We start from the raw sequence: 57,032 nt of genomic DNA, 5'->3' as shown, positions 1-57,032 counted from the left end.
CCTTCCTTTGCAAATGAATGTGACAACATTTTTTACTCTTTCGGAATTTTGTCAATTCAAAGTTAATTTACGGATCTTCATCACATAAAATATTTTTTTCGATATCTAAAATAAATCGCGAGGCACAGGGGGTTTCTGGTTGTAGCCCTTATCTGAATCGATTCGATTGTGGACGACGATTCAAAAATACATCTGGCACGTTGAGATGTTAACAATAATAAGGAGGTAGCAAGTGACCATTGCTATTGTTATAGGCACACATGGTTGGGCTGCAGAGCAGTTGCTTAAAACGGCAGAGATGCTGTTAGGCGAGCAGGAAAACGTTGGCTGGATCGATTTTGTTCCTGGCGAAAATGCCGAAACGCTAATCGAAAAGTACAACGCTCAGTTGGCAAAACTCGACACCACTAAAGGCGTGCTGTTTCTCGTTGATACATGGGGAGGCAGTCCGTTCAATGCTGCCAGCCGCATTGTCGTCGACAAAGAGCATTATGAAGTGATCGCAGGCGTTAACATTCCAATGTTAGTGGAAACGTTAATGGCTCGTGATGATGACCCAAGCTTTGACGAACTGGTAGCACTGGCCGTAGAAACAGGCCGCGAAGGTGTGAAAGCACTGAAAGCGAAACCAGTTGAAAAAGCAGCACCTGCCCCCGCCGCAGCGGCACCGAAAGCGGCTCCTGCACCGGCAAAACCGATGGGACCAAACGACTATATGGTAATTGGCCTCGCGCGTATCGACGATCGTTTGATTCACGGTCAGGTTGCTACCCGCTGGACCAAAGAAACTAATGTCTCCCGTATCATCGTAGTTAGTGACGAAGTGGCTGCGGATACCGTTCGTAAGACACTGCTCACCCAGGTTGCACCTCCCGGCGTAACAGCGCATGTAGTTGATGTCGCCAAAATGATTCGCGTCTACAACAACCCGAAATATGCGGGCGAACGCGTGATGCTGTTATTTACCAACCCGACAGATGTTGAGCGTCTCGTTGAAGGCGGCGTGAAAATCACCTCAGTCAACGTCGGTGGTATGGCATTCCGTCAGGGCAAAACTCAGGTGAATAACGCGGTTTCGGTTGATGAAAAAGATATCGAAGCGTTCAAGAAACTGAATGCGCGCGGTATCGAGCTGGAAGTCCGTAAGGTTTCCACCGACCAGAAACTGAAAATGATGGATCTGATCAGCAAAATCGATAAGTAACGTATTGTGTTGATTATCACTCAGTTTTCACACTTAAGTCTTACGTAAACAGGAGAAGTACAATGGAGATTACCGCTCTTCAAATTGTGCTGGTATTTATCGTAGCCTGTATCGCAGGTATGGGATCAATCCTCGATGAATTTCAGTTTCACCGTCCGCTAATCGCGTGTACCCTGGTGGGTATCGTTCTTGGGGATATGAAAACCGGTATTATTATCGGTGGTACCCTTGAAATGATCGCGCTGGGTTGGATGAACATCGGTGCCGCTGTTGCACCTGACGCCGCCCTGGCTTCTATTATTTCTACCATTCTGGTTATTGCTGGTCATCAGAGCATCGGTGCCGGTATCGCGCTGGCAATCCCTCTGGCAGCAGCAGGCCAGGTGCTGACCATTATCGTTCGTACTATTACCGTTGCCTTCCAGCACGCTGCGGATAAAGCAGCTGAAAACGGTAACCTGACGGCGATTTCATGGATCCACGTTTCGTCTCTGTTCCTGCAAGCTATGCGTGTGGCTATTCCGGCCGTTATCGTTGCGCTTTCTGTTGGTACCAGTGAAGTTCAAAACATGCTGAACGCCATTCCGGAAGTGGTGACCAATGGTCTGAACATTGCCGGTGGCATGATCGTGGTAGTTGGTTATGCGATGGTTATCAACATGATGCGTGCTGGCTACCTGATGCCGTTCTTCTACCTCGGCTTCGTAACCGCAGCATTCACCAACTTTAACCTGGTTGCTCTGGGTGTCATCGGTACCGTTATGGCGGTGCTCTACATTCAGCTGAGCCCGAAATATAACCGTGTCGCCGGTGCGCCAGTTCAGGCTGCTGGTAACAACGATCTCGACAACGAACTGGACTAACAGGTGAGCGAAATGGTTGATACAACTCAAACTACCACTGAGAAAAAACTCACTAAGAGTGATATTCGTGGCGTCTTCCTGCGTTCTAACCTCTTCCAGGGTTCATGGAACTTCGAGCGTATGCAGGCGCTGGGCTTCTGCTTCTCTATGGTGCCGGCGATTCGTCGCCTCTACCCGGAAAATAACGATGCCCGTAAACAGGCGATTAAACGTCACCTCGAATTCTTTAACACCCAACCGTTCGTGGCGGCGCCAATTCTGGGCGTAACCCTGGCGCTGGAAGAACAGCGTGCTAACGGTGCAGAGATCGACGATGGTGCAATCAACGGTATCAAAGTAGGTCTGATGGGTCCGCTGGCAGGTGTAGGCGACCCAATCTTCTGGGGTACGGTACGTCCGGTATTTGCAGCTCTGGGCGCCGGTATCGCGATGAGCGGCAGCCTGTTAGGTCCGTTGCTGTTCTTTATCCTGTTTAACCTGGTACGTCTGGCAACGCGTTACTACGGCGTAGCATATGGTTACTCCAAGGGCATCGATATCGTTAAAGATATGGGCGGCGGCTTCCTGCAAAAACTGACGGAAGGGGCGTCTATTCTCGGCCTGTTTGTCATGGGGGCATTGGTTAACAAGTGGACACATGTCAATATCCCGCTGGTCGTCTCACGCATCACTGACCAGACGGGTAAAGAGCACGTTACCACTGTACAGACCATTCTTGACCAGTTAATGCCGGGCCTGGTACCGCTGCTGCTGACCTTCGCCTGTATGTGGCTGCTGCGCAAAAAAGTGAACCCGCTGTGGATCATCGTTGGCTTCTTCGTCATCGGTATCGCTGGTTACGCTTGCGGCCTGCTTGGACTGTAAGACTGTTGTACACTACCGGGGCCTTTTGGCCCCGTTTTTTTATCTGGAGGATTAATGACAATCACGGAACTGGTGCTGATTCTGTTCATCGCCGCACTGCTTGCCTTTGCGATATACGATCAGTTCATTATGCCCCGCCGCAATGGCCCCACCCTGCTGGCAATTCCTTTGCTGCGGCGCGGTCGCATCGACAGCGTTATCTTCGTCGGGCTGATTGTCATTCTTATCTACAATAATGTGACCAGTCATGGCGCACAAATTACCACCTGGTTATTAAGTGCTCTGGCGCTGATGGGTTTTTATATATTCTGGATCCGCGTTCCGAAGATCATCTTTAAACAGAAAGGTTTTTTCTTCGCCAATGTCTGGATTGAATATAGCCGGATAAAAGCAATAAACTTATCGGAAGATGGTGTCCTGGTTATGCAATTAGAACAGCGTCGGTTGTTAATCCGCGTTCGAAATATCGACGATCTGGAAAAGATTTATAAACTTCTTGTTTCAACTCAATAGGTTATATCTTTAGCCAAAGCTATGTTAAGTGTGTTTTTAATAACCAGACATAGCTTAGGCTATATTATCTCTTCGATCATTTGTTATTTATTTTAACGTTTCATTTATATATAAATCTAAATGAAAATCGTTATCAATGAAGTAATGAAATAATATATTCCAACAGTTGTTTTATATTCTCAAAATATGTTAAGGTTGCGCCCTCATTTGGGGAGTAGCCGATTTCCAGACTCCGGAAATGTACGTGTCAACATACTCGTTGCAAAACGTGGCACGTACGGACTGAACATTTTCAGTCAGGCGAGACCATATGCACATCAATCGCTATGCCTGCATGAGCGCCTCTTGTCGTTCATGTGTGCATGTTTGCGGGGGGCGAAGATGTGTTTTATGGATACCCCGGTCAGGACGTTGTCATGAATATCACTGCTACTGTTCTTCTTGCGTTTGGTATGTCGATGGATGCATTTGCTGCATCAATCGGTAAAGGTGCCACCCTCCATAAACCGAAATTTTCTGAAGCGTTGCGAACCGGCCTTATTTTTGGTGCCGTCGAAACCCTGACGCCGCTGATCGGCTGGGGTATGGGCATGTTAGCCAGCCGCTTTGTCCTCGAATGGAACCACTGGATTGCGTTTGTGCTGCTGATATTCCTCGGCGGGCGAATGATTATTGAGGGTTTTCGTGGCGCAGATGATGAAGATGAAGAACCGCGCCGTCGACACGGTTTCTGGCTACTGGTAACCACCGCGATTGCCACCAGCCTGGATGCCATGGCTGTTGGCGTAGGTCTTGCCTTCCTGCAGGTCAACATTATCGCGACCGCATTGGCCATTGGTTGTGCAACCTTGATTATGTCGACATTAGGGATGATGGTTGGTCGCTTTATCGGCTCAATTATTGGGAAAAAAGCGGAAATTCTCGGCGGGCTGGTACTGATCGGCATCGGCGTCCAGATCCTCTGGACGCACTACCACGGTTAATTTGTTCGCTGCCAGAGGTGAATATTAAAGTCCGTCTGGCAGTCGAATACTTCTTTTGCCGCCAACGTTTGCCAGACATCAGGCTTCGCACACCAGGCAAACGGCGTCATCTGCAACAATGCAACAGCTTCATCGCCGCGAAGACGCATCGGATACCGCAGTTCATCACTCTGCTGTAATGCAAAACCTTCCAGTTGTTCAGTATGGGGGGCATGCAGAAGTACTTCGTCGTAAATCAGCCCTTTCAACTCCATTAAATGTCGTGGCCCTGGAGTAACGGTAATTACCCACCCTCCTGGTTTGACGATACGCGCTAACTCTTCTGCTTTACATGGCGCGTAGATGCGAATAATGGCATCCATACTGGCATCGGCAAAAGGCAGACGGTGGCTGGAAGCGACACAAAAGGTAACCTGCTTATAGCGTTTCGCCGCAGCTTTAATTGCGACCTTAGAGACATCAAGACCAAAGGTTGTCACTACTGGCAAGGCATCGGCAAAAGCATGAGTGTAATACCCTTCCCCACAGCCAATATCCAGTACCGCTGTTGCGTGCTCATTAAGACATCCACGCAATTGAGCGACTATCGCATCACGAAGCGGCTGGTAATGACCGGCATCTAAAAACGCACGTCGCGCCTGCATCATTTCCGCGCAGTCTCCCGGATCGCGGGATCGTTTATATTGAACGGGTAGCAGATTGACATATCCCTCTTTCGCCATATCAAATTGATGCCGCTGCGGACAGATATAGCTATTTTTTTCAAGAGATAGAAGCTGGTGGCAAAGTGGACAGGAAAACGACATGAAAACTCCGGCGGGATACTAAATGCCGCAAGTGTAACGCGAATCGCGCTGCGGGCAAATATTCGAAGGTCGTAAGCGAGCATTAAACAAAGTAAAAAGCCTCGCTTTTCGACGAGGCTTTATAGCGAGATTGAAGTGCGTTAACACTTCAGATCAGTGAATTCGATCAGATAGCGGTTACGTTAACAGCTGCCGGACCTTTCTGGCCGTCCTGAATTTCGAACTCAACGTTCTGGCCTTCGGCCAGAGTTTTGAAGCCATTACCCTGGATAGCGGAGAAGTGTACGAACACATCTTTGCTGCCATCAGCCGGAGTAATGAAGCCAAAACCTTTAGACTCGTTGAACCACTTAACCTGACCTTTAATCTTTGCCATTTGAAAAATTCCTTAGATTGTTTTCTTCGCCCGCAGGCATTACAGAGATAAAACTGACACATTACTGCTTGAGGCACTAATATAAGGTTCGGCAGAGAAGCGGTATTCAACGACAACGTGTTTACTCAGGACTTCTTTACTGAAAATGCCACACATAAACAGAACTGTACCTCGTTTAACCCAAAGCTGTTATCACATACAACGTTAATTATGGCAAGCCATTTTTAAACATGTCTCGATCAGCTGCACAAATCTCGATGCGCCTTCCACTTTTTTTGCACATTTATGCAACGAACTGCGTGTCGATATATCGAGACACTTAAGCATACCAGTACAAACAGATGCCTGAACTGATGTGGTTTCTAACATAGTTCAATAAGTTCTAATCTTCCAGTTCAGAAATAAAATTTAATTCCACAATGTGTGTGATATCACTTTTTATACTATGTAATGATAAAGTGTTATATAACTTTATCTCATAAAACAGTCAGTTAACAACATACATAGATGCAATGCCGATGCCATATTCAAAGCATGTTAATAATGTAAAATAAGAAAAAATGATGAATGATAAAAAAAATGAGAAGAGAAACGTTTCGCTTATAAACAATGCTGTAATTAATCAATATTCCGATGCAAACATCCCAATCAGCAAGTATAAAAAATAACTTTTTCTGATGTCAAAATAAATGAATAAATAACAGAGAAAATAATCAAAATCCAATAAAGGATTAATTTTAATCAATTGCATCATTATAGTGCATGTAAGAATGATGAGATGAGTAACCCATCAACACAGGGTTACTCAAATTGCAGGAAGGATTACCGTTCTGCTACCAGACGAATAATATCTTCATCTTCACCCGTTTTTTGGTTCTCAGTAACCTTTTCATCGGCTTTTTCAGGTTCGTTAGCTTCGCACAAGCGGCGTAACAGTACATTCTGCCGTTTTTGCTGATCCAGCAATGCCTCAAGCAGTTCAATCTGTTCGTTAGTCCGGGAACTGGCACGGTTGATGAAAAACCACAAGATGAGCCCAATAATAAGAACTACTACCGATACGACCAAAGACGCAATGTTCATCACGCCTGAATTTACAACTTCGTTCATTTAACCACCTCTAAGTAGAGGCGCCATTTTACCACTGCTACGCAGGAAGGAAATCTACTGATGAAAAAATGATATCACCATGGGATGAACTGATTGATGGCACAAATTCCGCTGAAAAATTGCACATCCTGATCGCACATTATGTTGAATACCTGCATCCATAGCAGCAAGAAAGCCAGCACAGCGGCAACCAGAACGACCCATCGAAACTTTTTCACTCCAATCTCCGTTTAACCTATCTTCTGCCTTTAAACTATCATGCGTTAGTTAAACAACGTCTAACCATGTCGATATTCGTGCTTTTTCGGAATGATACGCTTGCTTCAGTCCATATTGCCGCTACGATTAAGCAAACAAAAAGAGAAGAGGTCGTAATGCGATTCATCATTCGCACAATTATCTTGATAGCACTGGTATGGACAGGATTATTACTCAGCGGATATGGCGTTCTGATTGGAAGCAAGGAAAATGCTGCCGGGTTAGGGCTGCAATGCACATATCTCACCGCCCGAAGCACAAGCACGGTGCAATATCTTCATACTAAAAGTGGATTTTTGGGGATTACAGATTGCCCGCTGCTACGTAAAAGCAATATCGTCGTCGATAATGATTGATAGATAACGGTACAAATATCCACATCAAAACTAATGGATATAAAGTACTTTCATCTTCTGCTCGAACGATATCACTATTAACATTATTTAATCCACGCTAAATGAAGAACCTGTCTGAATTTTATGCAGACAGGTTCTTATTTTAATCAGAATGGATAGTCGTGATACCCCATTTGTGCGGATATCTTGCGCGCTGCCGTATGCAACATAGCCACATACTCCTGCAAACGTTCTTCAGAAAAACGCAGCGTCGGGAAGGAAATACTCAAGCCGGCAATCACCACGCCAAAGCGGTCAAACACCGGAACGGCGATGCAGCGCAGCCCTTCTTCCTGCTCTTCGTTATCTTCGCCGTATCCCTGCTCACGGACCTGATCTAACACGGGTAATAACGCCTCTGTGCTAGTGATGGTCCGATCGGTGCTGCGTTTATATTCCACGCCCTCAAGAATTTGCTTCACTTCATCGCGATCGCGCCATGCCAGCAGCACCTTACCAATCGCAGTGCTGTACAGCGGATTACGACGGCCAATCCGTGAATACATGCGCAAATTGTACATAGAGTCAATTTTGTGGATGTAAACGATACTGTCTTCATCCAGTGCGCCAAGATGAATGGTTTCTTTGGTCAAACGGGAGATCTCACGCATCTGGATATCAGCACTGCGAATAAGATCGACGTTTTGTAGCGCACGAGCGCCCAGCTCAAATAATTTCAGGGTCAGAGAGTATTTCTCCGACTCCCCTTCCTGCGCGACATAGCCCAAGGTTTTCATGGTCTGTAAAAAGCGATAAACGGTGCTTTTTGACATCATGACGCGCTGTGAAAGCTCGGTTATCCCTATTTCGCGCTCTTCGCCCAGCGCCTGCAAAATGCCAAAAACCTTCAGTACGGAAGATACAGAATCAGGTTGTTTATCCAGATCTGCGTTAGCCATTTATCACCTCATTGCGAGTGTTTTATAAAAATCAGAACTGTTTTTTATTATAATTTCGCGCCAGGGTGGTCGCAATCCATCTTTTGCCGGTTAGTTACAATTCTGCGACATTCACCGTGAATATCAGTGCTAAAATCATACCCCTGTTGATTATTACCAAAAGATATAAAATTCCTATGCCAAAAGTTCAGGCCGATGGCCTGCCGTTGCCTCAGCGGTACGGCGCAATATTAACCATTATTATTGGTATTTCGATGGCGGTTCTCGACGGCGCTATCGCTAATGTCGCCTTGCCAACCATTGCAACCGATCTCCACGCCACACCAGCCAGTTCCATCTGGGTGGTGAATGCCTACCAAATCGCGATTGTTATCTCCTTACTCTCGTTCTCTTTTTTGGGCGATATGTTTGGCTATCGACGAATTTATAAATTCGGTCTGGTGGTTTTTCTGCTCTCATCGTTGTTCTGCGCTCTTTCTGATTCACTGCAAATGCTAACCCTGGCGCGTGTAATACAAGGTTTTGGCGGCGCGGCGTTAATGAGCGTCAATACTGCACTCATCCGCTTAATCTACCCACAACGTTTTCTGGGGCGAGGGATGGGAATTAACTCTTTTATCGTCGCCGTCTCCTCCGCTGCCGGGCCGACGATCGCCGCCGCAATCCTTTCAATTGCGTCCTGGAAGTGGTTATTTTTAATTAATGTACCGTTGGGTATTATCGCCCTACTCCTGGCAATGCGTTTTCTGCCGCCAAATGGTTCTCGTGCCAGTAAGCCGCGGTTTGACCTGCCCAGCGCCGTGATGAATGCGCTGACATTTGGCCTGCTTATTACTGCCTTGAGTGGTTTTGCTCAGGGGCAATCACTGACGCTGATCGGTGCTGAACTGGCGGTAATGATTATTGTTGGTATTTTCTTTATTCGCCGCCAGCTTTCCCTTCCTGTTCCATTGCTACCGGTGGATTTACTGCGTATTCCGCTGTTTACACTATCAATTTGTACCTCCATTTGTTCTTTCTGCGCGCAAATGCTGGCGATGGTTTCCCTGCCTTTTTATCTGCAAACCGTACTTGGACGTAGTGAAGTTGAGACAGGTTTGCTCCTGACCCCGTGGCCGTTGGCAACGATGGTAATGGCTCCGCTGGCTGGTTATTTGATAGAGCGCGTCCATGCAGGATTGCTTGGTGCTTTAGGGCTGTTCATCATGGCCGCGGGACTTTTTTCTCTGGTCCTGTTGCCAGCTTCGCCTGCCGATATCAATATCATCTGGCCGATGATCTTATGCGGTGCAGGCTTTGGGTTATTCCAGTCCCCCAATAATCACACCATTATTACCTCCGCCCCGCGTGAGCGTAGCGGTGGTGCCAGTGGAATGTTGGGTACAGCGCGTCTGCTTGGTCAGAGTAGCGGTGCAGCTCTGGTGGCGCTGATGTTGAATCAGTTTGGTGATAATGGTACGCACGTCTCGCTGACGGCTGCGGCTATTCTGGCAGTGATCGCCGCCTGTGTCAGTGGTTTACGCATTACCCAACCGCGCGCACAAGGCTAAAAAAAAAGCGCGTCAACCAAGACGCGCTTTTTTATAATTTACTGCAAATTACTTCAGGTATTCACCGGTACGCAGGGCTTCAATACGTTTATCCAGCGGCGGGTGAGTCATGAACAGCTCACTCAGCGATTTGGACTTACCATTGATACAAAAAGCCATCATGCTGGTTGCTTCCTGCGGCTCATAGCTGGTTTTCAGACGCTGCAGCGCAGCAATCATTTTTTCACGACCAACCAGTTTGGCTGAACCTGCATCGGCATGGAATTCACGGTGACGCGAGAACCACATGGTGATAATGCTCGCCAGAATACCAAATACCAGCTCCAGCACCGTCGCAACCGCAAAGTAGATCAGCGGGTTGCCGTTGCTCTCTTCACCTTCATCACGGTTACCGCCCATAAAGCCCGCGGCAAGCTGCGCCAGAATACGTGAAATAAAGATAACGAAGGTGTTTACCACGCCCTGAATCAGCGTCATGGTAACCATGTCACCATTCGCAATGTGGCTAATTTCGTGGGCAATTACCGCCTCGGCTTCATCCGGGCTCATGTTCTGCAGCAAACCGGTGCTGACAGCAACCAGAGAGGCATCACGACGAGCACCTGTCGCAAAGGCGTTGATATCCGGCGCATGGTAGATAGCTACTTGCGGCATAGCAATCCCCGCCTGACGGGCCTGGGTTGCTACAGTATTGACCAGCCAACGTTCCCTTTCGTTACGCGGTTGCTCGATCACTTCCCCGCCAACAGATCGTAATGCCATCCATTTGGACATCAGAAGCGAAACGAAGGAACCACCAAAACCGAACAGCAAGGCCATAATCATCAGCCCCTGAACGCTGCTCGACTGTATCCCTGTCAGGCTCAGTACCAGCCCGAAAACGACCATGACGGCCAGGTTCGTTAGCAGGAAGAGCGCGATTCGCATCATAATTTTCTTTTTACCTCAGTTTAACAAAACGCAATATGCGATACCCACATCGTATGGGTTACGCGACTATTTTCAAGTCTGGATAGAGCGTAAGTCACCAGAAAGACACAACTTTACATTTTGTAGCATCTGATTTACGGCATCTTGCCACTGTTAAAAAATCAGGCACAATTTCTTGTGCCTGATTGATGTTACTTGACGGGAGCGGGCTGTTCCGCTGGTCTGGATTTTTCCAGCTTCGCCAGATCGAGTGCGATATTCACTGTCTCGTCCAGATACGGATCTGGCTCCTTGTAATCTTTTGGCAAATCATCCAGTTTCTTCAACTCCGGTTTGCCTTCGCGTTTAAAGCGATCGTTCAAGCGCGCCAGACGCATCGCATCATCTTCATTGTTCTCTTTCTCACGCACAGCGTAATTCAGAGAAACAATATTGCGTTTGTCCTTCATGGCATTGAAACGAGCAATATCCTTCATGATGTTCTGGAATTCAGGATCCTTCGCGATGCGCGCATTATGTTCCTTCAGCAATTCCGGCTCAAACGCCGATAAATCGCCTGATTTCACATAGGTTGCAGCATCAATGCTATCCCACGGCAGCGCGTTATCTTCGAATTTCTCTCCCGTTTCCGTCTCTTCATTGCCTGTCGGCATGATGATATCCGGCGTCACGCCCTTACGTTGGGTACTGCCACCGTTAACGCGATAGAATTTCTGGATTGTATACTGCACTGACCCCAGCGCCGGCCATTCAGGACGTAACATCTGATCGTAGATACGATTCAGAGAACGATACTGCTGGACAGTGCCTTTGCCGAATGTTGGTTCGCCCACAACCAGCGCGCGACCGTAATCCTGCATCGCGGCGGCAAAGATTTCTGAAGCCGAAGCACTGAATCGGTCAACCAATACCACAAGCGGGCCTTTATAGAACACCTGGCCGTCGGTATCACTGTCCTCGCGGACTTTACCATTGTTATCACGGACCTGAACAATCGGACCGGAAGGAATGAACAAACCAGAGAGCGATACTGCCTCGGTCAGCGCCCCGCCGCCATTGCTACGCAGGTCGATGACGACGCTGCTGACATTCTGTTTTTCCAGCTTCTGCAACTGAACTTTGACATCGTCTGTCAAGCCAACATAGAAGCCTGGAATATCCAGTACGCCCACTTTTTCTTTGCCGACGGTCTTCACGGACATTTTAACTGCGCGGTCTTCCAGACGAATGCGTTCACGCGTCAGTGTTACCGTACGGGTTTTAGTCCCTTTACCGGCAGGTAAAATTTCTAAACGAACTTTACTGCCTTTCGGCCCTTTGATTAAGGCAACGACATCATCAAGACGCCAGCCAATCACGTCAACCATCGGCTTGCCGGTTTGACCAACACCGACAATTTTGTCACCAACGCTGATAGCTTTACTCTTCGCTGCCGGGCCACCTGCCACCATCGAATTGATAACGGTGTAGTCATCATCCATTTGCAGCACCGCTCCAATACCTTCCAACGACAAGCTCATTTCAGTATTGAACTGTTCGGTATTACGCGGGGAAAGGTAGTTGGTATGCGGATCAATTTCGCGCGCAAACGCCGTCATTGCCAGCGAGAACACATCTTCGCTGTTAGTTTGCGCCAGACGGCGAATGGCAAATTTGTAGCGCCGAGTCAGGGTTTCACGAATTTCTTTATCCGTTTTTCCTGTCAGCTTCAGACTTAACTCGTCGAATTTGACTTTGCTGTCCCACAGCGCGTTCAACTCGGCCTCGTTTTTCGGCCAGGGCGCTTTGCTGCGGTCCAGGTTATAAGTGTCGTTGCCGGTAAAATCCATCGGTTTTTCCAGTACCGATAAGGCGTACTGGTAACGTTCAAAACGGCGTTTTTGCGCCAGATTGTAAAGATCGTAGAAAACGTCAAGTTTACCGGAGCGCAGTTCATCGCCCAGCTCATTTTTCTTTTTCGCGAACTGTTCAACATCGCTTGCCAGCAGCACATTGTGGCTGTAATCAAGCAGGTTCAGGTAGCGGTCAAAGATTTTGGCCGAGAATGCCTGATCGAGGTCGAACTGGCGATAATGGGAGCGGGTAAAGCGCGACGTTACGCGCTCACTCACCGTCGCATGCTGCGTCTCTTCCTTTAATACCGGAATCTGATCAGCACGCGTAATATCTTCTACTGCGAAGGTCTGGCCTGCTATTGCAAGCAGGCCAGCTAACGCGGTAAGCCTAAAAAACATGTTCATGCCTGGCCCGGCCTCCGTTTCAGAACACCAGGTGTTCTGCGCGCACAATCAAAGACATACCCGAATTCAGCTGGACGCGGACGCCGTCTTTGGTGATTTCTAATACGGTGGCATCCATCGCATTTTGACCAGCTTTCACCTTCAGGGCTTGTCCGACAGTCAGAGCTGAAATGTCAGAAACTGGGGTGTGCTGTTCTTCGCGAGGTGCTTTTACTGTTTTTGGCGCTTTCTCAGCCGGTTTCTGCGCGCGAGGTTTGCGCTCGGCGCCTTCTTTACGGCGTTGCGCGGCAGGACGTGGCTTGCGTTCGCGGCGTGGTGCGTCTTCTTTCTCACCTGCAGCTGCGGCAGCTTCGCGTTTTTTCGCCTGCTGTTCGGCACGCTGCGCCTGGACGCGCGCTTTCGCTTCTTCAAGCTGCTTGCGAGCATGTTCTACATGCTGCTCGTCCAGCTCACCGCATGGGTTGCCGTCGAGATCGACACGCGTCGCGCCTGGTTTAACGCCATACAGATAGCGCCAGCTCGAAGTGTAGAGACGTAAAGCGGATCGCAGTTGCGTTTTGCTAAGGTTCATTTCCCCAGCAACGCGATCGACCAAATCCTGAAAAATACCGATTTTCAGCGGACGCGCTTCACCTTCCGCACTGAAACAGTGGGGAAAACGTTCGGCCAGAAACGCGATTACTTCTTTACTGCTATTCAACTTAGGTTGATTTTCCATGAAATTTCCTGATTACAACGGACGTAGCCAACAAGCGCAGGCATGAACAGGCGTCATTATAATGACGTCATCAGTAAATGCTACGTTATCCGTTGATTATCCTGCGACGCTCGCAAAGAATTTTTTGTAATCCGTCGTTGCAAGCACCTTTTCAAGCTGTGCCACAAGCTGACGTAAGCCTTGCTCGTCCTCGTCTGTAAAGCGACCGAAGACAGTACTGTCGATATCGAGAACGCCAATAATCTGATTTTTCACCGCCAACGGCAGAACGATTTCAGAATTACTCGCCGCATCACAGGCGATATGCCCATCAAAGGCGTGAACATCCTCGATTCGCTGTACTTCATTGCGGGCAACAGCAGTGCCACACACGCCACGCCCTACCGGGATCCGTACGCAGGCAATTTTGCCCTGAAACGGCCCGAGTACCAGCGTATCGTCCTCAAGTAAATAAAATCCAGCCCAGTTTACGTCAGTCAGACGCTCGTATAACAAAGCACTGGTATTCGCCAGCGTTGCCAGAAAACTGGTTTCTCCCACCATCAACGCATTAAAGTCGCGGTTTAAGTCCGCGTAAAATTCTGTTTTGTTCATTATATAATCACTTGGTTGTCTTACCTGGAACTGCCAGCCTATTAAAATAAGCATTAAATGCGTTAATGCTCAAGATCATTCCCATCATGGGTTAAGATAAATGTTAATTCTTATTACATTTGGCATGTCATGGCTCTTAACACCCCACAAATTACGCCGACAAAAAAGATAACAGTGAGCGCAATTGGCGAGGAACTACCGCGTGGTGATTATCAACGTTGCCCGCAATGTGACATGCTGTTTAGCCTGCCCGAGATAAATTCTCACCAGAGTGCCTATTGCCCGCGCTGTCAGGCGAAAATTCGCGATGGGCGTGACTGGTCGCTCACAAGGCTGGCTGCAATGGCTTTTACTATGTTGTTGCTTATGCCGTTTGCCTGGGGCGAACCTCTATTACATATCTGGCTGTTAGGTATCCGTATCGACGCCAATGTAATGCAAGGCATCTGGCAAATGACCAAACAGGGCGATGCGATAACCGGCGCAATGGTGTTTTTCTGCGTTATAGGTGCACCTCTCATACTGGTGACCTCTATTGCTTATTTATGGTTTGGCAATCGGCTGGGAATGAATTTACGCCCGGTGTTGCTGATGCTGGAGCGACTAAAAGAGTGGGTAATGCTGGATATCTATCTGGTCGGCATTGGCGTTGCTTCTATAAAGGTACAGGATTACGCCCATATCCAGGCGGGCGTCGGGCTATTCTCTTTTTTCGCGCTGGTGATTTTAACAACAGTGACATTGTCACATCTTAATGTTGAACAGCTGTGGGAGCGATTTTATCCGCAGCACCCTGCCACGCGTAGGGATGAGAAATTACGCGTTTGCCTGGGTTGTCACTTTACCGGCTATCCCGATCCGCGCGGTCGTTGTCCGCGTTGCCATATCCCACTTCGCTTGCGTCGCCATCATAGTATTCAAAAATGCTGGGCTGCTCTTTTGGCTTCAATTGTCTTATTGTTACCTTCCAACCTGCTGCCTATTTCGATCATCTACCTGAACGGTGGACGACAAGAAGATACGATTCTTTCAGGAATTATGTCGCTGGCAAACAGCAATATTGCAGTTGCCGGCATTGTTTTTATCGCCAGTATCCTGGTGCCGTTCACCAAAGTGATCGTCATGTTTACTTTACTGGTAAGCATTCATTTTAAATGCCAGCAAGGCTTACGCACGCGGATTTTGCTGTTGCGGATGGTGACCTGGATTGGCCGTTGGTCGATGCTCGATCTGTTTGTCATTTCATTAACCATGTCGCTGATTAATCGCGATCAGATCCTCGCTTTTACTATGGGACCCGCTGCGTTTTATTTCGGCGCAGCGGTTATTTTGACTATTCTTGCTGTGGAATGGCTGGACAGCCGCTTACTTTGGGATGCACATGAGTCAGGAAACGCCCGCTTCGACGACTGAAGCGCAAATTAAAACTAAACGCCGTATCTCACCTTTCTGGCTGTTGCCATTCATCGCGCTAATGATTGCCGGTTGGCTGATTTGGGGTAGTTATCAGGATAGAGGCAATACCGTCACCATCGACTTTATGTCGGCAGACGGCATTGTTCCAGGTCGCACGCCTGTTCGTTATCAGGGCGTTGAAGTCGGCACGGTGCAGGATGTCAGCCTTAGCGACGATCTACGTAAGATTGAAGTGAAGGTCAGCATCAAGTCCGATATGAAAGATGCCCTGCGCGAAGAGACGCAGTTCTGGCTGGTGACGCCGAAAGCCTCACTGGCAGGTGTTTCCGGGCTGGATGCGCTGGTCGGCGGTAACTATATCGGCATGATGCCGGGTAAAGGTAAAGAGCAGGATCACTTTGTGGCGCTCGATACCCAGCCAAAGTATCGGCTGGATAATGGTGATCTGATGATCCACCTGCAAGCCCCCGATCTCGGTTCATTGAACAGCGGTTCGCTGGTCTATTTCCGTAAAATTCCGGTGGGACGCGTCTATGACTATGCGATCAATCCCAATAAGCAAGGCGTGGTGATTGATGTCCTGATTGAGCGGCGTTTCACCGATTTGGTGAAAAAAGGCAGCCGCTTCTGGAACGTTTCCGGCGTTGATGCCAATGTCAGTATCAGTGGCGCGAAGGTAAAACTGGAAAGTCTGGCTGCCCTGGTTAACGGTGCGATTGCCTTCGATTCACCAGAAGAGTCGAAACCTGCCGATCCGGAAGATACCTTTGGTCTGTATGAGGATCTCGCCCACAGCCAGCGTGGGGTGATCATAAAGCTGGATCTACCAAGTGGAGCCGGATTAAACGCCGATTCAACGCCGCTCATGTACCAGGGACTGGAAGTCGGGCAACTGACCAAACTGAATTTAAACCCAGGTGGCAAAGTCACCGGAGAAATGACCGTTGATCCCAGCGTCGTCACTCTGCTTCGTGAAAACACCCGCATCGAATTACGTAACCCGAAGTTATCCCTCAGCGACGCCAATCTCAGCGCCCTGCTGACCGGCAAAACGTTCGAACTGGTACCGGGTGATGGCGAACCACGCAAAGAGTTTGTCGTTGTGCCTGGCGAGAAAGCTTTACTGCATGAACCCGATGTTCTGACGCTAACCCTGACAGCACCAGAAAGCTATGGAATTGATGCCGGTCAGCCGCTCATTCTTCACGGCGTACAGGTAGGTCAGGTTATCGACCGTAAACTCACCAGCAAAGGCGTGACATTTACCGTCGCTATCGAACCCCAGCATCGCGAACTGGTAAAAGGCGACAGCAAATTTGTCGTTAATAGTCGTGTCGACGTGAAAGTGGGTCTGGATGGTGTCGAGTTTCTCGGTGCCAGCGCCTCAGAATGGCTCAACGGCGGGATCCGTATTCTGCCAGGCGACAAAGGTGAGATGAAAACCAGTTACCCACTGTACGCCAATCTGGAAAAAGCCCTCGAAAATAGTCTTAGCGATTTACCTACCACGACCGTGAGTTTAAGTGCGGAGACACTGCCGGATGTGCAGGCAGGGTCGGTAGTGCTGTACCGTAAATTTGAGGTCGGTGAAGTGATTACCGTACGTCCACGGGCCAATGCGTTCGATATCGATCTGCACATTAAACCGGAATATCGCAACCTGCTGACCAGCAACAGCGTGTTCTGGGCTGAAGGTGGCGCGAAAGTTCAACTTAACGGCAGCGGCCTGACCGTTCAGGCGTCACCGCTTTCGCGGGCGTTAAAGGGAGCCATCAGCTTCGATAATCTCAGCGGTGCCAGCGCCAGCCAACGTAAAGGCGATAAGCGGATTTTGTATGCTTCCGAAACAGCGGCTCGTGCGGTTGGCGGGCAGATTACGCTCCACGCATTCGATGCCGGAAAACTGGCGGTCGGTATGCCAATTCGCTATCTCGGTATTGATATCGGGCAAATCCAGACTCTGGATCTGATCACCGCGCGCAATGAAGTACAGGCAAAGGCGGTGCTCTATCCTGAATATGTCCAGACCTTTGCGCGCGGTGGTACACGCTTCTCAGTGGTCACACCGCAAATTTCGGCAGCAGGCGTTGAGCATCTTGATACGATCCTCCAGCCGTATATCAACGTCGAACCAGGTCGGGGTAATCCTCGCCGTGACTTTGAATTGCAAGAAGCTACCATTACTGATTCGCGTTACCTTGATGGCTTAAGCATTATTGTTGAAGCGCCGGAAGCCGGTTCGTTAGGTGTTGGTACGCCAGTACTGTTCCGTGGTCTGGAAGTAGGTACAGTCACCGGAATGACGCTGGGGACATTGTCAGATCGCGTGATGATTGCGATGCGCATCAGTAAACGTTACCAGCACCTGGTACGTAACAATTCCGTCTTCTGGCTAGCTTCGGGCTACAGTCTGGACTTCGGTCTGACGGGCGGCGTGGTGAAAACCGGTACCTTTAACCAGTTTATCCGTGGGGGTATCGCCTTCGCCACGCCTCCAGGTACACCGCTGGCACCGAAAGCCCAGGAAGGCAAACACTTCCTGTTGCAGGAAAGTGAACCGAAAGAGTGGCGTGAATGGGGAACAGCACTCCCCCGATAAGCCACATTGCTCCGGCGTGCCTGCGCCGGAGCGTTTATGCTAAACTGCGCGCCTGTTTTTTTGCCAGTGGTACATGCTCGTGGCCCAACACACCGTTTATTTCCCGGACGCCTTTCTGACACAAATGCGCGAAGCCATGCCTTCGATGCTCTCTTTTGATGATTTTCTCGCCGCCTGTCAGCGCCCGTTGCGCCGCAGCATTCGCGTAAATACCCTGAAAATCTCCGTTGCTGATTTCCTGCAATTAACCGCCCCTTACGGCTGGACGCTAACGCCGATTCCGTGGTGTGAAGAAGGTTTCTGGATTGAACGCGATGATGAAGAAACCTTGCCGTTGGGCAGTACCGCCGAGCATTTAAGCGGCCTGTTTTATATTCAGGAAGCCAGTTCAATGTTGCCCGTTGCCGCATTGTTTGCCGACGATAATACCCCACAGCGGGTGATGGATGTCGCCGCCGCACCTGGTTCAAAAACCACGCAAATTGCCGCTCGCATGAATAACGAAGGGGCGATTCTTGCCAATGAGTTTTCCGCCAGCCGGGTAAAAGTGTTACATGCCAATATCAGTCGCTGCGGTGTCCGTAACGTCTCTCTGACTCATTTTGATGGCCGCGTCTTTGGTGCGGCGTTACCAGAAATGTTCGATTCCATTTTACTGGACGCCCCCTGCTCTGGCGAAGGCGTGGTGCGTAAAGATCCCGACGCACTGAAAAACTGGTCACCAGAAAGCAATCAGGAAATTGCTGCCACCCAACGGGAACTGATCGACAGTGCCTTTCATGCATTACGCCCTGGCGGTACGCTGGTTTACTCGACCTGTACCTTAAACAAGGAAGAAAACGAAGCCGTTTGCTTGTGGCTGAAAGAGACTTACCCCGATGCAGTAGAGTTTTTACCGCTGGGCGATCTCTTCCCTGGTGCGGACAAGGCACTCACCGAAGAAGGCTTTTTGCACGTTTTTCCGCAAATTTACGACTGCGAAGGCTTCTTCGTTGCCCGGTTACGCAAAACACAGTCGATTCCCGCCTTACCCGCACCGAAATACAAAGTGGGTAATTTCCCGTTTAGCCCAATCAAAGATCGCGAAGCCGCACAAATTCGCCAGGCGGCGACTGCCGTTGGCTTACAGTGGGATGAAAATCTGCGCCTCTGGCAGCGCGATAAAGAACTCTGGCTGTTCCCTGCGGGTATTGAAGCCCTGATCGGTAAAGTCCGATTTTCCCGTCTGGGAATTAAGCTTGCTGAAACGCATAACAAAGGTTATCGCTGGCAGCATGAAGCGGTTATTGCCCTGGCCTCCCCCAACCATACGAACGCTTTCGAACTGACGCCTCAGGAAGCGGAAGAGTGGTATCGCGGGCGCGATGTTTACCCGCAAACCGTGCCAACTACGGATGATGTGCTGGTAACCTTCCAGCATCAGCCAATAGGTTTAGCCAAACGTATTGGCTCGCGACTGAAAAACAGTTACCCACGTGAACTGGTGCGCGATGGGAAACTTTTTACCGGTAACGCCTGATAGCGCACAAAAAAAGCGCACTTTTTGACTGGCACATTCGCCTGCCTCAACTACGCTGAAAAATGGTGCGATCGGACTGGTCGTACCACAACCGGCAGATAAATGGAGAGCACGAAGATGAAAACCAGTGTGCGCATAGGCGCTTTTGAAATCGATGACGGCGAGTTACACGGCGAATCGCCAGGTGATCGAACATTAACTATTCCTTGTAAATCTGACCCCGATTTGTGTATGCAACTTGATGCCTGGGACGCCGAAACCAGCATTCCAGCTCTACTAAACGGCGAACACTCTGTCCTGTACCGTACCCGCTACGATCAAAAGTCTGATGCCTGGATTATGCGTCTTGCCTGATCCAAAAAGAACCCGTCGGCATGACGGGTTATTTATTCTGGTTATTTCCCCGAAGTAAAATCCTCTCCTAAACTTAACGGTACGGCACCACACTTCGAGGATGAAATGTTCGCGCTGGTACTTTTTGTTTGCTATCTGGACGCTGGCTGTGAAGATATTGTTGTTGATGTTTACAACACGGAACAGCAGTGCGTCTACTCAATGGACGATCAACGGATCCGCCACGGCGGCTGCTTTCCTGTTGAGGATTTTATTGATGGGTTCTGGCGGCCCGCGCAGGAGTACAGTGACTTTTAATTACTGGAGTTGTTCCATTGTGAGTGTCCCTCCGAAGACGGCGCCGGTGTCTATATAATGCAAGTTTCCAATATCTACTCGATGAGGTAACGGCGTATGTCCAAACCAGAAATGGTCAGCACCGGTAATTCCCTGCCCTTTTTGGCCTTCACGTAATCGCGAACGACTCCACAATACCTGGTGCAAATCGACGTCCTTTTGCCATTGATAAACGTCGTCAGGATAATCAGCATGGGCAATAACGTGTTTGCCAGTGCGACTGTTTAATTCAAGAATAAAAGGCAAATGCTGGCATTTGCTGAGCGCCCTTTCTGCTTGCTTCTGTTGCTTATCTGCCAGCGCAGCAAACCAGTCGCCACCGTTCATATACCATAAAGACATCTGCTGCGCGGCCAGCGCATCTATCGCCATCTGCTCATGATTACCTCTTACCGCTCTGACCCAGCGTTGCTCCAGTAGTTGAAGACAACGTAAACTCTCCGGACCACGATCAATAACATCTCCTACCGAGATCAATAAGTCTTGCCACGGGTCAAAACGGCAATGCCATAATTTGATACGCAGTAGCCCAAGGCAGCCATGAATATCCCCCACCAACCAGATATGTCGCCAATGGCTGCCATCAATTTTCTGATAGGTGCGGCCTGCCTCTTTCATCAATTTTTTACTCCCGCGCAGAAGGTCACATTATTTTAACATAAATGTTAAAAAAGGCTGGACTGAAGCAGTAGAGTGTGTGTTATGGTTGATTGTGAAGTCAGCACAGGGAAAACAGTGATGTATTCATCCGCTGGCTTAATAGATAAAAAGAGACCGAATACGATTCCTGTATTCGGTCCAGGGAAATGGCTCTTGGGAGAGAGCCGTGCGCTAAAAGTTGGCATTAATGCAGGCTTAGTTGCCTAGCCCTTTAAGAATAGATGACGACGCCAGGTTTTCCAGTCCACACGAAAAGTGGTCAGAAAAAAGCGTCTTAATCATCGTTTTAAAAGTAAAAAAAACGCCCGATCTGATAAAAGATCCTGGGCGTTTTTTTTGGCAAATCAAAAGACTAATTCAGGTAATCAGCAAAGTTTTTCAGCTCGTTCTATAAATGGCATCAGGCTCATTATTTCACCGGGTTTGTTGGGATCTTCAATCTGGATCACTGAAATAGGCTGGGCCTTAGTCTTCCCACTGGAAACCTCTTTTTGCGCAACATCGTTCAAAGGGTATTGCACCAGGGTGCTGGGATTAATGACATACAGCGCATTACCCGGTCGGCATGTCAACATCACTTCTTCGCGATTAAACGCCCATTTGTCTTTGCCAATTTCAAAACGGCTGACGGTAATCACCTGAGGAGCCGCCAGCGCCGCAGTGGAACTGGTGAGCAACAAAAACGCCAATATACTTTTTTTCATCATTTATCGTAATCCATCAAAACGGTTCCAGAGTCGCTAGCAGGCTGATAATCACCAGTACCACCGCGCCTATCGCCCATTCGAGTTGAGTCATCCATACAAACCAGGGAACAGCCCGGGCTTCATCATGCCGCATTCTCGGGACCAGAACATAACGATTTGCCAGCGCGATAACCACCATAATCATTACCAGTATGACTTTGAGCAATAAGAGCTGGCCCCAGTAAGTGGCAAGCGTGGGGGGAAATCCCGTGATGAGTAATGCATTGAGCACACCACTTACTAGCACGCCAATGACAGCAAAATGTCCGCACCAGGAAAAACGCATCAGCGCATGAATGGCCGGGCGTCTCCAGCGCCCTTTCACCAGCCGCATACACCAGACAACCGGCAGTAGCCCTCCAAACCATGCTGCAGCACAGATAAGATGTACGGCATGATTGGTCTGATGAATTTTTGCGGTTAATCCTTCATTTAATGTCGCGTGTCCCATACCCGCCATCAGGATAAATTGCGCGGTAGTCAGCATGAACAGTAACCGCAACATATTCCGTGGTTGCATCAGAACGACGGTCAACGTAACGAGAGCGAGAACGATTTGCCAGATCCAGACGCCTCCGAAGTGCGTTTGTAACACCGACTGCCAGATGCTCAGCGAAACGACATCTGGCCATCCCGCCCCCATCAACCCACCCTGAACGGCGAACATCGCTGCGGCACTGATCAAACTCCATGCGGCTGCGTGCTGTTGTAAACGCAAAAAACGCTTCGTCAATAATCGACGAATCGTCACTGGTGCCAACCATGCCCCGTACATCGCGAAGCCAAAAACCAGCATCAGAGAGATAAAATAGATAAATCGCAGTGTGACCCAAGTAAGCGCTAGCATGCTTTATTTCACTGTAAAGGCGTACTGCCCTTTGGTTTTATGTCCGTCCACCGAAACAACATGCCAGTCAACGGTATAACTTCCGGGATTCAGGGCGTCGGCAAGCGGAACTACCAATTGCTTTTTGTCTTGTTCATTACGTTTCGCGGGTAATGTTTTAACATTTTCATTCTTCGGGCCGATGATTTTGGCCCCACTGAATCCAGGTTCAATACCTTCAGAGAAATTTAAAGTAATGGCCTGTGGGGCAGCGGTGACCGCCGCATTCGCCGCAGGATACTGGTGAGTCAGGTGCGCATGAGCCCAGACGGAAGGGGCCGCCAGCGAACCGGCAATTATTGCCAGTGTATAACGAAGAGAACGCGCAGTTGAAACCATATTATCTATTCCTTTTTGTAATGAGTTTTTTACAGAGCATAACCTTGTCTAATGAGAGAGTCGAGGATCATCAATTCAGGCTTGCCATCCTGGCTGACTCTTAGTAACTTTTGCCCGCAATTAACGAGGAGACACCGTATGCTGAAGAATCTGGCCAAACTGGATCAAACTGAAATGGATAAAGTAAATGTCGATCTGGCCGCTGCCGGAGTGGCATTTAAAGAACGGTACAATATGCCGGTGATTGCTGAAGCGGTTGAACGTGAACAACCGGAGCACTTGCGTGGCTGGTTTCGTGAGCGCCTTATTGCCCACCGTCTCGCCTCTGTAAATCTGTCACGTTTACCTTACGAGCCCAAACTTAAATAAACCTTATATTAAGTTACACTTTCTTACATGGTGCCTGCTAAATTATAAGTATTTTCTCATACACGCCATTATTCGCAGACACTATGAAAAGGAAGTCATCATGTCGTACTGGAAAGTTGCAGCAGCACAATATGAGCCTCGTAATGCTTCACTCACTGAACAGGTAGCCCGTCATCTGGAGTTCGTGAGGGCTGCCGCCAAGCACCAGTGCGAACTGTTGGTTTTTCCCTCACTTTCTCTACTGGGATGCGATTACAAACGTCGTCCGCTTCCGTCTCCGCCCGATCTCTCGCTTTTAGACCCGCTTTGTTATGCAGCAACAACCTCACGAATGACCATTATTGCTGGCCTTCCCGTTGAATATAATGAGCGGTTTATTCGCGGTATTGCAGTATTCGCCCCCTGGATGAAAACGGCAGGAATTTATCATCAAAGTCATGGTGCATGCCTGGGTCAACGTTCCGAAACCATCACTGTAGTGGATGGCCAACCGGAAGGTATTGATATGGACCCGAGTTGTTCACTCTTTACAACCGGGCAATGCATCGGTGAACCTGACCTGTTGGCTTCGACCCGACGCTTAGAGTTTTTCTCACATCAATACTCCATCGCTGTGCTAATGGCGAACGCCCGTGGTAACAGCGCACTGTGGGATGAACATGGCCGTCTTATTGTTCGCGCCGATCGCGGTTCTCTTTTGTTGGTTGGTCAGCGCTCTTCGCAGGGTTGGCAAGGCGATATCATTCCATTACGCTAGGCGTTTTCTTCCTGGAGCATGACCATGTTGCGCATTATCGATACAGAAACCTGCGGTTTGCAGGGAGGGATCGTTGAAATTGCCTCTGTTGATGTTGTTAACGGGAAAATCGTCAACCCTATGAGCCACCTGGTGCGTCCCGACCGCCCCATCAGTCCACAAGCCATGGCGATTCACCGTATCACAGAGTCCATGGTTGCCGACAAACCGTGGATTGAAGAAGTTATCCCGCACTATTACGGTAGCGAATGGTATGTCGCCCACAATGCCAGTTTTGACCGCCGGGTATTGCCAGAAATGCCCGGTGAGTGGATTTGCACCATGAAACTGGCTCGTCGTTTGTGGCCAGGAATCAAGTACAGCAATATGGCACTGTATAAATCGCGCAAGCTGAATGTCCAGACACCATCGGGTCTGCATCACCACCGCGCGCTGTATGATTGCTATATTACCGCAGCCCTGCTTATCGATATTATGAACACGTCAGGCTGGACGGCGGAGCAGATGGCGGATATCACCGGGCGGCCGTCGTTGTTGACGACGTTCACGTTTGGCAAGTATCGCGGTAAAGCCGTATCAGACGTTGCAAAGCGCGATCCGGGCTATCTGCGCTGGTTGTTTAACAACCTTGACAGTATGAGCCCGGAGTTACGTTTAACCTTGAAGCATTATCTGGAGAGTGTTTAACCCGCTGATTGGCCTGGTAATGTCCCCTGCGCCAGGGCTATCAGAAAAGCATATTCCATCGCCACACCTTCGTAGGATTTAAAACGTCCAGATTTACCGCCATGCCCTGAATCCATGTCGGTACAAAGCAATAATAGATGGTTATCAGTTTTAAGCTCGCGCAGCTTAGCCACCCATTTTGCCGGTTCCCAGTATTGCACCTGTGAATCGTGTAATCCGGTCGTTACCAGCAGATGCGGATAAGCCTGAGCCGTGACATTGTCATACGGGCTGTAGCTTTTCATATACTCATAATATTGCGGATCCTGCGGATTTCCCCACTCTTCAAATTCGCCGGTAGTAAGAGGAATCGACTCATCAAGCATCGTTGTAACAACATCAACAAACGGTACCTGGGCAATCACGCCGTGGAATAACTCGGGGCGCTCATTAATTGCAACGCCCATCAACATACCGCCAGCACTGCCCCCCATCGCATAACAGAGTGAAGGTGAACCGTAGCCCAGCTTTAACAATGCGTCGCAGGCATCGAGATAGTCATTAAAGGTATTTTTCTTTTTCAGGAATTTACCGTCTTCGTACCATTGCTGCCCCAGTTCGCCGCCACCACGGACATGGACAATGGCGTAGACAAAACCGCGATCCAACAAACTCAGGCGGCTAAAACTAAAATCGGCATCAATGCTTGCGCCGTAAGAGCCATATCCATATACCAGCAGCGGGTTGTGGCCTTTCTGGAAATGCTTGCGATGATAGACCAGCGAAACAGGCACTTCGACGCCATCACGGGCAGTGATCCACAAGTGTTCGCTGCGGTAATTCGCCGCATCGAAACCGGGGACTTCCGTTTGTTTTAATACCCGACGCTCTCCAGTATCCATATCCAGTTCAAACAATGTATCTGGCGTAGTCATGGAGGAATAGCCATAACGCAATCGTGAGGTTTCAGGTTCCGGGTTATAGGCAATCCAGGTAACGTAAGCCGGATCATCAAAGGCAATGCCGATAACCTCCCGCGTTTTGCGGTTGATTTGCCGCAGACTGGTTAACCCACGCTGACGCTCTTCAACCACCAACCAGTCAGTAAACAGCGTAAAGCCTTCGAGCATGATGTTATCGCGCGGTGGGATTAACTCTTCCCACTCTTGCTCATCACGCATACGGGTACGGTATAAGCCAAAATTTTTGCCGTTGCGGTTGGAGCGCAGATAAAACCGATGCTGGTAGTGATCAAGACTGTATTCGTGATCTTTGCGACGCGGTAAAAAGACAAACGGCTCGGCATCGGCCAGCTCTGCATCCAGCAGCCGAACTTCACTGGTAGTAGCGCTGGCAAGATGAATAACCACATAGTGTTTCGACGTCGTTTTATGTAGGCTGACGTAAAAGGTATCGTCTTTTTCTTCGTAAATCAGTTTGTCTTCAGATGCTGGAGTGCCAATGGCATGCCGCCAGACCTGATACGGCAACAACGTCACTGGATGCTTGCGAACATAATAAAATGTCCAGGAGTCATTCGCCCAGACAAAGCTGGGTTCCACGTTATCCAACAGTTCGGGATACCAGTTGCCCGTTTCCAGATTGCGAAAACGGATACCGTACTGGCGTCGGGAAAGAAAATCTTCTGCAAGTGCCATAATCGTGTTATCGGGCGTAATCGCCATTCCGCCCATTGAATAAAATTCACTGTGCGCCGCCCGTTTGTTCGCATCGAGCAGAGTCTCCCATTCGTCCCACTCTTCACTGAACGCCGACTGACGCTGGTAGATTGCATATTCACAACCAGGTTCATAAATTTGCCGGTAGCGATAGCCATTTTTGACGTAAGGTGCAGAGACTTCTCTTTGCGGTATGCGGTCAATGATTTCTTTTAATATCCGATCCTGCAAAGCTTGTTGCGACGCCATGACCTGATGACCGTAGCTATTTTCTTGTTGCAGGTAATCCAGCACTTCCGGCTGCGAGCGTGTGTCGTCCCGCAGCCAGTAGTAATTATCGATGCGCGTGTCGCCATGAAGCGTCATGGAATGGGGAATGCGGGCGGCTTTTGGTAGCATGTTATTGTTCTTTCTGGTTGAAACATCTTATAAGGGTGGCAAAACTCACCCGGGATGCAAGCGAAACAGGGCGGTCATTGTATAGATGATGACAGGTAATGGTGTGAAAATCGAAAGGATGTCGCCAGCGAAAATTAATTCGCTCAAATAGCTGTGCGGTTTTGTATAGCCCGATAAACAGGCATATCAGGCTATACGGAGTGAGATATTATTCAGACAAAGTGCGTTTTTGCTGTTCGAGATCGCGTTCAATTCCTTCACGGACTTCCTGGGGAATTTTCAGCGCATCCCCCAGTGCATTCAGGTAACTGCGCTCCATAAAATGGTCAATATCAATAGCCGCACAGCTCAGGAAATAGATCTCCAGTGCCTCTTCTTCGTTGCGAATCCCCTGGGCCAGGCGCTGCGGATCCAATGGTTGCTCGATTGCCTGTTCGATAAGTACACGCCCCTGCTCTTCAACACCAGCTTCACGCAATTGCTGGTCGATAGCCGCGCGTTCTTTACTATCGATATGACCATCGCTTTTGGCAGCAAAAACCAGGGCGAGGATTAAACGTTCTGTACGTTCATCCAGCGGCGTACTTTGGGTGCCGTATTGCGGTTCGTTCTGATGCGCCGCACGAATTTTATCTTTGTATTTGTTCCACAGTACGGTACCGGCGACCGCTCCGCCGCCAACCAGCAACGCGTTTGTGCCGTATTTCGTTAATAGTTTACGTGCTGATTTATTGGCAACCAGCAGTCCTGCCAACCCGCCTAATGCGCCGGGTACTAAAAGTTTGCCCAATCCCTGATCTGTAGACGAAGAGGAAGCGCTGCTTTGCCCAAGAAGGGATTGCAGTTGATTTAACCAGTTAGCCATATTTACTCCTCGATTCACTATTTTAATGGCAACAGCATAGCGAATGAGGATGTCAGAAAGTGTATATAGAGACAAAAGATGCGCAAATAAGCGGGACGGGAGGCAGTCCTCACAGGAAATTCACGTCATGTAAGGTGCCGGGTGATGTGATTAATTTGAAACTTGTAGATTTGATTGTAATTGCCTGATGCGAACCTGGCGCTTCTTATCAGGCTTGTGGGGGCTGGTACATTGTTGGGCGGATAAGGCGCTCGCGCCGCATCCGCCAACGGTCAGCCGAATTATCAGAAGCCATTAGCGCCGCTGATATTCCGCCATTCCCGCTTTACAATCCACATTAACCAGATAATGAATATCGGCACTTTTACCACGCACGGTCAGCGGTACCGACCATTTATCATCTTTCCCCTGAATGTCCTGCAAACTAACCCACGCCACCGGATCGGCCTGACCGACGATTTTTTGATCGTCGGCCCAGCGCGCCACGCGGTTTTGCTGATAATCACGTTTTACACTCGCAGCGATTCCGGCTGCATCTAAACCTTCACATTTGGGGAAAGTTACCGACTTGCTGGTTTCGTTATTGGCAGCGAAAACTGATGTACAGGCGGAAACCAACAACAGCCCCAACAACGCTCCTCTTTTTTTCATGTTTTTCTCCATAGCACAATGATTCAGGAGAAAGCATGGTACAAATTATCAGGAGCGCAAGTTGCTTCAGGCGGCGTGGGTTTCTCCTTCCCCATCCGTGTCAGTATCGACCACCTGAGGAGAAGGTAATTTACCGGTTTTCAGAATGGTACTAAGCACATCTTTCTGTTCCGCCAACCACAAAGAAAGCGCCTCACGCTGCTCGTCTTCCATTGTCACCGGAGAATTCGCCAACCATGTGTCGAGTAGATCCGCTGTATCGAGCATTTTGTCATAAGCATCGGCTTCCTTTTTGCTGGTAAACGACATCTTCTCTTCGCCCTCACGAATGACCACGTATTTAATTTCAACCGCCATTTGCAGCCTCTCATCATAACTGTAATTTTATACAGTATATTTCTTTTCAGTCGAGAAATCAACGCAAGCAATCAAGCAATAAAGACACGCGCAAACGTTTTCGTTTATACTTCACGCGGAATTAATCAGGGGATATTCGTTATGACGTTATTAGGCACTGCGCTGCGTCCGGCAGCAACTCGCGTGATGTTATTGGGCTCCGGTGAACTGGGTAAAGAAGTGGCTATCGAATGCCAACGCCTCGGCGTAGAGGTGATTGCGGTCGATCGCTATGCCGACGCGCCCGCCATGCATGTCGCGCATCGCGCCCATGTCATTAATATGCTGGATGGCGACGCATTGCGCCGTGTTGTTGAACTGGAAAAACCACATTATATCGTGCCGGAGATCGAAGCTATTGCTACCGATATGCTGATCCAGCTTGAAGAGGAAGGGCTAAATGTTGTCCCCTGCGCGCGTGCAACACAATTGACGATGAACCGCGAAGGTATTCGTCGTCTGGCTGCGGAAGAGCTTCAGCTTCCCACTTCAACTTATCGTTTCGCTGATAGCGAAGACCTTTTCCGCGAGGCGGTCGCCGCCATTGGCTATCCTTGCATTGTTAAACCGGTGATGAGCTCTTCCGGCAAGGGGCAGACGTTTATTCGCTCTGCCGAACAACTGGCTCAGGCATGGGAGTACGCCCAGCAAGGTGGTCGCGCCGGAGCGGGTCGCGTGATTGTTGAAGGCGTCGTTAAGTTTGATTTCGAAATTACCCTGCTGACCGTCAGCGCGGTGGATGGTGTTCATTTCTGTGCGCCTGTAGGTCATCGCCAGGAAGATGGTGACTATCGTGAATCCTGGCAACCGCAGCAAATGAGCCCACTGGCCCTCGAACGTGCGCAGGAGATTGCCCGCAAGGTGGTGCTTGCACTGGGTGGTTATGGTCTGTTTGGTGTCGAGTTGTTTGTCTGTGGTGATGAGGTGATTTTTAGTGAAGTCTCCCCTCGCCCGCATGACACCGGGATGGTGACGTTAATTTCTCAGGATCTTTCTGAGTTTGCCCTGCATGTGCGTGCTTTCCTGGGACTGCCGGTGGGCGGGATTCGCCAGTATGGTCCTGCCGCTTCAGCCGTTATCCTGCCGCAACTGACCAGCCAGAATGTCACGTTTGACAACGTGCAGGAGGCCGTTGGCGCAGGTTTGCAGATTCGTTTATTTGGTAAGCCGGAAATTGATGGTAGCCGTCGTCTGGGGGTTGCGCTGGCTACAGCAGAAAGTGTTGATGAAGCGATTGAACGCGCGAAGCACGCCGCCGCACAGGTAAAAGTACAAGGTTAAATCTGGCAAAAACGCGACAAAAATGCCCGATCCACGATCGGGCATTTTGACTGTTACAGCTTCGCGCCTTCTACTGCTTCACGCGCCAGCTTAGTAATGCGGTCGTAATCGCCCGCTTCCAGCGCATCTGCCGGAACCAGCCAGGAACCGCCAATGCACAGTACGCTTTTCAGCGCCAGGTAATCACGGTAGTTAGCCGGAGAAATACCGCCAGTCGGGCAGAAACGAACCTGAGAGAACGGACCCGCAATCGCCTGCAGTGCTTTCACGCCGCCATTAGCTTCTGCCGGGAAGAATTTGAACTCTTTCAGGCCGTAGTCCATACCCAGCATCAGTTCGGAAACAGTGCTGATACCTGGAATCAGAGGAATAGTCCCTTCTGTCGCCGCTTTCAGCAGTGGTTCAGTCAGACCTGGGCTGATTGCGAACTGTGCGCCCGCTTCAGTCACTTCTGCCAGTTGCTGCGGATTCAGTACCGTACCGGCACCCACAATCGCTTCCGGCACTTCTTTGGCGATAGCGCGGATAGCATCAACTGCACACGCCGTACGCAGAGTCACTTCCAGAACGCGCACCCCACCAGCAACCAACGCTTTTGCCATTGGCACCGCGTGTTCCAGTTTATTTACCACGATAACCGGTACAACCGGGCCGGTGGTCAGGATTGATTCTGCACTTGTTTTCCAGTTTTTCATCAGAGTTTTCTCTCGCCTGATTACAAATTTTGTCGTCTTAAAAAGTGATACAGGTTGCGCCCTGTTCGGCACCGGACAGTTTTTCGCGCAAGGCGCTGAATAATTCACGTCCTGTTCCCACGCGTGACGCGCTCAGGTCAGGAATGTGCGGTTCGCGAGCAGCCAGTTCAGCTTCGTCTACCAGCAGCGTCAGTTCGCCTGTCTGTCCATTCACACGAATGATGTCCCCATCGCGCACTTTTGCCAGCAGCCCACCATCGTAGGCTTCTGGTGTTACGTGGATAGCTGACGGCACTTTACCTGAAGCACCAGAGAGTCGTCCATCGGTAACTAACGCAATTTTGAAACGCCGGTCCAATAATACACCAAGTGGCGGCATGAGTTTATGTAATTCTGGCATTCCGTTCGCTTTTGGCCCCTGATGGCGGACAACAACCACACAATCACGGTCCAGCATACCCGCTTCAAAAGCAGGCATAACGTCATGCTGGCTCTCAAAAACAACAGCAGGCGCTTCAATCACCTGATTTTCAACCGGCACTGCAGAGGTTTTCATGACGGCACGGCCCAGGTTGCCGCTTAACACTTTTGTCCCGCCATGATGCGAGAAAGGTTGTTCAAAGGAAGCAATCACATTGCTGTCGAGCGATTTGTCTGCACCTTCGCGCCAGTCCAGCTCGCCGTTATTCAGCCATGGTTCGAGGGTATAGCGCGAAAGACCAAAGCCCGCCACCGTATTGACATCTTCATGCAACAGGCCAGCCTTGAGCAGCTCACGCACCAGAACCGGTACACCACCCGCCGCCTGGAAGTGGTTAATATCGGCCGGACCGTTTGGATACAAACGTGCCATCAGAGGTACGACATCAGAAAGATCAGAGAAGTCATCCCAGTTGATCTGAATACCGGCCGCTCGCGCCATCGCCACCAGGTGCATCGTGTGGTTAGTGGAGCCACCTGTCGCCAGCAGCGCAACAATACCGTTCACCACCACTTTCTCGTCGATCATCTTACCGATCGGCATCCATTCATTACCGTTGCCAGTCATGCGTGTAACCTGGCGCGCAGCGGCTGCGGTTAATGCATCACGTAACGGGGAGTCTGGATGAACAAAAGAAGAGCCCGGCAACTGCATCCCCATAAACTCCACCACCATCTGGTTGGTGTTGGCAGTACCGTAGAAAGTACATGTACCAGGGGCATGATAAGACGCAGCCTCTGACTCCAGCAGTGCCATTCGATCCACCTTCCCTTCGGCATAAAGCTGGCGAATGCGCACTTTTTCTTTATTTGGCAACCCGCTTGCCATCGGACCTGACGGCACAAATACCGCAGGCAGATGACCGAACGACAGCGCGGCCATCGTCAGTCCTGGGACAATCTTATCGCACACGCCGAGGAACAGCGCGCCATCAAACATGTTATGGGACAGCCCCACAGCCGCAGACATCGCAATCACTTCGCGGCTTAACAGAGACAGTTCCATACCATCCTGCCCCTGGGTGACACCATCACACATCGCCGGAACACCACCCGCAACCTGGCCAACCGCATTAGCTTCATGCAGTGCTTTACGAATAATCTCTGGATAATGTTCATAAGGCTGGTGAGCGGAGAGCATGTCGTTGTAGGAGGTGATGATAGCGATATTGTTACGCAACATGCTTTTCAGGGAGGCTTTGTCTTCTGGCTGGCAAGCTGCGAAACCGTGAGCCAGGTTACCGCATGCCAACTGCGAACGATGAACGGTCGAAGTTTTCGCTTGTTCGATCCGGGCGAGGTAAGCAGAGCGAGTCTCGCGCGAACGTTCAATGATTCGATTTGTTACGCGTAACAATTGTGGATTCATAAAGGCTCCTGAAATTGAGTTGTCAGAGCAGGATGATTCACAACGCGTTTCATTCAGAGGATTTATGAGTGAAACGCCTGTAACCGGAGCTCATAGGGCAGAAACGTTTCAGTCAGTGTAATAAAAAAAGCCTCGTGGGTGAATCCGCACGAGGCCTGAAAGTGTAAAAATTGTTCTACAATCTGTGCAAGATCATGTTACCGGTAAAATAACCATAAAGGATGAGTACAGATATTACTCAAACTCATTCCAGGAACGGCCATCACGGGTAATCATCGCCACCGAAGCAACCGGTCCCCAGGTTCCGGCCTGATACGGTTTCGGCGCATCGTTATCCATCGCCCATGCTTCGGTAATGGAGTCCACCCATTTCCACGCTTCTTCCACTTCATCACGACGTACAAACAGCGCCTGAATACCGCGCATGGTTTCCAGCAGCAGGCGTTCATAGGCATCTGCCAGATGCGTCTGATTAAAGGTTTCTGAATAGCTCAGATCCAGCTTGGTGATTTGCAGGTTATGTTTGTGATCCAGACCCGGGACCTTGTTCAACACTTGAATATCCACGCCTTCATCAGGTTGCAGACGGATAGTCAGTTTGTTCTGTGGCAGGTCCTGCCACGACTCTTTAAACAGATTGAGCTCTGGCGTTTTGAAATAGACCACCACTTCAGAGCATTTGGTCGGCAAACGTTTACCGGTACGCAGGTAGAACGGTACGCCAGCCCAGCGCCAGTTGTCGATATCGACACGGATAGCCACGAAGGTTTCCGTGTTACTGCTTTTGTTTGCGCCCTCTTCTTCCAGGTAGCCCGGAACTTTTTTGCCCTGGGCGAAGCCCGCAGTGTATTGCCCGCGTACGGTTTTTTCGCGTACGTTGGAGCGGTCAATGCGGCGCAGAGACTTCAGTACTTTCACTTTTTCATCGCGGATGCTGTCTGCGCTCAGATCAGACGGCGGAGACATCGCAATCATGCAGAGAATTTGTAACAGGTGATTCTGGATCATGTCGCGCATCTGACCGGCTTTATCAAAATAGCCCCAGCGCCCTTCGATCCCCACTTCTTCTGCCACGGTAATCTCAACATGATCAATAGTGCGGTTGTCCCAGTTGTTCACAAACAGAGAGTTAGCAAAACGCAGCGCCAACAGATTCAGCACCGTTTCTTTACCAAGGTAATGGTCGATACGGTATACCTGGCACTCCTCGAAGTATTCGCCAACCTGATCGTTGATTTCCTGCGAGGTCGCCAGCGACGTACCCAGCGGTTTTTCCATCACCACGCGCGCCGGTTTGCCGTTCAGTTTCGCCTCACCAAGCCCTTTGCAGATTGCGCCAAAAGTGCCTGGCGGCATGGCAAAGTAGTTAATGGTGATACGATTTTTTTGATCCAGCATCGCACCAAGACGGCTGAATGCAGCGGTGTCATTGACATCGAGATTACAAAAATCCAGACGTGCACTCAGGGTGTCCCATAAACCTTCATCAATAGTTTCTTTCATGAAAGTTTCCAGCGCTTCGCGGACTACTTTGGTATATGCCGCTTTGTCCCAGTCAGCACGCCCTACGCCGATAATACGGGTATCCGGGTTGAGCTGACCGGCTTTTTCCAGTTGATACAGGGAAGGCAGCAATTTACGACGCGCAAGGTCGCCTTTCGCGCCGAAAATGACCAGGTCACAAGCCTGGGCTGTTTGCGTTACCGCCATGTCATTCTCCTTAAGTTAACTAACCCGGTACTTAAGCCTGGGTATACTTGTAATTTTCTTACGGTGCACTGTACTGCTTTTACGAGCTTGCGAAAACTGTAAACGCTTATCCCCCCGTGCGATTACGGCAAAAGCGCGCAAAGTGCGGCAAAACTGATAAAAAAATCATCGTTTTCCATTGGGTAAAAATCTGACACTGATCATGTTATGAAAAAAAATGACAACTTTTTTATCCGCTTTTGTCATTAATACGACACACAGGCGTAATATCAGACCAAACTGCATTTCGATTTCTTTCAGTGTGGAAATCGTCATTACCGTGAGTCTCTTTACATCATGAATATGCTGGAAAAAATCCAGTCTCAACTGGAACATTTGAGCAAATCAGAACGAAAAGTCGCCGAGGTCATTCTTGCTTCGCCTGACAACGCGATCCATTCGAGTATTGCTGCTCTGGCGCTTGAGGCCAATGTTAGCGAACCAACGGTGAATCGTTTCTGTCGCAGCATGGACACCCGCGGTTTTCCTGATTTTAAACTTCATCTGGCACAAAGCCTGGCAAATGGCACGCCCTATGTTAATCGCAACGTTAATGAAGATGACAGCGTTGAATCATACACGGGGAAAATATTTGAGTCGGCAATGGCCACGCTCGATCACGTCCGTCACTCGCTGGACAAATCTGCCGTCAACCGTGCCGTCGATCTCCTGACTCAGGCCAAAAAAATCGCCTTTTTCGGTCTGGGCTCTTCTGCCGCCGTCGCCCACGATGCGATGAATAAGTTTTTTCGCTTTAATGTTCCAGTGGTTTACTCCGACGATATCGTGCTGCAACGCATGAGTTGTATGAATTGTAGCGACGGAGACGTGGTTGTGCTGATTTCTCACACCGGAAGAACCAAAAATCTGGTTGAACTAGCGCAGTTAGCACGGGAAAACGACGCGATGGTAATTGCCCTCACCTCCGCCGGTACGCCACTCGCCCGGGAAGCAACGCTGGCAATTACCCTCGACGTACCTGAAGATACTGACATTTATATGCCCATGGTGTCTCGACTTGCGCAGTTGACCGTGATAGATGTGCTGGCAACAGGATTTACTTTGCGACGCGGCACAAAATTCAGAGATAACTTGAAGCGGGTCAAGGAAGCACTCAAGGAATCGCGCTTTGATAAGCAGTTACTTAAATTGAGTGACGATCGCTAAATCGATTATCACTGTTCTATCTTTATACGATATTCGCATGTGTTTAAATTACAACCATAATGGTTTTAGTTTATGCGAATTCATGTTCAAGCAACACCTGGTTGTTTCAGTCAACGGAGTATTACATGTCCAGAAGGCTTCGCAGAACCAAAATCGTTACCACGTTAGGCCCGGCTACCGATCGCGATAATAACCTTGAAAAGGTCATCGCAGCGGGTGCAAACGTCGTACGAATGAACTTTTCTCATGGCTCGCCTGAAGACCATAAAATGCGCGCGGATAAAGTTCGTGAAATTGCCGCAAAACTGGGTCGTCATGTGGCTATTCTCGGTGACCTTCAGGGGCCAAAGATTCGCGTATCTACCTTTAAAGAAGGTAAGGTTTTCCTCAATATTGGGGATAAATTCCTGCTGGATGCCAACCTGGGCAAAGGTGAAGGCGATAAAGAAAAAGTCGGTATCGACTATAAAGGTCTGCCTTCTGACGTCGTGCCTGGCGACATTCTGCTGCTGGACGACGGTCGCGTACAGTTAAAAGTGCTGGAAGTTCAGGGCATGAAAGTGTTCACCGAAGTGACCGTCGGCGGCCCTCTCTCCAACAATAAAGGGATCAACAAACTCGGCGGCGGTCTGTCGGCTGAAGCGCTGACAGAGAAAGACAAAGCAGACATTAAAACTGCGGCATTGATTGGCGTAGATTATTTGGCTGTCTCTTTCCCACGCTGCGGCGAAGATCTGAATTATGCTCGTCGCCTGGCGCGCGATGCGGGTTGTGATGCGAAAATTGTCGCCAAAGTTGAACGTGCGGAAGCCGTTTGTAGCCAGGATGCAATGGACGACATTATCCTCGCTTCTGACGTGGTGATGGTCGCACGTGGCGACCTCGGCGTAGAGATTGGCGATCCCGAACTGGTTGGGATTCAGAAAGCGCTGATTCGTCGCGCGCGTCAGCTGAACCGCGCAGTCATTACTGCTACCCAGATGATGGAATCGATGATTACCAATCCAATGCCGACGCGTGCAGAAGTCATGGACGTGGCGAACGCCGTTCTGGATGGTACTGACGCCGTAATGTTGTCTGCGGAAACCGCCGCTGGTCAATATCCATCTGAAACCGTTGCTGCAATGGCGCGTGTTTGCCTGGGTGCCGAAAAAATCCCGAGCATCAATGTGTCTAAACACCGCCTGGACGTTCAGTTCGACAATGTGGAAGAAGCTATCGCGATGTCCGCAATGTACGCAGCTAACCACCTGAAAGGCGTTACCGCGATCATCACCATGACCGAATCTGGTCGTACCGCGCTGATGACTTCTCGTATCAGCTCCGGTCTGCCGATTTTCGCCATGTCTCGTCATGAACGCACGCTGAACCTGACTGCGCTTTATCGTGGTGTTACGCCGGTCTATTTTGACAGTACAAATGATGGCGTGGTTGCTGCCAGCGAAGCAGTTAATCTGCTGCGCGATAAAGGCTACCTGATGTCTGGTGATCTGGTGATTGTCACCCAGGGCGACGTGATGAGTACCGTGGGTTCGACGAATACCACGCGTATTTTAACGGTAGAGTAAGTTAGTTGCCGGATGCGGCATAAATGCCATATCCGGCCTACAGGACCGTGATAATTCAATAAATTACGATCAACCTGTAGGGCCGGCATGCGCATAGAATAAATGCGCACTTAACATTAGACGAGAGCCTCTCCTCACGAGAGGCTTTTTTTATTTGATGGGATAAAGATCTTTACGCTTATACGGCTGGATTTCGCCCGGTTTGCGCGTTTTCAGCAATTTTAAAATCCAGGTGTACTGCTCTGGTCGCGGACCAACAAAAATCTCAACTTCTTCATTCATACGCCGCGCAATGGTAGCGTCATCCGCCTCTAACAGGTCATCCATCGGTGGACGAACCTGAATCGTCAGACGATGGGTTTTGCCATCATAGATTGGGAACAACGGAACGACACGCGCGCGACACACTTTCATCAGGCGACCAATTGCTGGCAGCGTTGCTTTATAGGTTGCGAAGAAATCAACAAATTCGCTGTGTTCAGGTCCATGATCCTGATCCGGTAAATAATAGCCCCAGTAGCCCTGACGAACCGACTGGATGAAAGGTTTAATACCATCATTTCTCGCGTGCAGACGACCGCCAAAACGACGACGCACCGTGTTCCAGACATAATCAAAAACCGGGTTGCCCTGATTATGGAACATCGCTGCCATTTTCTGCCCTTGTGAGGCCATCAGCATAGCGGGGATATCAACTGCCCAGCCGTGCGGTACCAGAAAGATCACTTTCTCGTTGTTACGCCGCATCTCTTCGATGATCTCCAGCCCCTGCCAGTCGACGCGAGACTGGATTTTCTCCGGCCCACGTATCGCCAGTTCAGCCATCATTGCCATCGCTTGCGGCGCGGTGGCAAACATCTCATCCACAATCGCTTCGCGTTCGGCTTCGCTACGTTCTGGAAAGCAGAGAGACAGATTGATCAACGCCCGACGACGTGAGCTTTTACCCAGTCTTCCGGCAAAACGCCCCAACCGCGCAAGGATGGGATCACGGAATTTCGCTGGTGTTAAGGCAATACCGGCCATTGCCGCCACGCCCAACCAGGCTCCCCAGTAACGAGGGTGACGAAAGGATTTATCAAACTCAGGAATATATTCGCTATTATTTTTTTTCGTTTCCATGCTTTTCCAGTTTCGGATAAGGCAATAATCAATCTGGTGGTAGTGTAACGGCGCAACTTGCCCCGCACCAAATAAAAAAGCCGGCACTGACTGCGTACCGGCTGCCAATGGGTATTAATTAATCAAACTGTAGCTGCGGTACAATCTCCTTGGCCTTCGCCAGGAAATCGGTACGATCTGAACCGGTCAGCCCTTCAGTACGCGGCAGTTTCGCTGTCAACGGGTTCACCGCCTGCTGGTTAATCCATACCTCATAATGCAGATGTGGCCCAGTTGAACGCCCGGTGTTACCGGAAAGCGCAATACGATCGCCACGCTTCACTTTCTGCCCTGGTTTAACCAGAATCTTACGCAGATGCATATAACGCGTGGTGTAGCTGCGACCATGACGAATCGCGACATAATAACCAGCGGCGCCACTGCGTTTAGCAACTACCACTTCACCGTCTCCCACCGAAAGCACCGGCGTACCCTGCGGCATCGCAAAATCAACGCCTCTGTGCGGCGCAATGCGAGCGGTTACCGGGTTCAGACGACGCGGGTTAAAGTTAGACGAAATGCGGAACTGTTTTGCCGTCGGGAATCGTAAGAATCCCTTCGCCAGGCCCGTACCGTTGCGGTCGTAGAATTTGCCATCTTCAGCGCGAATAGCATAGTAATCTTTGCCTTCTGAACGCAAACGCACGCCCAACAGTTGGCTTTGTTCACGTTTACCATCAAGCATTTCACGTGACATTAATACCGCAAATTCGTCACCTTTTTTCACTTTGCGGAAGTCCATCTGCCACTGCATTGCTTTAATCACCGCGCTCACTTCAGCGCTGGTTAAACCTGCACTTTGGGCGCTGGCAACAAAACTTGTCCCAACGGTTCCTTTCAACAGACTATTAACCCACTCCCCTTGCTGCATTTCGCTGGTCATTTTAAAACCATTAGCAGCGGTGCGGTCATAGGTACGAGTTTCGCGGCGAGACACTTCCCAGGTCAGACGCTGTAACTCGCCATCAGCTGTTAATGTCCAGGAGAGTTGTTGACCAATTTTCAGGTTACGCAGATCTTTATCAGCAGCAGCAAGTTGGGTGATATCACCCATCTCAATACCATATTGATTAAGGATGCTACTTAACGTGTCGCCCGTAGAAACGACATATTCATGAACGCCGGCTTCACCAGCGATTTTGTCGTCCAGTTCGTCCTGTGGAATGGCTTCATCTTCTTGCGCAGCTTGATCAATCGGCTCACTGGCCTCAGGTAAGAGAGAACGAATTTCGTTCTGTTCAAGCTCAATGGTTTTGACAATAGGCGAGGCGTCTCGGTGGTAAACATAAGGCCGCCAGACAGCGACGGCCAGTGTAAGAACGGTGAGCGACCCCAACATAACGCGGTGTGGTCGCGGTAAATTATTAAACGCCAGGGCGACAGAGCGGGCTATCTGTTGCACGTAATCACTTCCTCATTAATCTCCTTTCAGGCAGCTCGCGTACTGGTTAGCTAATTGATTCAGGAATTCTGAATAGCTTGTTTTGCCCAGTTTGATATTCGTCCCAAGGGGATCCAACGTTCCCATACGAACGGATGTCCCTCGTGCGACGCTTTCAACGACCGCAGGCCTGAACTGTGGCTCAGCAAAAACGCAAGTTGCTTTTTGCTCAACCAACTGTGTTCTTATTTGATGTAAACGCTGCGCGCCAGGTTGAATCTCTGGGTTTACGGTAAAGTGACCAAGCGGTGTCAGTCCGAATTGTTTTTCGAAGTAGCCGTAAGCATCATGAAAAACGAAATAACCTTTTCCCTTGAGCGGCGCGAGCTCGTTACCAACCTGTTTCCTACTTGAAGCTAATTGTGCCTCAAATTCCATCAGGTTGGCGTCAAGTTTGGCTCGACTTTGCGGCATAAGTTCCACTAATTTTCCATGGATTGCAACCGCTGTAGCCCGCGCTATCTCTGGGGAAAGCCAAACGTGCATGTTGAAATCGCCGTGATGGTGATCTTCGTCACTTTTTTCCGCGTGGTCATGATCATCATCAGCGTCGTGAATGCTTTTCATCAGCAGCGGTTTTACACTCTCAAGCTGCGCAATGGTTACCTGCTTCGCTTCGGGTAATTTACTCACGGGCTTTTGCATAAACGCTTCCATTTCCGGTCCAACCCAGACAACTAAGTCCGCGTTCTGTAAGCGTTTTACATCAGATGGACGCAGTGAATAATCATGTTCAGAGGCCCCATCAGGAAGTAACACCTCCGTCTCTGTTACTCCATCAGCAATAGCGGAAGCGATGAATCCAACAGGTTTAAGCGAAGCGACAACGGCAGCTTCTGCTACCTGAGTTGCACTGCCCCAGAGAGCAGCAGATAATGCTGCGAAAAGAAGCGTTTTTTTATGTAACATAATGCGACCAATCATCGTAATGAATACAAGAAGTGTGATATTATAACATTTCATGACTACTGCAAGACTAAAATTAACATGACAAGTCTGGTTTCCCTGGAAAATGTCTCGGTTTCATTTGGCCAACGCCGTGTCCTCTCTGATGTGTCGCTGGAACTCAAGCCTGGTAAAATTTTGACCTTACTTGGGCCGAACGGCGCAGGTAAGTCGACACTGGTTCGGGTTGTTCTCGGGCTGGTAACACCAGATGAAGGTGTTATCAAGCGCCACGGAAAACTGCGCATTGGTTATGTGCCGCAGAAGCTGTATCTCGACACCACGTTGCCACTGACCGTAAACCGTTTTTTACGCTTACGCCCCAGAACACATAAGGAAGATATTCTGCCTGCACTAAAACGCGTTCAGGCTGGGCATCTTATTGACGCGCCAATGCAAAAGCTCTCTGGCGGTGAAACGCAGCGTGTACTACTCGCGCGCGCATTGTTAAATCAACCCCAGTTATTAGTTCTGGACGAACCCACCCAGGGCGTGGATGTGAATGGTCAGGTGGCGTTATATGACCTTATTGACCAGTTACGTCGCGAACTGGATTGTGGCGTTTTAATGGTATCTCACGATCTGCATCTGGTGATGGCAAAAACCGATGAAGTACTTTGCCTGAACCATCACATCTGTTGTTCTGGCACACCAGAAGTCGTTTCCCTGCATCCGGAATTTATTTCGATGTTCGGGCCTCGCGGAGCTGAACAGCTGGGTATTTATCGCCATCATCATAATCACCGCCACGATTTACAGGGGCGAATTGTTCTGCGTCGGGGAAGTGATCGCTCATGATTGAATTATTATTTCCCGGTTGGTTAGCCGGGATTATGCTGGCCTGTGCCGCAGGTCCTTTGGGTTCTTTTGTTGTCTGGCGTCGTATGTCTTATTTCGGCGATACGCTGGCCCATGCGTCTTTACTTGGAGTGGCCTTTGGTCTGTTGCTGGACGTGAATCCCTTCTATGCAGTGATTGCCGTTACGCTGCTGCTGGCGGGCGGTCTGGTATGGCTGGAGAAGCGTCCACAGCTGGCGATCGATACGTTATTGGGAATTATGGCGCACAGTGCCTTGTCGCTGGGCCTGGTCGTTGTCAGTCTGATGTCTAACATTCGCGTTGACTTGATGGCATACCTGTTCGGTGATTTGCTGGCAGTGACGCCGGAAGATCTCATCTCCATCGCCATTGGCGTGGTCATTGTGGTGGCAATTCTGTTCTGGCAATGGCGTAATTTACTGTCGATGACCATTAGCCCGGATCTGGCATTTGTCGATGGTGTGAAATTACAGCGAGTGAAATTGCTGTTGATGCTGGTAACAGCATTGACGATTGGTGTGGCAATGAAATTTGTCGGGGCGTTGATTATTACCTCGCTGCTGATCATTCCGGCGGCTACCGCACGTCGTTTCGCCCGTACACCGGAGCAGATGGCAGGTGTCGCGGTTTTGGTGGGGATGATTGCTGTAACCGGGGGTTTAACTTTTTCAGCGTTTTACGATACACCTGCGGGTCCGTCAGTGGTGCTGTGCGCTGCGCTGTTGTTTATTTTGAGTATGATGAAAAAACAGGCCAGCTAATTTCGCCTGAACACATTTGTCGGATGCGGCGCAAGCGCCTTATCCGACCTACGGTTCGTTATACATGCCAGGCCTGATAAGACACGAGCAGCGTCGCATCAGGCACATTGCCAGTGTCGGATGTGGCGCAAACGCCTTATCTGATCTACGGTTCGCTATACCAGGTAGACCTGATAAAACGCGAACAGCGTCGCATCAGGCACATTGCCAGTGTCGGATGCGGCGCAGCGCCTTATTTGAACTACGGCATTTCTGGCGGCGTGATGCCGAAGTGGTTCCACGCCCGCACTGTCGCCATACGCCCGCGTGGTGTACGCTGCAAAAAGCCTTGCTGAATCAGATAAGGCTCCAGCACATCCTCAATGGTTTCACGTTCTTCGCCAATAGCCGCCGCCAGGTTATCCAGACCTACAGGCCCACCAAAGAATTTATCGATTACCGCCAGCAACAATTTGCGGTCCATATAATCGAAACCTTCAGCATCGACATTCAGCATATCCAGCGCCTGGGCGGCGATATCTGCCGAGATGGTACCATCATGCTTCACTTCGGCGAAATCACGCACTCGACGCAGCAGGCGGTTGGCAATACGTGGCGTACCACGCGCCCGACGCGCCACTTCCAGCGCGCCATCGTCACTCATCTCGAGCCCCATAAAGCGCGCGCTGCGACTGACGATATATTGCAGATCTGGCACCTGATAAAACTCCAGACGTTGCACAATACCAAAACGGTCGCGCAACGGTGATGTCAGCGAACCTGCGCGCGTGGTTGCACCAATCAGGGTAAACGGGGGCAAATCAATTTTAATGGAGCGTGCCGCCGGACCTTCACCAATCATGATATCCAGTTGGTAGTCTTCCATTGCCGGATACAACACCTCTTCCACCACTGGTGAAAGACGGTGGATCTCATCAATAAACAGCACGTCATGCGGTTCAAGGTTAGTGAGCATTGCTGCCAGATCGCCGGCCTTTTCCAGCACCGGACCGGAAGTCGTGCGTAAATTAACGCCCATTTCATTGGCGACAATGTTAGCAAGCGTGGTTTTACCTAAACCAGGAGGGCCAAAAATCAACAGATGATCGAGGGCATCGCCGCGCAGTTTCGCTGCTTTGATGAAAATCTCCATCTGTGAACGAACCTGCGGCTGACCAACATACTCTTCCAGTAATTTGGGGCGAATGGCGCGATCTGCCACATCTTCCGGCAAAGTCGTACCGGCAGAAATCAGACGGTCTGCTTCAATCATCCTTTACCTCATAACGCGGCGCGCAGAGCTTCGCGAATTAATGTTTCACTGCTGGCGTCAGGGCGAGCAATTTTGCTCACCATCCGGCTGGCTTCTTGTGGTTTATAGCCCAGTGCCACCAGCGCAGCAACCGCTTCCTGTTCAGCATCATCGGTTGCCGGGCTGGCAGGCGACGTGAGCACCAGATCGGCGGCCGGGGTAAACAGATCGCCATGCAAACCTTTAAATCGGTCTTTCATTTCGACAATTAAACGCTCGGCGGTTTTTTTGCCAATACCCGGCAGTTTCACCAGTGCCCCCACTTCTTCACGCTCAACGGCATTAACGAACTGCTGCGCTGACATTCCGGAGAGGATCGCCAGTGCCAACTTGGGGCCGACGCCGTTGGTTTTGATCAACTCTTTGAACAACGTGCGCTCTTGTTTATTGTTAAAACCGTACAGTAGTTGCGCGTCTTCACGCACCACAAAGTGGGTGAAAACGATCGCTTCCTGACCAGCTTCAGGGAGTTCATAAAAACAGGTCATCGGCATATGCACTTCATAGCCTACGCCGCCCACTTCAATTAACACCAGCGGGGGTTGTTTTTCAATGATGATGCCTCTGAGTCTGCCTATCACATGACGCTCCTGCGTAATGAATCAAAGATAATGCTGTATGATAAAAAAATGCTGGATAGATATCCAGCGAAGGATGAAGAAAACTTGCGAGGCGTCCCGATGTTCTGAAAAATGGCGCAGTATAATTTATTCTACAGGTTATATTGGAAGCAAATATTTGAATATTACATATTCAGTGAGTTAATGCGTAAAAAAAATATACATTTCGACTCCTGAAAAATAAACTTTTTTATGTTATTACGTGTATTCATATTTATTTCAATAGAATGACAACGTGAATATTAATTACCCTGCTGAATATGAAATTGGTGATATCGTCTTTACATGTATAGGTGCTGCCTTATTTGGTCAAATATCAGCAGCATCAAATTGCTGGAGTAATCACGTCGGGATCATTATAGGTCATAACGGTGAAGACTTCCTGGTTGCAGAAAGCCGGGTTCCCCTTTCAACCATCACCACGCTATCCCGTTTTATTAAACGTTCTTCTAATCAACGCTATGCTATAAAGCGATTAGACGCAGGGCTAACAGAACAACAAAAACAACGAATTGTTGAACAGGTTCCCTCCCGGCTACGCAAACTCTACCACACCGGTTTTAAATACGAATCTTCACGCCAGTTCTGTTCAAAATTTGTCTTTGATATTTATAAAGAGGCGCTATGTATTCCGGTGGGTGAAATAGAGACATTTGGAGAATTGTTAAATAGCAATCCGAATGCAAAACTCACTTTCTGGAAATTCTGGTTCTTAGGTTCTATTCCGTGGGATCGTAAAACGGTTACGCCAGCGAGTTTGTGGCATCATCCGAGTCTAATGTTGATTCATGCGGAGGGAGTAGAAACGCCTCAGCCTGAACTGACTGAAGCGTGATAATTTAGCGCAGTCGCCCTCTCGCCAGGTTCAGCCGCGATTCGCTCATCTGCATCGCATTCTGGCTGACATGGCAGTGGGTGATGGCAATCGCCAGCGCATCGGCGGCATCCGCCTGTGGATTAGCAGGTAATTTCAGCAAGGTACGCACCATATGCTGCACCTGGCTTTTTTCGGCGCTACCAATGCCCACCACTGTTTGCTTCACCTGACGCGCAGCATATTCAAACACCGGCAATTCCTGATTCACCGCTGCCACAATCGCCACGCCTCGTGCCTGCCCCAGTTTCAGGGCAGAGTCAGCGTTCTTCGCCATAAAGACTTGTTCGATTGCGAAATAATCGGGCTGGAACTGGGTGATGATTTCCGTCACGCCCGCATAGATCAGTTTCAGACGAGACGGTAAATCATCCACTTTGGTGCGTATGCATCCGCTACCCAGGTAGGACAGTTGCCTGCCCACCTGACGGATAACACCGTAGCCGGTAACGCGCGAACCCGGGTCAATACCGAGAATAATAGACATCACGCGTCTCCGTTTTGTTGTTTAGCCGGCCTCATCAGAGGGTCGCTGCAACCTCATCAGAGATCTCACCGTTATGGTAAACTTCCTGCACGTCGTCACAGTCTTCCAGCATATCGATCAGACGCATCAGTTTCGGTGCAGTTTCTGCATCCATATCGGCTTTGGTTGACGGGATCATGGAAACTTCTGCGCTGTCTGCTTTCAGACCTGCCGCTTCCAGAGCGTCGCGTACTTTACCCATCTCTTCCCATGCAGTGTAGACGTCAATCGCGCCGTCATCATAGGTCACAACGTCTTCAGCACCTGCTTCCAGTGCTGCTTCCATGATGGTGTCTTCGTCGCCTTTCTCGAAGGAGATCACGCCTTTTTTGCTGAACAGATAGGCTACGGAACCGTCAGTACCGAGGTTACCGCCACATTTGCTGAATGCGTGACGCACTTCAGCAACGGTACGGTTGCGGTTGTCAGACAGACATTCAATCATGATTGCCGTGCCGCCAGGACCGTAACCTTCGTAGATGATGGTTTCCATGTTTGCATCATCATCACCGCCCACACCACGTGCAATTGCGCGGTTCAGGGTGTCACGGGTCATGTTGTTAGACAGTGCTTTATCAATTGCTGCACGCAGACGCGGGTTAGCGTCCGGATCGCCACCGCCCAGCTTAGCCGCGGTTACCAGCTCACGAATGATTTTAGTGAAGATTTTACCGCGCTTAGCATCCTGCGCAGCTTTACGATGTCTGGTGTTGGCCCATTTACTATGACCTGCCATAAAAATATCTCCAGATAGCCCTGCCTGTTCAGGCAGCGTTAATAACAAACTGTTCAATCGCCTGCCGGTTGCTCCATGACTTAGTGAGCGCCGCCGCAGCAGGCGCATCAAGCCACTTGTAAGCCAGATGTTCAGTGAAAACAATCTGGCGCTCGTGCGGGAGCGCAAGACAGAACCATGATTCCGTATTGCGCGTCACGCCCGGCGCATAGCGATGACGTAAATGTGAAAAAATTTCAAACTCTACCGTGCGCTGACAGTCAATTAAGGTCAGTTGTTCAGCGACAACATCGATGGTGACCTCTTCCTTTACTTCGCGCATGGCAGCTTGCGGCGCGGTTTCACCCTCTTCCACGCTGCCGGTTACCGACTGCCAGAAATCGGGATCGTCACGCCGCTGCAACATCAGCACCCGTTTCGTATCTTGTGCATAGATGACCACTAAGATCGAAACGGGACGCTTATACACTTTAACCTTCACGCTGCCTCTTCGTTGACTGCCTTCGCTCATCCCATTCACATAGTTATCTATGCTCATTGGAGTTCACTCAGTTGCCGCCTCGATGCAACGCGAATGATTTCGTGTATTTGATTCATATCAGTTATTCTCAGCCTTCTTCACAACCTGAATGCTCAGCTCAGCCAGTGCAGTAGGGTTAGCAAAGCTCGGTGCTTCAGTCATCAGGCACGCTGCTGCCGTGGTTTTCGGGAAGGCGATAACGTCACGAATGTTGTCGGTGCCAGTCAGCAGCATGGTCAGACGGTCAAGACCAAATGCCAGACCTGCGTGCGGCGGAGTACCGTATTTCAGGGCGTCGAGCAGGAAGCCGAATTTCTCGCGCTGTTCCTCTTCGGTGATCCCCAGAATGCCAAACACCGTCTGCTGCATATCACCATTATGGATACGCACTGAACCACCGCCCACTTCGTAACCATTGATGACCATATCGTAAGCATTCGCCACCGCATTTTCCGGTGCAGCTTTCAGTTCTGCCGCCGTCATGTCTTTCGGCGCGGTGAACGGATGGTGCATTGCCGTCAGGCCGCCTTCACCGTCGTCTTCAAACATCGGGAAGTCGATAACCCACAGCGGTGCCCATTTGCTTTCGTCGGTCAGGCCAAGGTCTTTACCCACTTTCAGACGTAGTGCGCCCATCGCGTCGGCAACAATTTTCTTGTTGTCGGCACCGAAGAAAATCATATCGCCATCTTGCGCGGCAGTACGATCCAGGATGGCTTCGATGATTTCCGCATTGAGGAACTTCGCTACCGGGCTGTTGATACCTTCCAGACCTTTCGCGCGTTCGTTAACTTTGATGTAAGCCAGACCTTTCGCGCCGTAGATTTTAACGAAGTTACCGTATTCGTCGATCTGCTTACGGGTCAGCGATGCGCCACCCGGAACACGCAGAGCGGCAACACGGCCTTTCGGATCGTTCGCTGGACCTGCAAATACTGCAAACTCAACGGATTTCAGCAGATCGGCAACGTCGGTCAGTTCCATCGGGTTGCGCAGATCCGGTTTATCAGAACCGTAACGGCGTTCAGCTTCCGCAAAGGTCATTACCGGGAAATCGCCCAGATCAATGCCCTTCACTTCCAGCCACAAATGACGCACCAGCGCTTCCATCACTTCACGCACTTGCGGCGCGGTCATGAAAGAAGTTTCCACATCGATCTGAGTAAATTCAGGCTGACGATCAGCGCGCAGGTCTTCGTCACGGAAGCATTTAACGATCTGATAGTAGCGGTCAAAACCGGACATCATCAGCAGCTGTTTGAACAACTGCGGGGATTGCGGCAGCGCGTAGAATTTACCTTTGTGCACACGAGAAGGCACCAGATAGTCACGCGCGCCTTCCGGCGTGGCTTTAGTCAGCATCGGAGTTTCGATGTCGAGGAAACCGTGGTCGTCCATAAAACGACGCACCAGACTGGTGATTTTAGCGCGGGTTTTCAGACGCTGAGCCATTTCCGGGCGACGCAGGTCAAGATAGCGGTACTTCAGACGCGCTTCTTCGGTGTTGACGTGGTTGGAGTCAAGCGGCAGAACGTCTGCGCGGTTGATGATGGTCAGCGAGGAAGCCAGCACTTCGATTTCGCCAGTCGCCATATCGCGGTTGATATTTTTTTCGTCACGCGCACGTACGGTGCCCGTGACCTGAATGCAGAACTCATTACGCAGTTCAGAGGCCAGCTTTAACGCGTCCGCACGATCCGGATCGAAAAATACCTGCACGATACCTTCGCGGTCGCGCATATCGATAAAGATCAAGCTACCAAGATCACGACGACGGTTGACCCAACCACACAGAGTCACCTGCTGCCCCACGTGGGACAAACGGAGCTGTCCACAATATTCTGTACGCATGAGATATCCCTTAACTTAGCTGCTGGCGGATGTCCCCTGCTGTGCAGGTGACCTGAGTCGCAGCGTTAGCTGTATGTCACAACTGAATGAAAAAAGGCGGCTATTATACTGGAAATTCTGCCGAACCGTAAGAGCCTGGCCCGCGCTGGAACGCCTCGTTACCACTTTATGTCGGGCCTGAAATCAGACTCTACGCCAGTTTGCTATAAAGGTGTTGCCCGAACTCATAAAAATTAACAAAATTTGTCGTTCCGCCATCGGCTAATCGCATTAAGGTGAGAGGCACGATTTTGTTTTATCTGGAGTGATCATGCTTGAACTTAATGCCAAAACCACAGCGCTAGTGGTGATTGATTTACAGGAAGGCATCTTGCCTTTTGCCGGTGGTCCGCATACTGCCGAAGACGTGGTGAATCGCGCAGGAAGACTGGCGGCGAAATTTCGCGCGAGCGGTCAGCCCGTGTTTCTGGTGCGTGTTGGCTGGTCTGCCGATTATGCTGAAGCATTAAAACAGCCGGTCGATGCGCCCTCACCGGCCAAAGTGTTGCCCGAAAATTGGTGGCAACATCCTGCTGCATTAGGTGCAACCGACAGCGATATCGAAATCATCAAACGTCAATGGGGTGCGTTTTACGGTACGGATCTGGAGTTGCAATTACGCCGCCGAGGTATCGATACAATAGTGTTATGTGGGATCTCGACCAATATCGGCGTTGAGTCCACCGCCCGCAATGCCTGGGAACTCGGTTTTAATCTGGTGATTGCCGAAGATGCCTGTAGCGCCGCCAGTGCCGAGCAGCACCATAACAGCATCAACCATATCTATCCACGCATCGCCCGTGTGCGCAGCGTGGAAGAGATCCTCAACGCGTTATGATTTATATCGGTCTGCCACAATGGTCGCATCCTAAATGGGTGCGGTTGGGGATAACCAGCCTGGAAGAGTATGCCCGCTACTTTAATTGCGTGGAGGGCAACACCACGCTATACGCCCTGCCGAAACCCGAGGTTGTCCTGCGCTGGCGGGAGCAGACCACAGATGACTTCCGCTTCTGTTTTAAGTTTCCGGCGACCATTTCGCATCAGGCAGCGTTGCGTCATTGCGATGATTTAACCAGTGAATTTTTGACCCGTATGTCACCGCTGGCTCCGCGCATTGGGCAATACTGGCTGCAACTGCCTGCCACCTTCGGCCCACAGGATTTGCCTGCGCTTTGGCATTTTCTCGATACTCTTCCCGACGAGTTTCCCTATGGCGTGGAAGTGCGTCATCCGTTGTTTTTCGCCAAAGGGGAAGCGGAACAAACGCTTAATCGAGGTTTACATCAGCGCGCTGTTAATCGGGTGATTTTAGATAGCCGCCCGGTTCATGCTGCACCTCCGCATAATGAAGCCATACGCGACGCTCAACGGAAGAAACCGAAGGTTCCGGTACATGCCGTACTGACGGCAACAAATCCGCTGATCCGTTTTATCGGCAGCGATGATATGGCGCAAAACAGGGAATTATTTCAGGTCTGGTTACAGAAATTAGCGCAGTGGCAGCAGAGCACCACGCCTTATCTTTTTCTGCACACGCCAGATATTGCTCAGGCCCCGGAACTGGTACATACACTGTGGGAAGACTTACGTAAAATGCTTCCAGAGATCGGAGCAGTCCCGGCTATTCCACAGCAATCTTCTCTTTTCTGAATTTGCCACCTATCATAGACAAGTGCCATCGGCCATTTTAAAGGGAGTTTGTATGGTAAGCGCGCTGTATGCCGTTTTAGGTGCGTTGTTATTAATGAAGTTCTCTTTTGATGTTGTTCGCCTGCGAATGCAGTATCGCGTTGCCTATGGCGACGGCGGTTTTAGCGAACTACAAAGCGCTATTCGTATTCATGGCAATGCGGTGGAATATATTCCTATCGCGATTGTATTGATGCTATTTATGGAAATGAATGGTGCTGAAACCTGGATGGTGCATATTTGCGGCCTCGTTTTGCTCGCTGGTCGTCTGATGCATTATTACGGTTTCCATCACCGTCTGTTTCGCTGGCGACGTTCTGGTATGAGCGCCACCTGGTGTGCGCTATTGCTGATGGTGCTGGCGAATCTTTGGTATATGCCCTGGGAGTTGGTTTTCTCCCTACGTTAGCGCACAATATGCCACTTTCTTTTTCCCGGATTTTTACGTTATGTCTCACCGCGACACGCTATTTTCTGCCCCTATCGCCAGACTGGGCGACTGGACCTTTGATGAACGGGTAGCTGAAGTCTTCCCGGATATGATCCAACGTTCCGTTCCCGGCTACTCCAATATTATTTCAATGATTGGTATGTTAGCTGAACGCTTCGTTCAACCGGGTACGCAGATTTACGATCTGGGCTGTTCTTTGGGCGCGGCGACGCTCTCAGTGCGTCGTAACATTCATCATGATAATTGTAAAATTATCGCCATCGACAATTCCCCGGCAATGATTGAACGCTGCCGCCGTCATATCGACGCCTATAAAGCGCCTACGCCTGTTGACGTTATTGAAGGTGATATTCGTGATATTGCCATTGAAAACGCGTCGATGGTGGTACTGAATTTTACCCTGCAATTCCTGGAACCTTCCGAGCGCCAGGCGTTACTGGATAAAATTTATCAAGGGCTAAACCCGGGCGGCGCGCTGGTGCTTTCGGAAAAATTTAGTTTCGAAGATGCCAAAGTTGGTGAACTGCTGTTCAACATGCACCACGATTTTAAACGTGCCAACGGCTACAGCGAGCTGGAAATCAGCCAGAAGCGCAGCATGTTAGAAAACGTCATGCTGACCGATTCCGTGGAAACCCACAAGGCACGCCTGCATAAAGCCGGTTTTGAGCATAGCGAGCTGTGGTTCCAGTGCTTTAATTTTGGTTCACTGGTGGCATTAAAAGCAGAGGACGCTGCATGATCGACTTTGGTAACTTTTATTCTCTGATTGCCAAAAATCATCTTTCACACTGGCTGGAAACCCTGCCCGCGCAGATTGCCAGCTGGCAGCGCGAACAGCAGCACGGTCTGTTTAAACAGTGGTCCAACGCGGTGGAATTTCTGCCTGAAATTAAACCGTATCGTCTTGATTTACTGCATAGCGTGACAGCGGAAAGCGAAGAGCCACTCAGCGCCGGGCAGATTAAGCGCATTGAAACGCTGATGCGCAACCTGATGCCGTGGCGCAAAGGGCCGTTCTCACTGTATGGCGTCAACATCGATACCGAGTGGCGTTCCGACTGGAAATGGGATCGTGTTCTGCCACATCTTTCTGATTTAACCGGGCGCACCATTCTTGATGTCGGCTGCGGCAGCGGCTATCACATGTGGCGCATGATTGGCGCAGGCGCACACCTTGCGGTGGGGATCGACCCTACGCAACTATTCCTCTGCCAGTTTGAAGCAGTGCGTAAACTGTTGGGTAACGACCAACGGGCGCATCTGCTGCCGTTAGGGATTGAACAACTTCCGGCACTGAAAGCCTTTGATACCGTCTTTTCGATGGGCGTGCTTTATCATCGTCGTTCACCGCTGGAACATCTGTGGCAGTTGAAAGATCAACTGGTGAATGAGGGCGAACTGGTGCTTGAAACGCTGGTTATTGATGGCGACGAAAACACGGTGCTGGTACCAGGCGATCGTTACGCACAAATGCGTAATGTTTATTTCATCCCGTCGGCCCTGGCGCTGAAAAACTGGCTGAAGAAGTGTGGTTTTGTTGATATTCGCATTGCGGATGTGAGCGTCACCACTACAGAAGAGCAGCGTCGTACCGAGTGGATGGTCACCGAATCGCTGGCAGATTTTCTTGATTCACATGATCCGGGTAAAACGGTAGAAGGTTATCCTGCGCCTAAACGCGCGGTGCTGATTGCGCGTAAGCCGTAAAGGTCTGGTATTACTGCCGGATGCGGCGTGAACGCCTTATCCGGCCTACAAAACCTTGCTAATTCAATATATTGCAGGGACTATGTAGGCCTGATAAGCATAGCGCATCAGGCAGTTTTGCGTTTGCATAACCTCAGCGCCCGTTTCCGGGCGCTTTTCACGTCTTATGCCTGAATAGCTGGCTGATCAAACGCCGTTAACTTCGGCGCATTACCCGTATATTTTTCGATATACACCAGCGCAGAGTTACCGGCACAGGCATTCGCCAGCTGCGAGCTGGGGATATCCGCCGTTAACACGTTCGCACTGCCGTTTTTACACAAGCCATTTTCCAGATCCGGCCATGCACCTTCATGCACGCATACAACGCCTTTTTTGATCCCGTCAGTCACCACAGCGCCTGTCAGGATCTGACCACGTTTATTCCAGACACGGACCAGATCGCCATTTGCAATACCAAACCGAGCTGCATCTTCGGTGTGAATTGTGATCGGCTCACGATCGGCAACCGCATATTTTTTACGCAGCTCCGCATAGTTAAGCTGACTGTGTAGACGATGTGCCGGATGCGCGGTCAGAAGCTGCAACTGCTTCTCGTCGGCGGTACCTTTCCATTCATCAGGAGCCAGCCAGGTCGGGTGTGCCGGGCAATCCTTATAGCCAAATTTTTCCAGTGTTTTTGAGTAGATTTCAATTTTGCCACTTGGTGTACCCAGCGCGTTTTTCACCGGATCGGCGCGGAAATCGCCATAGCGAACATATTGCTCGTTCTTCTCGCTGCGGCGCATTTCAAGCAGTTTATTTTGCTGCCAGAAGGCATTAAACATTGGCATAGTCACGCGTTGCGCACGCGCACCTTTCTGGGCGGCATCATAGAAAAATTTCAGCCACGCCATTTCATCTTTACCTTCGGTATAGATCTCTTTTCCGCCAGGCTTCAGTAATTCCGCAAGATCGGCAAACACGTCAAAATCGTTACGCGCTTCAAATTGCGGAGCGACAGCCTGCTTCATCGGCACAATATGCTGGTTGCTGTAATCACCGGTCATCGTCAGGTCATTGCGCTCAAACGATGTGGTGATCGGTAATACGATATCTGCGTGTTTGGCTGCTGCGGTCCAGTAGCATTCAGAAACGACGATCATCTCCGGTTTCTGCCAGGCTTTAATCAGACGATTAGTATCCTGGTGATGGGTAAAGTTACCGCCACCCGCCCACCAGATCATTTTGATATTTGGATACGTTTGTTCTTTACCGTTATGCTGATATTTGCCTCCAGGATTTTCCAGCGCATCGACGATACGGGCAACAGGAATCGCGGTCATTCCGCCATCATCAGCTTCCTCACTTGCCTGTCCGGCAATCGCCGCAGACATTTCTGGCAGCACGCCGCCAACACGCGTCGGGTTGCCACCGTTGGAGTAATGATAAGAGAAACCAAAACCGCCGCCCGGTGTACCAATCTGCCCTAACATCGCCGCCAGCGTCACCAGCATCCAGTGTTTCTGTTCGCCGTATTGCTGGCGTTGGATCCCCCAACCAGCCATCAGCATCGTGCGATTCGCCGCCATCAGTTCAGCGAGTTTGACAATCTGCGCTTCCGGTACACCAGTAATTTCTGCCGCCCAGGCCGCACTCTTCGGCGTATTATCGTTCTTGCCGGTCAGATACTCTTCAAACTGCGGATAACCGGTGGTGTATTTCTCAAGGAAGGCTTTATCGTGTTTGCCTTGAGTCATCAGGGTATGCGCGATGCCTAACATCAGCGCCACGTCGGTCCCCATATTCGGCGCGATCCAGGTCGCGTTATCGCCAAAGAACTCGATTGTTTCGGAACGGATAGGGTCGATGGCAATCACCGGTTTGCCCGATTTTTTCAGCTGATGGAAGTATTCCAGCCCTTGTTCATCGGTACTGCTCCAGGCAATTTTTAAGGTATTCAGCGGGTTCATGCCCCACAACACCACCACCTGACTGTTTTCCAGAATCAGCGGCCAGGAAGTCTGCTGTTCATAGACCTCCACAGAACCGACAACGTGCGGCATGATCACCTGCGCAGCCCCGGTAGAGTAATCGCCACTATGCCCGGAATATCCCCCCGCCAGATTCATATAACGTTGCATCAGCGTTTGCGCTTTATGCAGCACCCCTGATGAACGCCAGCCGTAAGACCCTGCAAAAATGGCCGAAGGGCCGTTGGCCTTGCGGATGCGATCGTGTTGCTCATGAATCAGTTTTAATGCCTGTTCCCAGCTCACCTGATCGTAGCTGTCATCCCCGCGACCTTTTGCCGGTTGTAGTGGATTGTCGAGATAACTTTTTCTCACCATCGGATGCTGAATACGCGCCGTAGTGTGTACCTGATCCGCCGCCGTAGACTGTAACGAGTTCGGGATAGTCTTCGCCAGCGCGCCTGTCGAAGAAACAATCTTACCGTCCTTCACTTCTACGTTCATCGCTCCCCAACGACCCGCGGTGAGGATTTTTCCGCCCTTCTCTTCTGCCCATGCGGGTAACGGCGTAGCCGATGTCACCACCAGCGCCCCGGCAGCAATACCGCTATGTTTAATAAACTCACGTCTTGTTAATGTCATAACTTCCTCCCTGATCTACGAGGATCACTGTTTTTCGGTAATATCTTTGGCGTTGTACTGGAAGTACCGCGTCAAAATGTCCAGTTCGTTTTCGCTCATGCTGGTTCGCGCCCCCATTCCTTTGGCGATAGAGGGCCAGGCATTGACGGTGTAATGGTCAGCGGCAATAGGCGCATGGCAGCCAGCACAATAGGTGTCATCGAGTTTTTCAGCGTATTGCCATAACGGTTTACGATCCGCTAATACGGGATCGATTAGCGCCCCTTGTAATGACGCCTGACGCCATTGATTACCGTATTCGTCAGCCTGCCATTCCCCGTTTACCGTTAGCGCCTTGATACCTTCATCACTTAATGTGGCTAGCGCCAGACGTTGACCTGCCGCCAGGTAGAGCGTGTTTTCACTGCCCTGCATTTGATAACCCTGCAACAGAACGATCGGCTGTTTGCCACTGGCATCAACGACGGTGAGATCGGTACCAGGATTCACAGTGGCCAGTTCGCCTATGTGGGAAGGTTTGAAAGGATAAATATGTGCGCCATTGGTCACAGAAGTGGCAGCCTGACTTTCCAGTTCATGCGCCGCGTTGTCATCCATTTTTATTTCTGGCGGGAAATGGGCAATTCCTTTATGACAATCAATACACGTTTCACCCTCCTTTTGCGCTTTGGTATGCATTTTCTGCGCAGATTCACTTTGCGAGGCAATATCCATCGCATCAAAAGAATGGCAACTACGGCACGTTGCAGAATCCGATGCTTTTAATTCTTTCCATACTGTTTCGGCCATTTCCTGACGATGCGCTTCGAACTTATCGTCACTGTCTATTTTGCCGCTAACAAATTCATGATAAATATCTTTAGATGCTTTTAATTTGGCAAATAAATAATCCATCCCTGACTTTGGAATATGGCAATCGGCACATTCCGCACGTATACCTTTCTGGTTCGCAAAGTGGACAGTTCCCTGATATTCCTCAAAAGGTTTACTCATCGAGTGGCAGGAAAGACAAAATGCTGTATCCGACGTTTTATGTAAGGCTTTTTGCGCAAGCAATAACCCGCCGCCACCAACCACAACCGCTATCAGCAGAAAAAATAACCCAATGCGTTTTTTCCCTCGCATAGATTCCTCTAATTAAATTCCAGGACACCGAAATCATTGTATAAATAAATACACAACGAATTGACTACTTGCTTAATTCGGCACAACACTGCCTGAAATAATCGATAAAGAATATGATTTATTACAATGTAATCATTAATTGCGAAAGAATAACCCAGTCGTTATTTATAATATATATTTGTCAGTTTTAGTAATTTAAATCGCATAATTAATATGAATATATAAAACATTTTAAGCACAACGCTATGCGCACTGTCACCCGTTCTACACATCACAGCAATCGTTCGTTTTTTATACTGCCAGGGAATAAAAAAAGGCCCCTGTTGAAATTGCAGGGGCCTGGTACGAGCAAGCATCATATTGGGCGACATGATGCAACGGTAAAAATCATTTGGCCTGATGGCGTTCAATGATTCCTTTCATTTCAGCAACCGCCGCCCCGTCTACGACATAACGCGAATACTCGTCCGCGTGTGCATCTGATGACATGGACAATCCTTGATTACGATAACGCATCGGTGAGGCTTGCCACGCTCCCGCGGAGCTATGGACTTCCAGCACTCCGGCATCGAGGAAGTGGTGCAGGTTTTCTGCGCGAACTCCTGCTCCGGCCATGATGATTGGAGT

At 49.9% G+C, this 57,032-nt stretch carries 59 protein-coding genes and 1 pseudogene (1 of these 60 running past the window's edge); 26 read left to right on the top strand and 34 right to left on the bottom strand.

Going from position 1 to position 57,032, the window contains the following annotated elements; translation table 11 throughout:
* Positions 1-232: 232 nt before the first annotated feature.
* From manX to mntP, 5 genes are all read left to right on the top strand, one after another.
* Positions 233-1,204 carry a PTS mannose transporter subunit IIAB gene (gene manX / locus FEK42_RS03295; RefSeq protein ID WP_130223509.1) on the top strand — a complete coding sequence of 324 codons (972 nt, stop codon included), beginning with the start codon at positions 233-235 and terminating at the stop codon, positions 1,202-1,204.
* A gap of 62 nt (positions 1,205-1,266) precedes the next feature.
* Positions 1,267-2,067, top strand: coding sequence for a PTS mannose transporter subunit IIC (manY, locus tag FEK42_RS03290; RefSeq protein WP_064529241.1), 801 nt, complete (start codon positions 1,267-1,269; stop codon positions 2,065-2,067).
* A 12-nt stretch (positions 2,068-2,079) separates the two neighbouring features.
* Positions 2,080-2,931 carry a PTS mannose transporter subunit IID gene (gene manZ / locus FEK42_RS03285; protein WP_130208438.1) on the top strand — a complete coding sequence of 284 codons (852 nt, stop codon included), beginning with the start codon at positions 2,080-2,082 and terminating at the stop codon, positions 2,929-2,931.
* Between the two features lie 54 nt (positions 2,932-2,985).
* The gene (locus tag FEK42_RS03280) at positions 2,986-3,444 is read left to right on the top strand and encodes a DUF986 family protein (RefSeq protein WP_135492711.1); all 459 of its coding nucleotides are present in this window, start codon (positions 2,986-2,988) and stop codon (positions 3,442-3,444) included.
* A gap of 416 nt (positions 3,445-3,860) precedes the next feature.
* Complete coding sequence (gene mntP, locus FEK42_RS03275) at positions 3,861-4,427, top strand: manganese efflux pump MntP (RefSeq protein WP_001353153.1); 567 nt, start codon at positions 3,861-3,863, stop codon at positions 4,425-4,427.
* On the opposite strand, the gene rlmA is transcribed toward mntP, so the two are convergent.
* From rlmA to mgrB, 5 genes are all read right to left on the bottom strand, one after another.
* A complete protein-coding gene (rlmA, locus tag FEK42_RS03270; RefSeq protein WP_135492712.1) occupies positions 4,424-5,233 on the bottom strand; it encodes a 23S rRNA (guanine(745)-N(1))-methyltransferase in 810 nt (269 codons plus the stop codon). The genes mntP and rlmA overlap by 4 nt on opposite strands.
* A gap of 166 nt (positions 5,234-5,399) precedes the next feature.
* On the bottom strand, positions 5,400-5,609 hold the full coding sequence (gene cspE / locus FEK42_RS03265; protein WP_001062678.1) for a transcription antiterminator/RNA stability regulator CspE: 210 nt from the start codon (positions 5,607-5,609) through the stop codon (positions 5,400-5,402).
* Positions 5,610-5,648: 39 nt separating this feature from the next.
* Positions 5,649-5,765, bottom strand: a complete 117-nt coding sequence (locus tag FEK42_RS03260) for a DUF2627 domain-containing protein (RefSeq protein WP_064529246.1) — start codon at positions 5,763-5,765, stop codon at positions 5,649-5,651.
* A 666-nt stretch (positions 5,766-6,431) separates the two neighbouring features.
* On the bottom strand, positions 6,432-6,719 hold the full coding sequence (locus tag FEK42_RS03255; protein WP_130208447.1) for a YebO family protein: 288 nt from the start codon (positions 6,717-6,719) through the stop codon (positions 6,432-6,434).
* Between the two features lie 74 nt (positions 6,720-6,793).
* The gene (gene mgrB, locus FEK42_RS03250; protein WP_130208449.1) at positions 6,794-6,937 is read right to left on the bottom strand and encodes a PhoP/PhoQ regulator MgrB; all 144 of its coding nucleotides are present in this window, start codon (positions 6,935-6,937) and stop codon (positions 6,794-6,796) included.
* 156 nt (positions 6,938-7,093) lie between these two features.
* Between mgrB and FEK42_RS03245 the strand changes: the two genes are divergently transcribed.
* The gene (locus FEK42_RS03245) at positions 7,094-7,333 is read left to right on the top strand and encodes a YobH family protein (RefSeq protein WP_130208729.1); all 240 of its coding nucleotides are present in this window, start codon (positions 7,094-7,096) and stop codon (positions 7,331-7,333) included.
* A 146-nt stretch (positions 7,334-7,479) separates the two neighbouring features.
* On the opposite strand, the gene kdgR is transcribed toward FEK42_RS03245, so the two are convergent.
* Positions 7,480-8,271, bottom strand: a complete 792-nt coding sequence (kdgR, locus tag FEK42_RS03240; RefSeq protein WP_096849880.1) for a DNA-binding transcriptional regulator KdgR — start codon at positions 8,269-8,271, stop codon at positions 7,480-7,482.
* A 176-nt stretch (positions 8,272-8,447) separates the two neighbouring features.
* Between kdgR and FEK42_RS03235 the strand changes: the two genes are divergently transcribed.
* Positions 8,448-9,821 carry an MFS transporter gene (locus FEK42_RS03235; protein ID WP_130208451.1) on the top strand — a complete coding sequence of 458 codons (1,374 nt, stop codon included), beginning with the start codon at positions 8,448-8,450 and terminating at the stop codon, positions 9,819-9,821.
* 48 nt (positions 9,822-9,869) lie between these two features.
* On the opposite strand, the gene htpX is transcribed toward FEK42_RS03235, so the two are convergent.
* The 4 genes from htpX to msrC form a co-directional block, all read right to left on the bottom strand.
* Positions 9,870-10,751, bottom strand: coding sequence for a protease HtpX (htpX, locus tag FEK42_RS03230; protein WP_000984517.1), 882 nt, complete (start codon positions 10,749-10,751; stop codon positions 9,870-9,872).
* Between the two features lie 191 nt (positions 10,752-10,942).
* Positions 10,943-12,991 (bottom strand): carboxy terminal-processing peptidase, encoded by a 2,049-nt coding sequence (gene prc, locus FEK42_RS03225; protein ID WP_130208453.1) that lies wholly within the window; start codon positions 12,989-12,991, stop codon positions 10,943-10,945.
* 19 nt (positions 12,992-13,010) lie between these two features.
* A complete protein-coding gene (gene proQ / locus FEK42_RS03220) occupies positions 13,011-13,709 on the bottom strand; it encodes an RNA chaperone ProQ (RefSeq protein WP_000431365.1) in 699 nt (232 codons plus the stop codon).
* 96 nt (positions 13,710-13,805) lie between these two features.
* Positions 13,806-14,303 carry an L-methionine (R)-S-oxide reductase gene (msrC, locus tag FEK42_RS03215; protein WP_135492713.1) on the bottom strand — a complete coding sequence of 166 codons (498 nt, stop codon included), beginning with the start codon at positions 14,301-14,303 and terminating at the stop codon, positions 13,806-13,808.
* A gap of 129 nt (positions 14,304-14,432) precedes the next feature.
* Between msrC and yebS the strand changes: the two genes are divergently transcribed.
* The 5 genes from yebS (at position 14,433) to FEK42_RS03190 (ending at position 20,488) form a co-directional block, all read left to right on the top strand.
* Positions 14,433-15,716 (top strand): membrane integrity lipid transport subunit YebS, encoded by a 1,284-nt coding sequence (gene yebS, locus FEK42_RS03210; protein ID WP_135492714.1) that lies wholly within the window; start codon positions 14,433-14,435, stop codon positions 15,714-15,716.
* On the top strand, positions 15,685-18,318 hold the full coding sequence (gene yebT, locus FEK42_RS03205; RefSeq protein ID WP_135492715.1) for a lipid-binding membrane homeostasis protein YebT: 2,634 nt from the start codon (positions 15,685-15,687) through the stop codon (positions 18,316-18,318). Before yebS ends, yebT begins: the two co-directional genes overlap by 32 nt.
* Before the next feature lie 79 nt (positions 18,319-18,397).
* Positions 18,398-19,837 carry a 16S rRNA (cytosine(1407)-C(5))-methyltransferase RsmF gene (gene rsmF / locus FEK42_RS03200; protein ID WP_135492716.1) on the top strand — a complete coding sequence of 480 codons (1,440 nt, stop codon included), beginning with the start codon at positions 18,398-18,400 and terminating at the stop codon, positions 19,835-19,837.
* 117 nt (positions 19,838-19,954) lie between these two features.
* Positions 19,955-20,191, top strand: a complete 237-nt coding sequence (locus FEK42_RS03195) for a YebV family protein (RefSeq protein ID WP_002431586.1) — start codon at positions 19,955-19,957, stop codon at positions 20,189-20,191.
* A gap of 105 nt (positions 20,192-20,296) precedes the next feature.
* The gene (locus FEK42_RS03190) at positions 20,297-20,488 is read left to right on the top strand and encodes a YebW family protein (protein WP_130208463.1); all 192 of its coding nucleotides are present in this window, start codon (positions 20,297-20,299) and stop codon (positions 20,486-20,488) included.
* Here FEK42_RS03190 and pphA read toward each other — a convergent pair whose 3' ends face one another.
* From pphA to yobA, 4 genes are all read right to left on the bottom strand, one after another.
* Complete coding sequence (pphA, locus tag FEK42_RS03185; protein WP_131161131.1) at positions 20,489-21,145, bottom strand: protein-serine/threonine phosphatase; 657 nt, start codon at positions 21,143-21,145, stop codon at positions 20,489-20,491. It lies immediately after the preceding gene.
* A gap of 407 nt (positions 21,146-21,552) precedes the next feature.
* The gene (locus FEK42_RS03180) at positions 21,553-21,894 is read right to left on the bottom strand and encodes a YebY family protein (RefSeq protein WP_135492717.1); all 342 of its coding nucleotides are present in this window, start codon (positions 21,892-21,894) and stop codon (positions 21,553-21,555) included.
* Positions 21,895-21,907: 13 nt separating this feature from the next.
* Complete coding sequence (copD, locus tag FEK42_RS03175; protein ID WP_138211735.1) at positions 21,908-22,780, bottom strand: copper homeostasis membrane protein CopD; 873 nt, start codon at positions 22,778-22,780, stop codon at positions 21,908-21,910.
* A 3-nt stretch (positions 22,781-22,783) separates the two neighbouring features.
* Positions 22,784-23,158, bottom strand: coding sequence for a CopC domain-containing protein YobA (yobA, locus tag FEK42_RS03170; protein WP_135492718.1), 375 nt, complete (start codon positions 23,156-23,158; stop codon positions 22,784-22,786).
* A 138-nt stretch (positions 23,159-23,296) separates the two neighbouring features.
* Here yobA and holE point away from each other — a divergent pair, with 138 nt between their 5' ends.
* From holE to exoX, 3 genes are all read left to right on the top strand, one after another.
* Positions 23,297-23,527 carry a DNA polymerase III subunit theta gene (gene holE, locus FEK42_RS03165; protein ID WP_000916758.1) on the top strand — a complete coding sequence of 77 codons (231 nt, stop codon included), beginning with the start codon at positions 23,297-23,299 and terminating at the stop codon, positions 23,525-23,527.
* 100 nt (positions 23,528-23,627) lie between these two features.
* Positions 23,628-24,284, top strand: a complete 657-nt coding sequence (gene yobB / locus FEK42_RS03160; protein ID WP_135492719.1) for a carbon-nitrogen hydrolase family protein YobB — start codon at positions 23,628-23,630, stop codon at positions 24,282-24,284.
* 24 nt (positions 24,285-24,308) lie between these two features.
* Positions 24,309-24,971, top strand: a complete 663-nt coding sequence (exoX, locus tag FEK42_RS03155; protein ID WP_130208475.1) for an exodeoxyribonuclease X — start codon at positions 24,309-24,311, stop codon at positions 24,969-24,971.
* On the opposite strand, the gene ptrB is transcribed toward exoX, so the two are convergent.
* The 4 genes from ptrB to yebG all read right to left on the bottom strand — a co-directional run bounded on the left by ptrB (position 24,968) and on the right by yebG (position 28,901).
* Positions 24,968-27,028 (bottom strand): oligopeptidase B, encoded by a 2,061-nt coding sequence (ptrB, locus tag FEK42_RS03150; protein ID WP_135491469.1) that lies wholly within the window; start codon positions 27,026-27,028, stop codon positions 24,968-24,970. The genes exoX and ptrB overlap by 4 nt on opposite strands.
* Before the next feature lie 208 nt (positions 27,029-27,236).
* Entirely contained in the window at positions 27,237-27,893 is a 657-nt protein-coding gene (locus FEK42_RS03145) for a tellurite resistance TerB family protein (RefSeq protein WP_131161129.1), read from the bottom strand.
* A 294-nt stretch (positions 27,894-28,187) separates the two neighbouring features.
* Positions 28,188-28,544, bottom strand: coding sequence for a protein YebF (gene yebF / locus FEK42_RS03140; protein ID WP_130208481.1), 357 nt, complete (start codon positions 28,542-28,544; stop codon positions 28,188-28,190).
* A gap of 66 nt (positions 28,545-28,610) precedes the next feature.
* Positions 28,611-28,901: a DNA damage-inducible protein YebG gene (yebG, locus tag FEK42_RS03135; RefSeq protein ID WP_130208483.1), complete on the bottom strand. Its 291-nt coding sequence runs from the start codon at positions 28,899-28,901 to the stop codon at positions 28,611-28,613.
* Positions 28,902-29,042: 141 nt separating this feature from the next.
* On the opposite strand from yebG, the gene purT reads away from it, so the two are divergent.
* Positions 29,043-30,221 (top strand): formate-dependent phosphoribosylglycinamide formyltransferase, encoded by a 1,179-nt coding sequence (gene purT / locus FEK42_RS03130; RefSeq protein ID WP_130208485.1) that lies wholly within the window; start codon positions 29,043-29,045, stop codon positions 30,219-30,221.
* A gap of 53 nt (positions 30,222-30,274) precedes the next feature.
* Here purT and kdgA read toward each other — a convergent pair whose 3' ends face one another.
* The 3 genes from kdgA to zwf all read right to left on the bottom strand — a co-directional run bounded on the left by kdgA (position 30,275) and on the right by zwf (position 34,475).
* Positions 30,275-30,916 (bottom strand): bifunctional 4-hydroxy-2-oxoglutarate aldolase/2-dehydro-3-deoxy-phosphogluconate aldolase, encoded by a 642-nt coding sequence (gene kdgA, locus FEK42_RS03125; protein ID WP_064529269.1) that lies wholly within the window; start codon positions 30,914-30,916, stop codon positions 30,275-30,277.
* A gap of 37 nt (positions 30,917-30,953) precedes the next feature.
* Positions 30,954-32,765 (bottom strand): phosphogluconate dehydratase, encoded by a 1,812-nt coding sequence (edd, locus tag FEK42_RS03120; protein ID WP_130208487.1) that lies wholly within the window; start codon positions 32,763-32,765, stop codon positions 30,954-30,956.
* A gap of 234 nt (positions 32,766-32,999) precedes the next feature.
* Positions 33,000-34,475 (bottom strand): glucose-6-phosphate dehydrogenase, encoded by a 1,476-nt coding sequence (gene zwf / locus FEK42_RS03115; RefSeq protein WP_130208489.1) that lies wholly within the window; start codon positions 34,473-34,475, stop codon positions 33,000-33,002.
* A 336-nt stretch (positions 34,476-34,811) separates the two neighbouring features.
* Between zwf and hexR the strand changes: the two genes are divergently transcribed.
* A complete protein-coding gene (gene hexR, locus FEK42_RS03110; protein ID WP_105289041.1) occupies positions 34,812-35,681 on the top strand; it encodes a DNA-binding transcriptional regulator HexR in 870 nt (289 codons plus the stop codon).
* A 125-nt stretch (positions 35,682-35,806) separates the two neighbouring features.
* Positions 35,807-37,249, top strand: coding sequence for a pyruvate kinase (pyk, locus tag FEK42_RS03105; RefSeq protein ID WP_130208490.1), 1,443 nt, complete (start codon positions 35,807-35,809; stop codon positions 37,247-37,249).
* 150 nt (positions 37,250-37,399) lie between these two features.
* Here the strand turns inward: pyk and lpxM are convergent, their stop codons facing one another.
* The 3 genes from lpxM to znuA all read right to left on the bottom strand — a co-directional run bounded on the left by lpxM (position 37,400) and on the right by znuA (position 40,760).
* A complete protein-coding gene (gene lpxM / locus FEK42_RS03100) occupies positions 37,400-38,371 on the bottom strand; it encodes a lauroyl-Kdo(2)-lipid IV(A) myristoyltransferase (RefSeq protein ID WP_135559481.1) in 972 nt (323 codons plus the stop codon).
* 118 nt (positions 38,372-38,489) lie between these two features.
* Positions 38,490-39,812, bottom strand: coding sequence for a murein DD-endopeptidase MepM (mepM, locus tag FEK42_RS03095; RefSeq protein ID WP_130208492.1), 1,323 nt, complete (start codon positions 39,810-39,812; stop codon positions 38,490-38,492).
* Positions 39,813-39,827: 15 nt separating this feature from the next.
* Positions 39,828-40,760: a zinc ABC transporter substrate-binding protein ZnuA gene (gene znuA / locus FEK42_RS03090; protein ID WP_074399578.1), complete on the bottom strand. Its 933-nt coding sequence runs from the start codon at positions 40,758-40,760 to the stop codon at positions 39,828-39,830.
* Positions 40,761-40,838: 78 nt separating this feature from the next.
* Between znuA and znuC the strand changes: the two genes are divergently transcribed.
* Both znuC and znuB read left to right on the top strand, forming a co-directional pair.
* On the top strand, positions 40,839-41,594 hold the full coding sequence (znuC, locus tag FEK42_RS03085) for a zinc ABC transporter ATP-binding protein ZnuC (RefSeq protein ID WP_130208493.1): 756 nt from the start codon (positions 40,839-40,841) through the stop codon (positions 41,592-41,594).
* Positions 41,591-42,376: a zinc ABC transporter permease subunit ZnuB gene (gene znuB, locus FEK42_RS03080; RefSeq protein WP_130208494.1), complete on the top strand. Its 786-nt coding sequence runs from the start codon at positions 41,591-41,593 to the stop codon at positions 42,374-42,376. Before znuC ends, znuB begins: the two co-directional genes overlap by 4 nt.
* A gap of 241 nt (positions 42,377-42,617) precedes the next feature.
* Here znuB and ruvB read toward each other — a convergent pair whose 3' ends face one another.
* The 3 genes and pseudogenes from ruvB to yobI all read right to left on the bottom strand — a co-directional run bounded on the left by ruvB (position 42,618) and on the right by yobI (position 44,452).
* Positions 42,618-43,628: a Holliday junction branch migration DNA helicase RuvB gene (ruvB, locus tag FEK42_RS03075; protein ID WP_000568522.1), complete on the bottom strand. Its 1,011-nt coding sequence runs from the start codon at positions 43,626-43,628 to the stop codon at positions 42,618-42,620.
* An 8-nt stretch (positions 43,629-43,636) separates the two neighbouring features.
* Positions 43,637-44,248: a Holliday junction branch migration protein RuvA gene (gene ruvA, locus FEK42_RS03070; protein ID WP_000580323.1), complete on the bottom strand. Its 612-nt coding sequence runs from the start codon at positions 44,246-44,248 to the stop codon at positions 43,637-43,639.
* A gap of 138 nt (positions 44,249-44,386) precedes the next feature.
* Positions 44,387-44,452: pseudogene (gene yobI / locus FEK42_RS03065) on the bottom strand (stress response small protein YobI).
* Positions 44,453-44,522: 70 nt separating this feature from the next.
* On the opposite strand from yobI, the gene FEK42_RS03060 reads away from it, so the two are divergent.
* Positions 44,523-45,122 (top strand): YebB family permuted papain-like enzyme, encoded by a 600-nt coding sequence (locus FEK42_RS03060; protein ID WP_130218702.1) that lies wholly within the window; start codon positions 44,523-44,525, stop codon positions 45,120-45,122.
* Positions 45,123-45,126: 4 nt separating this feature from the next.
* Here the strand turns inward: FEK42_RS03060 and ruvC are convergent, their stop codons facing one another.
* The 4 genes from ruvC to aspS all read right to left on the bottom strand — a co-directional run bounded on the left by ruvC (position 45,127) and on the right by aspS (position 48,794).
* Positions 45,127-45,648: a crossover junction endodeoxyribonuclease RuvC gene (gene ruvC / locus FEK42_RS03055; RefSeq protein WP_010350951.1), complete on the bottom strand. Its 522-nt coding sequence runs from the start codon at positions 45,646-45,648 to the stop codon at positions 45,127-45,129.
* 34 nt (positions 45,649-45,682) lie between these two features.
* Positions 45,683-46,423: a YebC/PmpR family DNA-binding transcriptional regulator gene (locus FEK42_RS03050; protein WP_000907234.1), complete on the bottom strand. Its 741-nt coding sequence runs from the start codon at positions 46,421-46,423 to the stop codon at positions 45,683-45,685.
* Positions 46,424-46,451: 28 nt separating this feature from the next.
* The gene (nudB, locus tag FEK42_RS03045; RefSeq protein ID WP_131161209.1) at positions 46,452-46,904 is read right to left on the bottom strand and encodes a dihydroneopterin triphosphate diphosphatase; all 453 of its coding nucleotides are present in this window, start codon (positions 46,902-46,904) and stop codon (positions 46,452-46,454) included.
* A gap of 117 nt (positions 46,905-47,021) precedes the next feature.
* Complete coding sequence (gene aspS, locus FEK42_RS03040; RefSeq protein WP_130208496.1) at positions 47,022-48,794, bottom strand: aspartate--tRNA ligase; 1,773 nt, start codon at positions 48,792-48,794, stop codon at positions 47,022-47,024.
* Between the two features lie 310 nt (positions 48,795-49,104).
* On the opposite strand from aspS, the gene FEK42_RS03035 reads away from it, so the two are divergent.
* Genes FEK42_RS03035 through cmoB form a run of 5 tightly spaced genes read left to right on the top strand, consistent with a single transcriptional unit; the run spans position 49,105 to position 52,686 of the window.
* Positions 49,105-49,671: a hydrolase gene (locus FEK42_RS03035; protein WP_135492720.1), complete on the top strand. Its 567-nt coding sequence runs from the start codon at positions 49,105-49,107 to the stop codon at positions 49,669-49,671.
* Positions 49,668-50,486 carry a DUF72 domain-containing protein gene (locus tag FEK42_RS03030; protein ID WP_135407068.1) on the top strand — a complete coding sequence of 273 codons (819 nt, stop codon included), beginning with the start codon at positions 49,668-49,670 and terminating at the stop codon, positions 50,484-50,486. The genes FEK42_RS03035 and FEK42_RS03030 overlap by 4 nt, the downstream gene beginning before the upstream one ends.
* 52 nt (positions 50,487-50,538) lie before the next feature.
* Complete coding sequence (locus FEK42_RS03025) at positions 50,539-50,934, top strand: MAPEG family protein (RefSeq protein WP_130208499.1); 396 nt, start codon at positions 50,539-50,541, stop codon at positions 50,932-50,934.
* Positions 50,935-50,974: 40 nt separating this feature from the next.
* Positions 50,975-51,718, top strand: coding sequence for a carboxy-S-adenosyl-L-methionine synthase CmoA (gene cmoA, locus FEK42_RS03020; RefSeq protein ID WP_130208500.1), 744 nt, complete (start codon positions 50,975-50,977; stop codon positions 51,716-51,718).
* Positions 51,715-52,686: a tRNA 5-methoxyuridine(34)/uridine 5-oxyacetic acid(34) synthase CmoB gene (gene cmoB, locus FEK42_RS03015; RefSeq protein ID WP_119457715.1), complete on the top strand. Its 972-nt coding sequence runs from the start codon at positions 51,715-51,717 to the stop codon at positions 52,684-52,686. The genes cmoA and cmoB overlap by 4 nt, the downstream gene beginning before the upstream one ends.
* Before the next feature lie 164 nt (positions 52,687-52,850).
* Here cmoB and torZ read toward each other — a convergent pair whose 3' ends face one another.
* The 3 genes from torZ to cutC all read right to left on the bottom strand — a co-directional run.
* Positions 52,851-55,280 (bottom strand): trimethylamine N-oxide reductase TorZ, encoded by a 2,430-nt coding sequence (gene torZ / locus FEK42_RS03010; protein ID WP_135492721.1) that lies wholly within the window; start codon positions 55,278-55,280, stop codon positions 52,851-52,853.
* A gap of 24 nt (positions 55,281-55,304) precedes the next feature.
* A complete protein-coding gene (locus FEK42_RS03005; protein WP_130208501.1) occupies positions 55,305-56,405 on the bottom strand; it encodes a NapC/NirT family cytochrome c in 1,101 nt (366 codons plus the stop codon).
* 387 nt (positions 56,406-56,792) lie between these two features.
* A protein-coding gene (cutC, locus tag FEK42_RS03000; protein WP_138211734.1) for a copper homeostasis protein CutC crosses the window boundary here: on the bottom strand, positions 56,793-57,032 show its final stretch. Its footprint extends 507 nt past the window's final position; 240 of the gene's 747 nt are visible here — the last part of the coding sequence; its start codon lies off the right edge, out of view; it ends in the stop codon at positions 56,793-56,795.

This window comes from Escherichia sp. E2748 (assembly GCF_005781125.1).
GTDB lineage: Bacteria > Pseudomonadota > Gammaproteobacteria > Enterobacterales > Enterobacteriaceae > Escherichia.
The sequence above is the reverse complement of the archived record's forward strand: the minus strand, read 5'-3'. Positions and strand labels throughout refer to the sequence as shown.

Coding starts and splice junctions, on each gene's coding strand:
- manY (WP_064529241.1), top strand. CDS start 1,267: ATGGAGATTACCGCTCTTCAAATTGTGCTGGTATTTATCGTAGCCTGT.
- manZ (WP_130208438.1), top strand. CDS start 2,080: ATGGTTGATACAACTCAAACTACCACTGAGAAAAAACTCACTAAGAGT.
- FEK42_RS03280 (WP_135492711.1), top strand. CDS start 2,986: ATGACAATCACGGAACTGGTGCTGATTCTGTTCATCGCCGCACTGCTT.
- mntP (WP_001353153.1), top strand. CDS start 3,861: ATGAATATCACTGCTACTGTTCTTCTTGCGTTTGGTATGTCGATGGAT.
- rlmA (WP_135492712.1), bottom strand. CDS start 5,233: ATGTCGTTTTCCTGTCCACTTTGCCACCAGCTTCTATCTCTTGAAAAA.
- cspE (WP_001062678.1), bottom strand. CDS start 5,609: ATGGCAAAGATTAAAGGTCAGGTTAAGTGGTTCAACGAGTCTAAAGGT.
- FEK42_RS03260 (WP_064529246.1), bottom strand. CDS start 5,765: ATGTGTGGCATTTTCAGTAAAGAAGTCCTGAGTAAACACGTTGTCGTT.
- FEK42_RS03255 (WP_130208447.1), bottom strand. CDS start 6,719: ATGAACGAAGTTGTAAATTCAGGCGTGATGAACATTGCGTCTTTGGTC.
- FEK42_RS03245 (WP_130208729.1), top strand. CDS start 7,094: ATGCGATTCATCATTCGCACAATTATCTTGATAGCACTGGTATGGACA.
- kdgR (WP_096849880.1), bottom strand. CDS start 8,271: ATGGCTAACGCAGATCTGGATAAACAACCTGATTCTGTATCTTCCGTA.
- FEK42_RS03235 (WP_130208451.1), top strand. CDS start 8,448: ATGCCAAAAGTTCAGGCCGATGGCCTGCCGTTGCCTCAGCGGTACGGC.
- htpX (WP_000984517.1), bottom strand. CDS start 10,751: ATGATGCGAATCGCGCTCTTCCTGCTAACGAACCTGGCCGTCATGGTC.
- prc (WP_130208453.1), bottom strand. CDS start 12,991: ATGAACATGTTTTTTAGGCTTACCGCGTTAGCTGGCCTGCTTGCAATA.
- proQ (WP_000431365.1), bottom strand. CDS start 13,709: ATGGAAAATCAACCTAAGTTGAATAGCAGTAAAGAAGTAATCGCGTTT.
- msrC (WP_135492713.1), bottom strand. CDS start 14,303: ATGAACAAAACAGAATTTTACGCGGACTTAAACCGCGACTTTAATGCG.
- yebS (WP_135492714.1), top strand. CDS start 14,433: ATGGCTCTTAACACCCCACAAATTACGCCGACAAAAAAGATAACAGTG.
- yebT (WP_135492715.1), top strand. CDS start 15,685: ATGAGTCAGGAAACGCCCGCTTCGACGACTGAAGCGCAAATTAAAACT.
- FEK42_RS03195 (WP_002431586.1), top strand. CDS start 19,955: ATGAAAACCAGTGTGCGCATAGGCGCTTTTGAAATCGATGACGGCGAG.
- FEK42_RS03190 (WP_130208463.1), top strand. CDS start 20,297: ATGTTCGCGCTGGTACTTTTTGTTTGCTATCTGGACGCTGGCTGTGAA.
- pphA (WP_131161131.1), bottom strand. CDS start 21,145: ATGAAAGAGGCAGGCCGCACCTATCAGAAAATTGATGGCAGCCATTGG.
- FEK42_RS03180 (WP_135492717.1), bottom strand. CDS start 21,894: ATGATGAAAAAAAGTATATTGGCGTTTTTGTTGCTCACCAGTTCCACT.
- copD (WP_138211735.1), bottom strand. CDS start 22,780: ATGCTAGCGCTTACTTGGGTCACACTGCGATTTATCTATTTTATCTCT.
- yobA (WP_135492718.1), bottom strand. CDS start 23,158: ATGGTTTCAACTGCGCGTTCTCTTCGTTATACACTGGCAATAATTGCC.
- holE (WP_000916758.1), top strand. CDS start 23,297: ATGCTGAAGAATCTGGCCAAACTGGATCAAACTGAAATGGATAAAGTA.
- yobB (WP_135492719.1), top strand. CDS start 23,628: ATGTCGTACTGGAAAGTTGCAGCAGCACAATATGAGCCTCGTAATGCT.
- exoX (WP_130208475.1), top strand. CDS start 24,309: ATGTTGCGCATTATCGATACAGAAACCTGCGGTTTGCAGGGAGGGATC.
- ptrB (WP_135491469.1), bottom strand. CDS start 27,028: ATGCTACCAAAAGCCGCCCGCATTCCCCATTCCATGACGCTTCATGGC.
- FEK42_RS03145 (WP_131161129.1), bottom strand. CDS start 27,893: ATGGCTAACTGGTTAAATCAACTGCAATCCCTTCTTGGGCAAAGCAGC.
- yebF (WP_130208481.1), bottom strand. CDS start 28,544: ATGAAAAAAAGAGGAGCGTTGTTGGGGCTGTTGTTGGTTTCCGCCTGT.
- yebG (WP_130208483.1), bottom strand. CDS start 28,901: ATGGCGGTTGAAATTAAATACGTGGTCATTCGTGAGGGCGAAGAGAAG.
- purT (WP_130208485.1), top strand. CDS start 29,043: ATGACGTTATTAGGCACTGCGCTGCGTCCGGCAGCAACTCGCGTGATG.
- kdgA (WP_064529269.1), bottom strand. CDS start 30,916: ATGAAAAACTGGAAAACAAGTGCAGAATCAATCCTGACCACCGGCCCG.
- edd (WP_130208487.1), bottom strand. CDS start 32,765: ATGAATCCACAATTGTTACGCGTAACAAATCGAATCATTGAACGTTCG.
- zwf (WP_130208489.1), bottom strand. CDS start 34,475: ATGGCGGTAACGCAAACAGCCCAGGCTTGTGACCTGGTCATTTTCGGC.
- hexR (WP_105289041.1), top strand. CDS start 34,812: ATGAATATGCTGGAAAAAATCCAGTCTCAACTGGAACATTTGAGCAAA.
- pyk (WP_130208490.1), top strand. CDS start 35,807: ATGTCCAGAAGGCTTCGCAGAACCAAAATCGTTACCACGTTAGGCCCG.
- lpxM (WP_135559481.1), bottom strand. CDS start 38,371: ATGGAAACGAAAAAAAATAATAGCGAATATATTCCTGAGTTTGATAAA.
- znuA (WP_074399578.1), bottom strand. CDS start 40,760: ATGTTACATAAAAAAACGCTTCTTTTCGCAGCATTATCTGCTGCTCTC.
- znuC (WP_130208493.1), top strand. CDS start 40,839: ATGACAAGTCTGGTTTCCCTGGAAAATGTCTCGGTTTCATTTGGCCAA.
- znuB (WP_130208494.1), top strand. CDS start 41,591: ATGATTGAATTATTATTTCCCGGTTGGTTAGCCGGGATTATGCTGGCC.
- ruvB (WP_000568522.1), bottom strand. CDS start 43,628: ATGATTGAAGCAGACCGTCTGATTTCTGCCGGTACGACTTTGCCGGAA.
- ruvC (WP_010350951.1), bottom strand. CDS start 45,648: ATGTCTATTATTCTCGGTATTGACCCGGGTTCGCGCGTTACCGGCTAC.
- FEK42_RS03050 (WP_000907234.1), bottom strand. CDS start 46,423: ATGGCAGGTCATAGTAAATGGGCCAACACCAGACATCGTAAAGCTGCG.
- aspS (WP_130208496.1), bottom strand. CDS start 48,794: ATGCGTACAGAATATTGTGGACAGCTCCGTTTGTCCCACGTGGGGCAG.
- FEK42_RS03035 (WP_135492720.1), top strand. CDS start 49,105: ATGCTTGAACTTAATGCCAAAACCACAGCGCTAGTGGTGATTGATTTA.
- FEK42_RS03030 (WP_135407068.1), top strand. CDS start 49,668: ATGATTTATATCGGTCTGCCACAATGGTCGCATCCTAAATGGGTGCGG.
- FEK42_RS03025 (WP_130208499.1), top strand. CDS start 50,539: ATGGTAAGCGCGCTGTATGCCGTTTTAGGTGCGTTGTTATTAATGAAG.
- cmoA (WP_130208500.1), top strand. CDS start 50,975: ATGTCTCACCGCGACACGCTATTTTCTGCCCCTATCGCCAGACTGGGC.
- cmoB (WP_119457715.1), top strand. CDS start 51,715: ATGATCGACTTTGGTAACTTTTATTCTCTGATTGCCAAAAATCATCTT.
- torZ (WP_135492721.1), bottom strand. CDS start 55,280: ATGACATTAACAAGACGTGAGTTTATTAAACATAGCGGTATTGCTGCC.
- FEK42_RS03005 (WP_130208501.1), bottom strand. CDS start 56,405: ATGCGAGGGAAAAAACGCATTGGGTTATTTTTTCTGCTGATAGCGGTT.